The organism is Neobacillus sp. GCM10027624 (assembly GCF_042675345.1).
In the GTDB taxonomy this organism is placed as follows: Bacteria; Bacillota; Bacilli; order Bacillales; family Cytobacillaceae; genus Neobacillus; species Neobacillus cucumis_D.
In genome coordinates, this window is the sequence record NZ_JBHTHD010000003.1 from 692,057 (window position 1) to 749,727 (window position 57,671).

At 39.1% G+C, this 57,671-nt stretch carries 55 protein-coding genes, 1 riboswitch and 1 other annotated feature (1 of these 57 cut by a window edge); of the genes, 41 read left to right on the forward strand and 14 right to left on the reverse strand.

Features of this window, described 5'->3' with window-relative positions:
• Positions 1 to 1,067: the 5' portion of a sigma-54 interaction domain-containing protein gene (locus ACFQZ9_RS08365; RefSeq protein ID WP_498943235.1), read on the reverse strand. The gene continues 343 nt to the left of window position 1, outside the view; the window shows 1,067 of its 1,410 coding nt (coding positions 1-1,067); its start codon is at positions 1,065 to 1,067; the stop codon falls past the left edge of the window.
• A gap of 213 nt (positions 1,068 to 1,280) precedes the next feature.
• Here ACFQZ9_RS08365 and ACFQZ9_RS08370 point away from each other — a divergent pair, with 213 nt between their 5' ends.
• From ACFQZ9_RS08370 to ACFQZ9_RS08385, 4 genes are all read left to right on the forward strand, one after another.
• A complete protein-coding gene (locus ACFQZ9_RS08370; protein WP_498943236.1) occupies positions 1,281 to 2,489 on the forward strand; it encodes an aspartate aminotransferase family protein in 1,209 nt (402 codons plus the stop codon).
• A gap of 73 nt (positions 2,490 to 2,562) precedes the next feature.
• Positions 2,563 to 3,828 carry a Glu/Leu/Phe/Val family dehydrogenase gene (locus tag ACFQZ9_RS08375; RefSeq protein WP_498943608.1) on the forward strand — a complete coding sequence of 422 codons (1,266 nt, stop codon included), beginning with the start codon at positions 2,563 to 2,565 and terminating at the stop codon, positions 3,826 to 3,828.
• Between the two features lie 362 nt (positions 3,829 to 4,190).
• A complete protein-coding gene (locus ACFQZ9_RS08380) occupies positions 4,191 to 5,630 on the forward strand; it encodes an amino acid permease (RefSeq protein WP_198309763.1) in 1,440 nt (479 codons plus the stop codon).
• Between the two features lie 93 nt (positions 5,631 to 5,723).
• Positions 5,724 to 5,906: a hypothetical protein gene (locus tag ACFQZ9_RS08385; protein ID WP_498943237.1), complete on the forward strand. Its 183-nt coding sequence runs from the start codon at positions 5,724 to 5,726 to the stop codon at positions 5,904 to 5,906.
• A gap of 89 nt (positions 5,907 to 5,995) precedes the next feature.
• On the opposite strand, the gene ACFQZ9_RS08390 is transcribed toward ACFQZ9_RS08385, so the two are convergent.
• Positions 5,996 to 6,784, reverse strand: coding sequence for a TIGR00266 family protein (locus ACFQZ9_RS08390; RefSeq protein ID WP_198309765.1), 789 nt, complete (start codon positions 6,782 to 6,784; stop codon positions 5,996 to 5,998).
• 337 nt (positions 6,785 to 7,121) lie between these two features.
• Here ACFQZ9_RS08390 and ACFQZ9_RS08395 point away from each other — a divergent pair, with 337 nt between their 5' ends.
• From ACFQZ9_RS08395 to ACFQZ9_RS08415, 5 genes are all read left to right on the forward strand, one after another.
• Entirely contained in the window at positions 7,122 to 8,867 is a 1,746-nt protein-coding gene (locus tag ACFQZ9_RS08395) for a SulP family inorganic anion transporter (protein ID WP_498943238.1), read from the forward strand.
• Positions 8,868 to 8,882: 15 nt separating this feature from the next.
• Entirely contained in the window at positions 8,883 to 9,239 is a 357-nt protein-coding gene (locus ACFQZ9_RS08400) for an ArsR/SmtB family transcription factor (RefSeq protein WP_198309767.1), read from the forward strand.
• 356 nt (positions 9,240 to 9,595) lie between these two features.
• Entirely contained in the window at positions 9,596 to 9,796 is a 201-nt protein-coding gene (locus tag ACFQZ9_RS08405) for a cold-shock protein (RefSeq protein WP_026575162.1), read from the forward strand.
• 496 nt (positions 9,797 to 10,292) lie between these two features.
• Positions 10,293 to 11,438 (forward strand): exonuclease SbcCD subunit D, encoded by a 1,146-nt coding sequence (locus ACFQZ9_RS08410; protein WP_498943241.1) that lies wholly within the window; start codon positions 10,293 to 10,295, stop codon positions 11,436 to 11,438.
• Positions 11,435 to 14,572 carry an AAA family ATPase gene (locus tag ACFQZ9_RS08415; protein ID WP_498943243.1) on the forward strand — a complete coding sequence of 1,046 codons (3,138 nt, stop codon included), beginning with the start codon at positions 11,435 to 11,437 and terminating at the stop codon, positions 14,570 to 14,572. Before ACFQZ9_RS08410 ends, ACFQZ9_RS08415 begins: the two co-directional genes overlap by 4 nt.
• Before the next feature lie 58 nt (positions 14,573 to 14,630).
• On the opposite strand, the gene ACFQZ9_RS08420 is transcribed toward ACFQZ9_RS08415, so the two are convergent.
• The gene (locus tag ACFQZ9_RS08420) at positions 14,631 to 16,286 is read right to left on the reverse strand and encodes an FAD-binding dehydrogenase (RefSeq protein ID WP_198309770.1); all 1,656 of its coding nucleotides are present in this window, start codon (positions 16,284 to 16,286) and stop codon (positions 14,631 to 14,633) included.
• Between the two features lie 234 nt (positions 16,287 to 16,520).
• On the opposite strand from ACFQZ9_RS08420, the gene ACFQZ9_RS08425 reads away from it, so the two are divergent.
• Positions 16,521 to 16,748: a hypothetical protein gene (locus tag ACFQZ9_RS08425; protein WP_498943245.1), complete on the forward strand. Its 228-nt coding sequence runs from the start codon at positions 16,521 to 16,523 to the stop codon at positions 16,746 to 16,748.
• Positions 16,749 to 16,810: 62 nt separating this feature from the next.
• On the opposite strand, the gene ACFQZ9_RS08430 is transcribed toward ACFQZ9_RS08425, so the two are convergent.
• Both ACFQZ9_RS08430 and ACFQZ9_RS08435 read right to left on the reverse strand, forming a co-directional pair.
• Positions 16,811 to 17,332 (reverse strand): GrpB family protein, encoded by a 522-nt coding sequence (locus ACFQZ9_RS08430; RefSeq protein WP_498943247.1) that lies wholly within the window; start codon positions 17,330 to 17,332, stop codon positions 16,811 to 16,813.
• Positions 17,333 to 17,360: 28 nt separating this feature from the next.
• The gene (locus ACFQZ9_RS08435) at positions 17,361 to 18,278 is read right to left on the reverse strand and encodes a DNA-3-methyladenine glycosylase family protein (protein WP_498943249.1); all 918 of its coding nucleotides are present in this window, start codon (positions 18,276 to 18,278) and stop codon (positions 17,361 to 17,363) included.
• A 128-nt stretch (positions 18,279 to 18,406) separates the two neighbouring features.
• Between ACFQZ9_RS08435 and ACFQZ9_RS08440 the strand changes: the two genes are divergently transcribed.
• The 8 genes from ACFQZ9_RS08440 to clpP all read left to right on the forward strand — a co-directional run bounded on the left by ACFQZ9_RS08440 (position 18,407) and on the right by clpP (position 23,730).
• Positions 18,407 to 19,012: a bifunctional transcriptional activator/DNA repair enzyme AdaA gene (locus ACFQZ9_RS08440; protein WP_498943251.1), complete on the forward strand. Its 606-nt coding sequence runs from the start codon at positions 18,407 to 18,409 to the stop codon at positions 19,010 to 19,012.
• The gene (locus ACFQZ9_RS08445) at positions 19,005 to 19,526 is read left to right on the forward strand and encodes a methylated-DNA--[protein]-cysteine S-methyltransferase (protein WP_498943609.1); all 522 of its coding nucleotides are present in this window, start codon (positions 19,005 to 19,007) and stop codon (positions 19,524 to 19,526) included. The genes ACFQZ9_RS08440 and ACFQZ9_RS08445 overlap by 8 nt, the downstream gene beginning before the upstream one ends.
• Complete coding sequence (locus tag ACFQZ9_RS08450) at positions 19,523 to 20,236, forward strand: 2OG-Fe(II) oxygenase (RefSeq protein WP_498943253.1); 714 nt, start codon at positions 19,523 to 19,525, stop codon at positions 20,234 to 20,236. The genes ACFQZ9_RS08445 and ACFQZ9_RS08450 overlap by 4 nt, the downstream gene beginning before the upstream one ends.
• Positions 20,223 to 21,044: an SPL family radical SAM protein gene (locus ACFQZ9_RS08455; RefSeq protein ID WP_198309776.1), complete on the forward strand. Its 822-nt coding sequence runs from the start codon at positions 20,223 to 20,225 to the stop codon at positions 21,042 to 21,044. The genes ACFQZ9_RS08450 and ACFQZ9_RS08455 overlap by 14 nt, the downstream gene beginning before the upstream one ends.
• Before the next feature lie 46 nt (positions 21,045 to 21,090).
• Positions 21,091 to 21,669 carry a uracil-DNA glycosylase gene (locus ACFQZ9_RS08460; RefSeq protein ID WP_498943255.1) on the forward strand — a complete coding sequence of 193 codons (579 nt, stop codon included), beginning with the start codon at positions 21,091 to 21,093 and terminating at the stop codon, positions 21,667 to 21,669.
• Positions 21,670 to 21,759: 90 nt separating this feature from the next.
• Positions 21,760 to 22,320, forward strand: a complete 561-nt coding sequence (locus ACFQZ9_RS08465; protein WP_498943257.1) for a sugar O-acetyltransferase — start codon at positions 21,760 to 21,762, stop codon at positions 22,318 to 22,320.
• Positions 22,321 to 22,430: 110 nt separating this feature from the next.
• Positions 22,431 to 23,120, forward strand: a complete 690-nt coding sequence (locus ACFQZ9_RS08470; RefSeq protein WP_498943259.1) for a sigma-70 family RNA polymerase sigma factor — start codon at positions 22,431 to 22,433, stop codon at positions 23,118 to 23,120.
• A gap of 28 nt (positions 23,121 to 23,148) precedes the next feature.
• A complete protein-coding gene (gene clpP / locus ACFQZ9_RS08475; protein WP_198309780.1) occupies positions 23,149 to 23,730 on the forward strand; it encodes an ATP-dependent Clp endopeptidase proteolytic subunit ClpP in 582 nt (193 codons plus the stop codon).
• A 109-nt stretch (positions 23,731 to 23,839) separates the two neighbouring features.
• Here clpP and ACFQZ9_RS08480 read toward each other — a convergent pair whose 3' ends face one another.
• Together ACFQZ9_RS08480 and ACFQZ9_RS08485 are read right to left on the reverse strand one after the other, a co-directional pair.
• Positions 23,840 to 24,622 carry a GNAT family N-acetyltransferase gene (locus ACFQZ9_RS08480; protein WP_498943261.1) on the reverse strand — a complete coding sequence of 261 codons (783 nt, stop codon included), beginning with the start codon at positions 24,620 to 24,622 and terminating at the stop codon, positions 23,840 to 23,842.
• Positions 24,623 to 24,792: 170 nt separating this feature from the next.
• Positions 24,793 to 25,074 (reverse strand): hypothetical protein, encoded by a 282-nt coding sequence (locus ACFQZ9_RS08485; protein WP_498943263.1) that lies wholly within the window; start codon positions 25,072 to 25,074, stop codon positions 24,793 to 24,795.
• Between the two features lie 135 nt (positions 25,075 to 25,209).
• Between ACFQZ9_RS08485 and ACFQZ9_RS08490 the strand changes: the two genes are divergently transcribed.
• Positions 25,210 to 25,668 carry a GNAT family N-acetyltransferase gene (locus tag ACFQZ9_RS08490; RefSeq protein WP_198309783.1) on the forward strand — a complete coding sequence of 153 codons (459 nt, stop codon included), beginning with the start codon at positions 25,210 to 25,212 and terminating at the stop codon, positions 25,666 to 25,668.
• A 40-nt stretch (positions 25,669 to 25,708) separates the two neighbouring features.
• Here the strand turns inward: ACFQZ9_RS08490 and ACFQZ9_RS08495 are convergent, their stop codons facing one another.
• On the reverse strand, positions 25,709 to 25,885 hold the full coding sequence (locus ACFQZ9_RS08495; protein ID WP_197031431.1) for a hypothetical protein: 177 nt from the start codon (positions 25,883 to 25,885) through the stop codon (positions 25,709 to 25,711).
• Between the two features lie 310 nt (positions 25,886 to 26,195).
• Between ACFQZ9_RS08495 and ACFQZ9_RS08500 the strand changes: the two genes are divergently transcribed.
• The 4 genes from ACFQZ9_RS08500 to ACFQZ9_RS08515 all read left to right on the forward strand — a co-directional run bounded on the left by ACFQZ9_RS08500 (position 26,196) and on the right by ACFQZ9_RS08515 (position 30,269).
• The gene (locus tag ACFQZ9_RS08500; RefSeq protein WP_498943266.1) at positions 26,196 to 26,972 is read left to right on the forward strand and encodes a sulfite exporter TauE/SafE family protein; all 777 of its coding nucleotides are present in this window, start codon (positions 26,196 to 26,198) and stop codon (positions 26,970 to 26,972) included.
• A gap of 206 nt (positions 26,973 to 27,178) precedes the next feature.
• The gene (gene cysK, locus ACFQZ9_RS08505) at positions 27,179 to 28,102 is read left to right on the forward strand and encodes a cysteine synthase A (RefSeq protein WP_198309785.1); all 924 of its coding nucleotides are present in this window, start codon (positions 27,179 to 27,181) and stop codon (positions 28,100 to 28,102) included.
• 403 nt (positions 28,103 to 28,505) lie between these two features.
• Positions 28,506 to 29,069, forward strand: coding sequence for a TlpA disulfide reductase family protein (locus ACFQZ9_RS08510; protein ID WP_498943268.1), 564 nt, complete (start codon positions 28,506 to 28,508; stop codon positions 29,067 to 29,069).
• A gap of 216 nt (positions 29,070 to 29,285) precedes the next feature.
• The gene (locus ACFQZ9_RS08515) at positions 29,286 to 30,269 is read left to right on the forward strand and encodes a hypothetical protein (protein ID WP_498943269.1); all 984 of its coding nucleotides are present in this window, start codon (positions 29,286 to 29,288) and stop codon (positions 30,267 to 30,269) included.
• Positions 30,270 to 30,326: 57 nt separating this feature from the next.
• Here the strand turns inward: ACFQZ9_RS08515 and ACFQZ9_RS08520 are convergent, their stop codons facing one another.
• Positions 30,327 to 31,001 carry a potassium channel family protein gene (locus ACFQZ9_RS08520; protein ID WP_198309787.1) on the reverse strand — a complete coding sequence of 225 codons (675 nt, stop codon included), beginning with the start codon at positions 30,999 to 31,001 and terminating at the stop codon, positions 30,327 to 30,329.
• A gap of 156 nt (positions 31,002 to 31,157) precedes the next feature.
• Positions 31,158 to 31,338, reverse strand: a riboswitch (cyclic di-AMP (ydaO/yuaA leader).
• A 137-nt stretch (positions 31,339 to 31,475) separates the two neighbouring features.
• Between ACFQZ9_RS08520 and ACFQZ9_RS08525 the strand changes: the two genes are divergently transcribed.
• Entirely contained in the window at positions 31,476 to 32,531 is a 1,056-nt protein-coding gene (locus ACFQZ9_RS08525) for a sulfite oxidase (RefSeq protein ID WP_498943271.1), read from the forward strand.
• Positions 32,532 to 32,578: 47 nt separating this feature from the next.
• Here ACFQZ9_RS08525 and ACFQZ9_RS08530 read toward each other — a convergent pair whose 3' ends face one another.
• Positions 32,579 to 33,883, reverse strand: coding sequence for a divalent metal cation transporter (locus ACFQZ9_RS08530; protein ID WP_498943273.1), 1,305 nt, complete (start codon positions 33,881 to 33,883; stop codon positions 32,579 to 32,581).
• Between the two features lie 295 nt (positions 33,884 to 34,178).
• Here ACFQZ9_RS08530 and coaW point away from each other — a divergent pair, with 295 nt between their 5' ends.
• Together coaW and selB are read left to right on the forward strand one after the other, a co-directional pair.
• The gene (gene coaW / locus ACFQZ9_RS08535; RefSeq protein ID WP_498943610.1) at positions 34,179 to 34,970 is read left to right on the forward strand and encodes a type II pantothenate kinase; all 792 of its coding nucleotides are present in this window, start codon (positions 34,179 to 34,181) and stop codon (positions 34,968 to 34,970) included.
• Positions 34,971 to 35,040: 70 nt separating this feature from the next.
• Positions 35,041 to 36,924, forward strand: coding sequence for a selenocysteine-specific translation elongation factor (gene selB / locus ACFQZ9_RS08540; protein ID WP_498943275.1), 1,884 nt, complete (start codon positions 35,041 to 35,043; stop codon positions 36,922 to 36,924).
• A gap of 39 nt (positions 36,925 to 36,963) precedes the next feature.
• On the opposite strand, the gene ACFQZ9_RS08545 is transcribed toward selB, so the two are convergent.
• A complete protein-coding gene (locus tag ACFQZ9_RS08545; RefSeq protein WP_498943276.1) occupies positions 36,964 to 38,376 on the reverse strand; it encodes a TerD family protein in 1,413 nt (470 codons plus the stop codon).
• Positions 38,377 to 38,802: 426 nt separating this feature from the next.
• Here ACFQZ9_RS08545 and ACFQZ9_RS08550 point away from each other — a divergent pair, with 426 nt between their 5' ends.
• The 8 genes from ACFQZ9_RS08550 to ACFQZ9_RS08585 all read left to right on the forward strand — a co-directional run bounded on the left by ACFQZ9_RS08550 (position 38,803) and on the right by ACFQZ9_RS08585 (position 47,233).
• On the forward strand, positions 38,803 to 40,269 hold the full coding sequence (locus tag ACFQZ9_RS08550) for an alanine/glycine:cation symporter family protein (RefSeq protein ID WP_198309792.1): 1,467 nt from the start codon (positions 38,803 to 38,805) through the stop codon (positions 40,267 to 40,269).
• 349 nt (positions 40,270 to 40,618) lie between these two features.
• Positions 40,619 to 41,542 carry an HPr kinase/phosphorylase gene (gene hprK / locus ACFQZ9_RS08555; protein ID WP_498943277.1) on the forward strand — a complete coding sequence of 308 codons (924 nt, stop codon included), beginning with the start codon at positions 40,619 to 40,621 and terminating at the stop codon, positions 41,540 to 41,542.
• A gap of 188 nt (positions 41,543 to 41,730) precedes the next feature.
• Positions 41,731 to 42,684 carry an efflux RND transporter periplasmic adaptor subunit gene (locus tag ACFQZ9_RS08560; RefSeq protein ID WP_498943279.1) on the forward strand — a complete coding sequence of 318 codons (954 nt, stop codon included), beginning with the start codon at positions 41,731 to 41,733 and terminating at the stop codon, positions 42,682 to 42,684.
• Positions 42,684 to 43,376, forward strand: a complete 693-nt coding sequence (locus ACFQZ9_RS08565) for an ABC transporter ATP-binding protein (RefSeq protein WP_498943280.1) — start codon at positions 42,684 to 42,686, stop codon at positions 43,374 to 43,376. The genes ACFQZ9_RS08560 and ACFQZ9_RS08565 overlap by 1 nt, the downstream gene beginning before the upstream one ends.
• Entirely contained in the window at positions 43,373 to 44,539 is a 1,167-nt protein-coding gene (locus ACFQZ9_RS08570; RefSeq protein WP_498943282.1) for an ABC transporter permease, read from the forward strand. Before ACFQZ9_RS08565 ends, ACFQZ9_RS08570 begins: the two co-directional genes overlap by 4 nt.
• Positions 44,540 to 44,628: 89 nt before the next feature.
• Positions 44,629 to 45,300 (forward strand): response regulator transcription factor, encoded by a 672-nt coding sequence (locus tag ACFQZ9_RS08575; protein ID WP_198309795.1) that lies wholly within the window; start codon positions 44,629 to 44,631, stop codon positions 45,298 to 45,300.
• Between the two features lie 12 nt (positions 45,301 to 45,312).
• Entirely contained in the window at positions 45,313 to 46,569 is a 1,257-nt protein-coding gene (locus ACFQZ9_RS08580) for a sensor histidine kinase (RefSeq protein WP_498943284.1), read from the forward strand.
• Between the two features lie 169 nt (positions 46,570 to 46,738).
• Positions 46,739 to 47,233 (forward strand): PepSY-associated TM helix domain-containing protein, encoded by a 495-nt coding sequence (locus ACFQZ9_RS08585; RefSeq protein WP_498943286.1) that lies wholly within the window; start codon positions 46,739 to 46,741, stop codon positions 47,231 to 47,233.
• Between the two features lie 21 nt (positions 47,234 to 47,254).
• On the opposite strand, the gene ACFQZ9_RS08590 is transcribed toward ACFQZ9_RS08585, so the two are convergent.
• The 3 genes from ACFQZ9_RS08590 to ACFQZ9_RS08600 form a co-directional block, all read right to left on the reverse strand.
• A complete protein-coding gene (locus tag ACFQZ9_RS08590) occupies positions 47,255 to 47,452 on the reverse strand; it encodes a hypothetical protein (RefSeq protein ID WP_198309798.1) in 198 nt (65 codons plus the stop codon).
• A gap of 77 nt (positions 47,453 to 47,529) precedes the next feature.
• On the reverse strand, positions 47,530 to 48,396 hold the full coding sequence (locus ACFQZ9_RS08595) for a cupredoxin domain-containing protein (RefSeq protein ID WP_498943287.1): 867 nt from the start codon (positions 48,394 to 48,396) through the stop codon (positions 47,530 to 47,532).
• 162 nt (positions 48,397 to 48,558) lie between these two features.
• On the reverse strand, positions 48,559 to 48,690 hold the full coding sequence (locus tag ACFQZ9_RS08600) for a hypothetical protein (RefSeq protein ID WP_498943288.1): 132 nt from the start codon (positions 48,688 to 48,690) through the stop codon (positions 48,559 to 48,561).
• Positions 48,691 to 48,817: 127 nt separating this feature from the next.
• Positions 48,818 to 49,036 (forward strand) — a binding site (T-box leader).
• Positions 49,037 to 49,085: 49 nt separating this feature from the next.
• Between ACFQZ9_RS08600 and proS the strand changes: the two genes are divergently transcribed.
• The 7 genes from proS (at position 49,086) to ACFQZ9_RS08635 (ending at position 57,125) form a co-directional block, all read left to right on the forward strand.
• On the forward strand, positions 49,086 to 50,516 hold the full coding sequence (gene proS, locus ACFQZ9_RS08605) for a proline--tRNA ligase (RefSeq protein ID WP_498943289.1): 1,431 nt from the start codon (positions 49,086 to 49,088) through the stop codon (positions 50,514 to 50,516).
• A 231-nt stretch (positions 50,517 to 50,747) separates the two neighbouring features.
• A complete protein-coding gene (locus tag ACFQZ9_RS08610) occupies positions 50,748 to 51,308 on the forward strand; it encodes a GNAT family N-acetyltransferase (protein WP_498943291.1) in 561 nt (186 codons plus the stop codon).
• 377 nt (positions 51,309 to 51,685) lie between these two features.
• Positions 51,686 to 52,897, forward strand: coding sequence for an NO-inducible flavohemoprotein (gene hmpA / locus ACFQZ9_RS08615; protein WP_498943293.1), 1,212 nt, complete (start codon positions 51,686 to 51,688; stop codon positions 52,895 to 52,897).
• A gap of 125 nt (positions 52,898 to 53,022) precedes the next feature.
• On the forward strand, positions 53,023 to 54,342 hold the full coding sequence (locus ACFQZ9_RS08620) for a VTT domain-containing protein (protein WP_498943295.1): 1,320 nt from the start codon (positions 53,023 to 53,025) through the stop codon (positions 54,340 to 54,342).
• A 113-nt stretch (positions 54,343 to 54,455) separates the two neighbouring features.
• Positions 54,456 to 55,229 carry an SGNH/GDSL hydrolase family protein gene (locus ACFQZ9_RS08625; RefSeq protein ID WP_498943297.1) on the forward strand — a complete coding sequence of 258 codons (774 nt, stop codon included), beginning with the start codon at positions 54,456 to 54,458 and terminating at the stop codon, positions 55,227 to 55,229.
• A gap of 8 nt (positions 55,230 to 55,237) precedes the next feature.
• Positions 55,238 to 56,152, forward strand: coding sequence for an ABC transporter ATP-binding protein (locus ACFQZ9_RS08630; protein WP_498943299.1), 915 nt, complete (start codon positions 55,238 to 55,240; stop codon positions 56,150 to 56,152).
• Complete coding sequence (locus tag ACFQZ9_RS08635) at positions 56,145 to 57,125, forward strand: ABC transporter permease (protein ID WP_498943301.1); 981 nt, start codon at positions 56,145 to 56,147, stop codon at positions 57,123 to 57,125. Before ACFQZ9_RS08630 ends, ACFQZ9_RS08635 begins: the two co-directional genes overlap by 8 nt.
• The last annotated feature ends 546 nt before the right edge of the window (positions 57,126 to 57,671 follow it).

Sequence of the window (57,671 nt, forward strand, 5' to 3'; positions counted from 1 at the left end):
TCAAGAAAGGATTCTTGCACCTCTTCGTGCAATCCTTTTACATTCATATGGAATCGCTTATTATATTTTTGAATGAAATGACCGACAAGTAGCGGAATATCCTCTTTCCGTTCCCTTAATGGCGGGATAAATACAGTTACGACCCCAAGCCGGTAATAAAGGTCCTTACGCATATGATTATTGGCAACCGCATCAATCGGATCTTCGTTAATATTGGCGATAACACGAACATCCACAGGGGTATCCTTTGTATCCCCAATCCTTCTAATTGTTTTTTCCTGAAGAACGCGCAGTAATTTCGCTTGAAGATTCATATTTAATGAATTGATTTCATCCAGTAGAAGAGTTCCGCCATTTGCTTGTTCAAATAGTCCTGGGGTATCCATTGCACCTGTGAACGCCCCGCGCTTTGTCCCAAAAAGCAAACTTTCTATTAAATTATCAGGAAGAGCCGCACAGTTCTGAGAAATGAATGGGCCTGATAAGCGGTTACTGCCATTATGGATGCTTTGTGCAAAAAGCTCTTTCCCTGTGCCGGTTTCACCGACAATTAACACATAGGAAGAGGTACGCGTTGCCCGCTTTGCGCTTTCAATGACCTCTCTGATTGCCGGACTTTCCCCGATAATACTATCAAAGGTAAAACTTGGTGCACCCTTACCGCTCATATTCCCCTTCATGAGGCGCTCAAGCTTTGTGATATCATTCGCGATTTCCACCGCACCTTGAATTACCCCGTCGGTATAAAATGGAATGGTGTTATTAATGGTTGAAATTTCTCGTCCCTTATTATTAAAGTACGTTTGCTTTACATTTTTGGTTTCCTTACCTTCCTGTAAAGCTTTAACGAGTGTACTAGATTGATTATCTTTAAACCTGAAAACATCTAGTAGATTTTTATGAATAACGTCTTGGATATCCATCGATTCCATTTGCATCATTTTTTTGTTATAGATGATGGTTTTTCCAGAACCGTCCACGGCATGAACACCAACATCCACTTCATCCAAAATCCGTTTGTACATCTGATTAACATATTCTAAGTATTCAATAGATTTTTTCTCCATAGTCATTCCCCTTGCTTCTTTCTCTATGATTCTATATTAACGGAAAAACATCTGATGTGCAAAATATTTTTGCGTTTAAGTGATTAAAAAATCAATTTATGCAAAATGAAATGGCACTTAAAAAGCTGAAACCCTTTTCAACCCGCAAAAATACAAGTTGGCACGAAACTTGCATATTAATTTAATGCAACGAAATGAAAGGGGAAATATAACATGACACTAGCTACAACTCAAAAATCATCTAACATTATTGAGCAAACACAAAAATATGGTGCTAATAACTACCATCCACTGCCAATCGTTATTGCGAAGGCTGAAGGAGTTTGGGTAGAAAACCCAGAAGGTATTCGATACATGGATATGCTAAGTGCGTATTCAGCAGTAAACCAAGGACATCGTCATCCAAAAATCATTCAAGCATTAAAAGACCAAGCAGACCGTGTAACACTAACATCACGTGCATTCCACAGTGATCAACTTGGTCCATGGTACGAAAAAGTAAGTGAATTAACTGGTAAAAACATGGTGTTACCAATGAACACTGGTGCAGAAGCAGTGGAAACCGCTTTAAAAGCATCCCGTCGCTGGGGTTATGATGTAAAAGGAATCGCAGAAGATCAAGCGGAAATTATTGCCTGTATCGGCAACTTCCACGGACGCACAATGGGTGCAGTAAGTATGTCATCTGATGCAGAATATAAGCGCGGGTTTGGACCAATGCTTCCAGGAATTAAATTAGTTCCATACGGTGACTTAGAAGCATTAAAAGAAGCCATCACTCCAAATACAGCAGCATTTATCATTGAACCAATCCAAGGGGAAGCTGGAATTAAAATTCCGCCTCAAGGTTTCTTGAAAGCAGCATCTGAATTATGTAAAGAAAACAATGTTTTATTTATTGCTGATGAAATTCAAGCAGGTTTAGCACGTACTGGTAAAATGTTTGCAGTTGACTGGGATGATGTAACTCCAGACATGTTAATCTTGGGTAAAGCACTTGGAGGCGGGGTATTCCCAATCTCTTGTGTGGTTGCAAACTCAGATGTATTAGGTGTATTTAACCCAGGTTCACACGGATCTACATTCGGTGGAAACCCACTTGCATGTGCAGTATCCATTGCAGCCTTAGAAGTGCTTGAAGATGAGAAATTAGCTGAACGTTCTTTAGAATTAGGTAACTATTTCATTGAAAAATTAAAAACCATCAACAATCCTATGATTAAAGAAGTTCGAGGAAGAGGATTATTTATCGGGGTTGAATTAACAGAAGAGGCAAGACCATATTGCGAACAATTGAAAGAAGAAGGTCTCCTTTGTAAGGAAACACATGATACAGTGATCCGCTTTGCACCACCGCTTATTATTTCTAAAGAAGAAATCGATTGGGCATTTGAAAAAATTGAAAAAGTATTATCTAAATAATTATATTTGTTAAACCAATACCATTACATTTATAGAGGTGTCAATCATGACCGCAAATACTGTGATAGATCAAATGACAAAAGAACAACAACAAGAAGAAGAATCATTAAATTTGTTCTACTCAACCCAAACAGTGATTCAAAAAGCACTTTCAAAATTAGGATATACAAACGAAATGTTCGAGTTATTAAAAGAGCCAATTCGTTTGTTAACCGTGCGCATTCCAGTAAGAATGGATGATGGAACTGTTCAAATTTTTACTGGTTACCGCTCCCAGCACAATGATGCAGTGGGTCCAACCAAAGGTGGCGTGCGTTTCCACCCAGAGGTAAATGAGGAAGAAGTAAAAGCTTTGTCAATTTGGATGAGTTTAAAATGTGGAATCACAAACCTTCCATATGGAGGGGGTAAAGGCGGTATTATCTGTGATCCGAAAAAAATGTCATTCAGAGAGCTTGAACGCTTAAGCCGCGGCTATGTACGTGCAATCAGCCAGATTGTAGGCCCAACAAAAGATATTCCAGCACCAGATGTTTATACAAACTCACAAATCATGGCATGGATGATGGATGAATACAGCCGCTTACGCGAGTTTGACTCTCCAGGATTTATCACAGGTAAACCATTAGTGCTTGGTGGTTCACAAGGACGCGAAACAGCAACGGCAGCTGGCGTTACAATGTGTGTCAAAGAAGCAGTTAAGAAAAAAGGTATGGCGTTGGAAGGTGCACGTGTAGTTATTCAGGGGTTCGGAAACGCTGGAAGCTACCTTGCAAAATTCATGCATGATGCAGGTGCAAAAGTTGTTGGCGTTTCGGATGTGTATGGCGCTATTTATGATGAAAATGGTCTTGATATTAATGACCTGTTAGATCGTAGAGATAGTTTCGGAACATTCTCTCAGCTATTTAAAAATACGATTACAAATGAAGAATTACTTGAATCAGATTGCGATATTCTTATCCCTGCTGCAATTTCAAACCAAATTACTGCCCACAATGCAGATAAAATTAAAGCTTCGATTATTGTAGAAGCAGCGAACGGACCAACTACACTTGAAGCAACAAAAATTTTAACTGAACGTGGCGTACTCCTTGTTCCAGATATTCTTGCAAGTGCTGGTGGTGTAACTGTATCTTATTTCGAATGGGTACAAAATAACCAAGGATATTATTGGTCAGAAGAAGAAGTTGAGGAGAAGCTTGAAAAAGTAATGGTCGAATCGTTTGAAAATATTTACCAAGCTGCTCAAACTCATCAGGTAGATATGAGATTAGCTGCATATATGGTAGGAATTCGAAAAGTAGCAGAAGCATCACGCTTCCGTGGCTGGGTATAAGAGAAAGGTTTAACAACGGTTATGTAAAAATATATAATGCTCTTTCCTTTTGTTTGGAAGGAGCATTTTTTTTGCAGTAATGTGCAAAATTATTTATGTAAACGCAAAGAAATTTGGCGTATATTGTCGAAAAATGTCCATAAATCAAACAATTTATAGTTGGCATGGAACTTGCATATTTAAAGAAGAAATAGTGATAGATTAACAAGAATTGGCTGTTGCACAATTTATCAATTTAGCTTATTCTACTCAATGCAGGCAGGGACATTGAAAGCGTTCCCTATTGCATAGAATTGTCGCTATTTTCATTATTTTTATCATATTGTAAGCGAATTCACATCGGGGATGAAAGGAGAAATTCTATGAATTTTCCAGAAAACAACAATCACGAATTAAAACGAACGATGAAGGCAAGACATATTTTCATGATCTCCCTAGGGGGAGTCATCGGTTCAGGTCTATTCCTTGGTTCTGGGTTTACGATTAGCCAGGCAGGACCAACTGGTGCGATCCTTTCCTATATTGTAGGCGGATTTATTATGTTTTTAACGATGCTTTGCCTAGGCGAACTATCGGTTGCCATGCCGGTTTCCGGTTCGTTTCAAACGTATACCACTAAATTTATTGGTCCTGGAACGGGTTTTGCACTAGGATGGTTATATTGGTTAGGCTGGGCAGTCACAGTGGCCTTGGAATTGTTATCTGCCGGTCAGATGATGCAAAGATGGTTTGCTGACACACCTGTTTGGATTTGGAGTGCTGTTTTTGCAATCGTTTTATTCGGGCTAAACGCACTTTCTGCACGTGCGTTTGCTGAAGCTGAATTTTGGTTTGCTAGCATAAAAATTGCCGCAATTGTTTTATTTATTGTATTAGGTGGAGCAGCCATGTTTGGTTTAATCCATATGAAGGGCGGAACCCCTGCACCATTTTTATCTAATTTTACTGCTCATGGACTCCTGCCACATGGTCTTACGGCCTTACTTATTACCATGATAACCGTTAATTTTTCGTTCCAAGGGACAGAACTAATCGGCATTGCTGCAGGTGAAAGTGAAGAACCTGAAAAAACCATTCCACAATCAATTAAACAAACGGTATGGCGTACACTTTTCTTCTTTGTTTTAGCAATCTTTGTTGTAGCTGGACTTATCCCGATGAATAAAGCTGGGGTTGTAGAAAGCCCATTTGTAGTGGTTTTTGATAGCATCGGAATTCCATATGCAGCAGACATCATGAATTTTGTTATCCTGACTGCGTTATTATCAGTTGCAAACTCTGGTCTATATGCAGCAACTCGGATGTTGTTTGCGATGTCAAAAGAGAAAATGACTAGCCCTGTTCTTACCAAAGTTTCTAAACGAGGAGTTCCAATTAACGCATTGATTCTAACGATGGGTATTGCATTATTATCATTATTATCAGGATTTTTTGCCGAAGAGACTGTATTTTTATGGCTCCTTTCTGTAGCCGGATTGGGTGCCCAAGTAGGCTGGATTTCTATTACGGCTTCACAAATTGCCTTTCGCAGAAAGTTTATCCGTGAGGGTGGTAAAGTGGAGGATCTAAAATTCAGAACACCGCTTTTCCCGCTTTTACCAATCCTTGGCTTAACATTAAATATTATTGTTCTTGCAAGTTTAGCGTTCGATAAAGATCAACGCTTAGCGCTTTACCTAGGTGTTCCGTTTGTCATTGTCTGCTACTTAATTTATCATTTCAGAATTAAAAAGAATCGCGAGCAGGACGGAACAGAAGATCAAGAACTACAGTTAAAAGAAAACAAAAAAATGATTATATAATATCTTGCAAAGAAACGCTTCAAATTGAAGCGTTTTTTTGTTTTTTATCATAAATAAATGAAAAAAATCAATACTAAGGTTGAGGTGATTTTAATGGGAAAATGGAATGAGCAGGCAGCACCCAATAATAATTTACCACCGGAAACGATTCGATCGTCTGAAATGCTATTAGGAAACAAAGCAAATCATGAGTTTTCCGAAGAGCTTTCAGATGGCGGAGAGAGGGATCAAAACATCCAAATCCTCGAAAATAGTCCAAAGAATCCGACCAGATAATGTTTTAAAAGTGACGAGCGAAAAAAAGTCGCCACTTTTATTTTTAAACAGACTAAAAGCAGGGCCAAAATACGGCCCTGCTTTCTCTATCAATCCCCATTAAACATATCAAAAATGCCTCTGGCAATGCTGCCTTCATCTTTAGCGCCGCCGCGGGAAGGGGCAGCAGCAAACACTCGGCTGGCTAACCGGCTAAACGGCAGCGATTGGATCCAAACAGAGCCAGGCCCACGCAATGTGGCAAAGAATAAACCCTCACCGCCGAACAAGGCGGTTTTGACTCCTTTTACAAATTCAATATCATATTGAACATTACTCGTCAACGCTACTAAGCAACCGGTATCGACACGCAGACTTTGACCAGGAAGAAGTTCTTTGCGGATAATTGTACCACCGGCATGAACAAATGCTAGTCCGTCACCTTCAAGTTTTTGCATTATGAAACCTTCGCCGCCGAAGAAACCAACGCCGACCTTTCGTTGGAATTCAATCCCAACGGTAACCCCTTTTGCTGCGGCTAAGAATGCATCCTTTTGGCAAATAATTTTACCGCCCAATTCACTTAAGTCCATCGGAATTACTTTACCAGGATAGGGAGCCGCAAAGGAGACATGTTTCTTACCGACGCCTTGATTCGTAAAGGTCGTCATAAATAGGCTCTCACCGGTCAGCATCCGTTTTCCGGCACTGAATAATTTACCCATAAGGCCGCCACCACCGCCGCTTCCATCACCAAAAATCGTTTCCATATGTATGTCATCTTCCATCATCATAAAGCTTCCTGCTTCAGCAATGACCGTTTCTTGCGGGTCCAATTCCACCTCAACAAACTGCATGTCATCCCCATAAATTTTATAATCAATTTCGTGGTTATTCATGTCTATCCCTCCACTTTTCAAATCAAACTTCTATCTTTATTGTAAAAGATTTAGGAAAAATGTGCTATTAAAGAATGGAAAAATTCAACAAAAAAAGACGCCTTTCAAAGAAGGCGTCTTCTCGCGTATTGAGGCGAAGAACCACACTCCACATAGTGCGCTCCATAAAGGAATGTTCTTCGGCTTACACAACTCAGCTCATCGCTCTATTATTATAGCACCTGCGATAATAGAAAACAAGTGAAATTTTTTTGAAAAAAAGTATTGCTAAAATCTTAGTATTATCCTATATTCAAATAATCAGATATATAAAAATAAGAAGATAAGAAGGGTTCATATGTTGATTGACAAAAGATTCCATCGTTATTCCTTAAGCAGTGTACCAAAAGACCTCATTTCGGGATTAATTGTAGGAGTCATCGCGATTCCTTTAGGAATGGCGTTCGCCATCGCTTCAGGGGTGAAGCCGGAGTATGGAATCTATACGACGATTGTCGCAGGGATCCTTATCTCCTTATTGGGCGGTTCGAAGTACCAAATTGGCGGTCCAACCGGAGCGTTTATACCGATTCTTTTCGGAATCGTCATGACCTATGGCTATGAAAACCTGTTAATTGCTGGATTTTTAGCAGGGGTTATGCTGACATTGATGGGGATTTTTAAGCTAGGCTCGCTCATCAAATACATTCCGCGTCCAGTCACAATTGGTTTTACAACCGGGATTGCCGTAACGATTTTTACAGGGCAGGTGGCAAGCTTTTTAGGACTTTCTGGAATCAAAAAACATGAAGAGTTTATTCTCAACCTAAAGGAAATCTTTGTTCATCTCGGTACAGCCAATGTTTACAGTATTTTAACAGCAGGAATTTGCCTGATCACGATTATATTGACTCCAAAGATCGCGCCAAGGGTGCCCGGCCCACTGATTGGTTTAGTTGTATCCACCCTTGCGGCAACATTTTTTTATCCTGGTCAAGTAGCGACTATTGGAACAGCCTATGGGGAAATCCCTAGTGCATTACCGCAAATTCAGATTCCACATTTAAGTATGGAAATGATTGTAAAATTGTTGAAATCGGCCTTTGTCATTGCCATGCTTGGCGGGATTGAATCTCTATTATCTGCTGTTGTTGCGGATGGAATGACCAATAGCCGCCATAACAGCAATAAGGAACTGATTGGGCAGGGCATAGCTAATATGATAACACCATTATTTGGTGGAATTCCGGCAACCGGGGCATTAGCCCGTACAGCAACCAATATAAAAAATGGAGCTGTTTCACCGTTTTCCGGGATTATACATGGGATTGTGGTTTTACTGGTGCTCTTATTTTTTGCCCCCCATGCATCCTATATTCCGCTAGCGAGTATGGCGCCGATTTTGATGGTGGTTGCTTGGAACATGAGTGAAAGAAAAGTGTTTTCCCATATATTTAAAACAAAATCAATGGATTCTTTAACCTTGCTCGTTACTTTTCTATTAACGGTTTTTGTCAATTTGACAACTGCGGTGGAAGTAGGTCTTGTGATGTCAGCACTTATCTTTGTGAAGCGGATGAGTGATGTAACGGTTACGGCAAAGGCCTTGCCAAACCGCGAGCATAAGCATGAAAAAGTGGATACAAATATGGTGACGGATACACATGATTGTCCGCAAATTAGTATTTTTAATGTAGAGGGTCCCTTGTTTTTCGGGGCAGCTCAAACCTTTGAAAAAACGATCATGAGTACGATTAACTACCGTCCAGAAATCCTTTTATTGCGAATGGGACGGGTACCATTTATGGACACAACGGGTGAGGCGATTTTAGCCAGTATTGTCCGTCATTTTTCAAAAAGTGGTATAGTTATCATATCAGGTCTGAATGCACAGCCGGTAAAGGTTCTACAGAAGACCGGCCTCTATCAATTGATTGGTGAGGATCATTTCTTTGAGCATACGGGTGAAGCAATTCAGTACGCCCTCGATCAGATTAATAAAAACAAATGTTTAGGCTGTAAGCATTTTGCCTTTAGGGAGTGTAGTAAGTTATCTGCTTCTGGGGCTGCAGAAGGTAGGAAAAAGTTATCGGCTACCTTTTAGAAAGGAGTGGAAAATTTGAATTTAGAAATACAGCAATTTAAAGCGGAGTTTTTCAAGGCACTTGCCCATCCATTACGAATCCGCATTTTAGAACTGTTAGCTGAAGGGGATAAAAATGTCAATGAAATTCAAACCCTGGTTGGCAGTGAAGGGTCCGCTGTTTCCCAGCAGTTGCAGGTTTTAAGGGCAAAAAATATTGTCACAGGGACAAAAGAAGGAAATAAAGTGATTTATACCTTAAAGGATCCTATGATTATTGAATTATTAGCTGTAGCTCGTCAAATCTTTAATAACCACCTTGTTGATACCATCTCTATATTAGATAAATTTAAAGATGGAGAAGAAGAGTTGACGCTCACGCCGAAGAATTAAGTTCTTCGGTGTTTTTCTATATATAGCCCCAAATATTATTCGACAATTTCCTTCTTTTTTATTTTCATGACCCTGTCCTTTTAGAAGGTTTAATGAGGTAATAAACAATGGCATAGATACGATTGATTGCGACAGGTGTAGGATATTGTAGATTTGTGTCAACTGTTCCTTTCTTGACAATATGCCTAATAAATGTTAAATTTTAATCAGCCGTTGCACGAGATTAGATTTATGCAAAAGCTTGTTCAAAGTTTTAACCGAAGTTTGGATAAGAAAGTGAAAGTAAAGCTATCACGTTGTAATTTGGTGAATTTTACACATGGTTTCTATGGAGGCCAATAGGAGGATTTTTTTACATGAAAAACGGTAAAGTAAAATGGTTTAACTCTGAAAAAGGTTTCGGATTCATCGAAGCTGAAGACGGAAACGACGTATTCGTTCACTATTCTGCAATCCAATCTGAAGGTTTCAAAACTTTAGAAGAAGGTCAAGAAGTTTCTTTCGAAGTAGTTGAAGGAGCTCGTGGACCACAAGCTGCTAACGTAACTAAAAAGTAATTTAACGAAACCAATTCCAACAGTCCGATAGATTTATCGGGCTGTTTTTTATATTTGGTGAATGCTTTGAGTATTATTGAAATACTTTCCAGTTTGGGTGGTTTACTTTCCAGTTTGGTCAAAATACTTTCTACTTAATACATTTTATTTTCCAGTTTAGCTAAAATACTTTCCAATTAATACAATCACGCCTCAATAGAGCGTAATGGTTATCTTAAATCACTTAAATTATCATATCTTATACTAATTATTGAATGATTCGTATGGTTAAGATGCCCATTTTTTAATAATCTTTGATTTATTTTCCACTTTGGTAAATTTACTTTCCAGTTTAGTCAAAATACTTTCCACTTCAGTCAAAATACTTTCCACTCCAACTCATCCACCATAACAAGCATCCACAAATCCTTCATTTCCTTCTTAGATTTCCCAAACTATTACATATGGTATTTTGCTATAATAGTAGTATTGAAATCTAGCTAACGGGGTGAAAAGAATGAAGTTTATCCATACTGCCGACTGGCATTTAGGGAAATTGGTACATGGAGTCTATATGACCGAGAATCAGCGCGAAATTCTTGAACAGTTTGTGCAAGTTGTTGCAGAAGAACAGCCGGATGCCGTCGTAATTGCCGGGGATTTATATGACCGGTCCGTCCCGCCAACAGATGCCGTCGAATTATTAGATGAAATCCTTTTTAAAATCAATGTCGAACTAAAAACGCCGATTGTCTCAATTGCAGGAAACCATGACAGTGCAGAGCGGCTCTCATTTGGAAGTTCATGGTACAAGCATAGTCAATTTTATTTAACTGGGAAACTAACCAATACGTTTACACCAGTCCAAGTGAATGGTGTTAATTTTTATCTTGTACCCTATGCAGAACCTGGTGTCGTCCGTCAGCTTTTGGAGGATGATTCAATCCATTCCCACCATGATGCCATGAAGGCACTCATCGGGAAAATGGAGGAAACGTTAAATCCAAACGAACCGAATGTTTTGGTCGGACATGCCTTTGTGTTGGGCGGGAAGACATCGGATTCTGAACGAGTTTTATCTGTTGGCGGTTCCGGTTGTGTCGGTGCGGAACTATTTGAACCCTTTTCATATACCGCACTTGGACATCTTCATAGTCCTGATGCGATTAACCATCATAAGGTGAAATACTCAGGCTCACTCCTAAAATATTCTTTTTCTGAAGCGAAACAAAATAAATCTATTTCCATTATTGAAATGGATGACAAAGGTCAGTTTACACATCGTTATCGTTCGTTAACCCCTACACATGATATGAGGGAACTTGAAGGACACCTGGAAGAATTATTAGACCCTTCATTTTACGAAAAACAACGTGTCCATGATTATTTGAAAATATCGTTATTGGATGAAGGGGCATTACTTGACCCGATTAATAAATTGCGCCAAGTATACCCAAATGTGCTGCATCTTGAACGGAAAATCGATTTAACGGATATGAAGAAAAAACAATCCTACAATGCAGTGCAAGGGGATAAGAAATCAGAGATTGAATTATTCGAGCAATTTTATAACGAAATGACTTCAGCCGAATTTACAAAGGACAAAAAGTCGGTTATGGCTGAAGTGATTGAAAAAGTTTTAAAAGAGGAGGGAGCGAAATGAAGCCAATAAAACTAACGATGCAGGCATTTGGGCCATATGCGGGTTCTGAGTCGATTGACTTTACGGAGCTTGGCAACCGAACGATGTTTGTCATTTCAGGAAAAACCGGTTCGGGTAAAACAACCATTTTTGATGCTATCAGTTATGCAATCTATGGAAAAGCAAGCGGTGAAGACCGCAATGGACCGGAACTTCGCAGTCAGTTTGCACCGGATGATTTATTGACCGAGGTTTCACTTGATTTTTCCCTTCGAAATAAACGGTATTCGATTACACGCTTGCCGCAGCAATTAAAAAAGAAAGAAAAAGGCGATGGCTATACGCAAATAGGTGCAAAAGCGGAGTTATTCATGGTAGATGAAACCGGTGAGAAAAAGCTGATTGCGTCTAAAGTCAGTGATGTGGAGGAAAAAATTAAAGAAATCATGCTGATTGACAGCAATCAATTTCGCCAGATTTTGATGATTCCTCAAGGAGAATTCCGAAAACTGTTAACTTCTGATAGTAAAGATAAAGAAGTCATTTTGCAGCGGCTTTTCCATACACAGGTCTATAAATTGGTCGAGGAAAAACTTAAGAATGAAGCGGTTGAGCTGAAAAAATCCGTTGAAGATCAGATCAAAGCGAGAAATGAAGCAATTCACCGAATCCAAGCTGTAACCAATGAGGAGCTACGGGAATACGTGGAAACGGGAAGTGAGAATGACACGATCATCTTGCCGTTATTATTGAAGGAAATTGCCGGAATGGCGGAAGAACTTGAAAAATTGGAACAAGCAGTGAAGGAAAAAACAAAGGAACAAGACGGGCGGAAGGCACAGCTATTTGAGGCAGAAGCGATTCTGAAACAGCTTGAAACTAAGGAGCAGCTGCGTATTCGAAAAAACGAACTGGAAGCAAAAGGAGATATTTTTACAGGCAAAGAAAAACAAGTTGAAAAAGCGCGGAAGGCTGCACTTTTAGCAAAACAGGAGGAGCTTTGTCATCGTTTAAAACGGCAGATGGATGAAGCGAAAGATTCGGTTACAGCGATTCAAACCGAAATTGAAAAATTATCTGCCCTTATCCAACAAAGTGAACTCAAGGTTCAGGCAGAACTCGAACGGGAAGGGGAGCGTCAGGCTGCCCAGGAAGAAATCAATCGCCTTGTTCACATGAAAGAGGATGTTTATTCCTTTGCAACACTCGATAAAGAGAAAAGACAAGTTGAAAACCAGCTGAAACTGAAGCTGGAAGAGCAGCAAAAAACAGAAAAGAAATTAGCGCAACTAGAAGAACAGTTCAAGTCTCTTTCTCTGCAAAAAGCGGAAATTGAAAAGGGTCAAATTTCCTTTGCCGAAAATAAAGGTCAACTGGATCGGCTTCAGTCAGAAATTGAACGCCTCATGAAATATGAAACAACACTTGTATTACATCAAAAAGCCGAAAATAATTTGAAGGTTGTAAAGGGGCGCTATGAAAACACATCTGCTCGATATTTAGATGCAAAGACTCATCTTGAAAGCATAGAGAATAAATGGATTCATGGTCAAGCTGCACTTTTGGCAGCAAAGCTTCATGAGGGAGAAGCCTGTCCAGTTTGTGGTTCCGAACATCATCCATCCCCTGCACCTTTTCATGAAGATTCTATTCCTAATGAACAAGATTTAAAGGCAGCTAAGGATCAGGTAACTCTATTAGAAAAGGAAAAATCAAAGGATGAATCCAGTTACTACGAACGCCTTTCAGAAGAAAAAAGACAACGGGAAGCATTGGATGAAATTCTCAAGGATATTCACTTTTACCGGGCCGATTTTACAGAGAATGATTTAAATGTTGTGAAATCGGAGGTTACATTTGAAAAAGACAGCTTGGATCGGGTTCAAAGAAACCTTGGTGAACAAATAAAACTTCTTGGACAGGTGCAAGAGAATTTGGAGAAAGCGGAAACGGGAAAAACGGCGTTCCAGAATGCTCTTCAACAACTTGCCAATGAGGTTATGGATCTAAGGGTTTGTTTTACAGCAAAGAATACTGATATGACACGAATGATGAAAAGTATTCCAGAAAACCTTCGAACGGAAGCTGAGTATGAAAAGGCACTTACAGGGACCAAGAAACTTCTTGAGTCATTACTTCAACAGTTCGAGGCTGCTAAACAACAATTACAAGCAGTAAAGGAACGTCATTCCGCTGAATCTGCAAGATTAGTAGATGCTGAAAAAATTCTCACTGCAAAAGCGGCTGAACTTGATACAGAACGTGCAGCATTCTTAAATCAGTTATCAATGCAAGGTTTTGAAAAATGGGGAGATTATAGTGCAGCGAAACTATCAGATGGTGAAATCCAAGCTATTGAAATGGAAATCCGCCGGTACCGCGAGGATGTAAGATCCGTTACCGACCAATTTGAACAGTTACAGGAGTTATTGAAGGATGTTAAAACACCTGATGTTACTGCTATACGAGAGGACCTGGAAAAATTAGTCAATAAGGTAGACCAATTGAATCGTGAGCGTACTGATTTTATTATGAAAAAGCGTGATAACGAAGAAATATATCAACGTATTGTCAGTTTGAATGAACAAATGAAGGTACTTGAAGATAGGCATAAGCTGATTGGCCATCTTGCCGATATCTCTAGCGGGAAAAATACTTTCAGGATTACCTTTGAACGCTTCGTGCTTGCCGCCTTCTTAGATGATATTTTGAGAGAGGCGAATGTTCGATTACGTAGGATGACATCAGGACGGTTCCATCTGAGTCGGAAAACGGACCGTTCAAAAGGGAATGTTCAAAGTGGATTAGAGCTTCTAGTCTTTGACCAATATACTGGCCAGGAGCGTCATGTAAAAACATTATCTGGTGGGGAAAGCTTTAAGGCCGCACTTTCATTAGCATTGGGACTCGCAGATGTCGTTCAAAACTACGCTGGCGGGGTTTCATTGGAAACGATGTTTATTGATGAAGGGTTCGGAACTCTCGACCCTGAATCGCTCGATCAGGCAATTGAAGCGTTGATCGATATCCAAAGCAGCGGCCGTTTGGTTGGAATCATCTCCCATGTCCCTGAGCTTAAAGAACGGATTGATGCCAGACTAGAAGTTATTGCCGGACAAACGGGAAGCAGGACGGAGTTTGTGTTTACTAATTAGAAGAAAATGAATAGAAAAAAAGCAGCTGGGTTCAAGTGTGAATTCAGCTGCTTTTTTTCTATTTTAATTCTTTTGCTAAGGCACGCCCCGCCTGCCTACCTGTAAAAAGACATCCACCGACAAAAGTTCCTTCCAACGAACGATACCCATGAATTCCTCCGCCGCCAAACCCCGAAACCTCTCCTGCTGCATAAAGTCCTGGGACAGGAATACCCGAAGCAGTAAGAACACGACCCGATAAATCCGTCTGCAAGCCGCCAAGTGTTTTTCGGCTAAGGATATTAAGACGAACGGCAATTAACGGTCCCATTTTCGGGTCAAGGATTTTGTGAGGGGATGCAACTCGTATTAGCTTATCGCCAAGATAATTCCGAGCACCGCGTAAGGCTGTTATTTGCAAATCCTTTGTAAATGTATTATCCATTTCACGGTCTCTGGCTAGAATCTGCCTTTCAATTTCTTCATATTTAAGCAAATTCGTTCCCGTAAGTTTGTTCATTCCGGAAACTAGTTCAGGCAATGTATTTGACACTACAAAATCTTCACCCTTATCCATGAACGCTTTGACCGGTGGAGTAGGGCCTGGAAGGACACGGGATAAAACTTTTTTGATACTCTTTTCAGTCAAATCGGGATTTTGTTCAGAGCCAGATAGTGCAAACTCTTTTTCAATGATTTTCTGAGTCAAAATAAACCACGAGTAATCATATCCTGTTTTCATAATGGCTTCCAGTGTTCCTAATGTGTCGAATCCAGGGAAGTTTGGTGCCGGAAAACGCCTGCCGGTTGCATCAAGCCAAATGGAGGAAGGGCCGGGTAGAATCCGAATTCCATGCATCGGCCAAACTGAATTCCAGTTTTTAATGCCTTCCGTATAATGCCACATCCGATCTCGATTGACAATTCTTCCGCCAGCATTTTCTGTGATAGCAAGCATTCTGCCGTCCACATGCTCCGGAACACCGGAAATCATGCTTTTTGGTGCATTTCCAAGCCGGGACGGCCAATTTTTGCGAATCAGCTCATGGTTGCCGCCAATACCGCCGCTCGTTACGACTACTGCTTGTGATTGAAACTCAAAATTTCCAACAACCTCACGAGAGCTTGCTTCACCACGGGCGACAGAGCTAGGAACAAGGGTATCACCACGAACTCCATTCACTATACCATTTACGGTGATTAATTCATTAACGCGGTGTCGCGGACGGTAGTCGACAAGTCCAGCCTTCATCGCTTTCCGAACTCGTTCTTCAAAAGGTTTTACTAACCCTGGGCCCGTTCCCCAGACAATATGGAACCGCGGTACGGAGTTTCCATGTCCCTCGGCAAGATATCCTCCTCGTTCCGCCCAGCCAACTACTGGGAAAAATCGGACTCCCATATCGTATAGCCATTGCCGTTTTTCTCCTGCTGCAAAGTCAACATAAGCTTCCGCCCATTTCATCCCCCAATAATCTTCATCCTCCAACCGGTCAAATCCAGCTGCTCCTAACCAATCCTGCCAGGCAAGCTCGCGGGAATCCTTGATTCCCATTCTCCGTTGTTCGGGTGAATCAACTAGAAATAACCCGCCAAACGACCACCATGCCTGACCTCCAAGGGATGCTTCTGGTTCTTGGTCTAATAAGAGTACTTTTTTACCAGCAGATGCAAGTTCAGTTGTTGTAACTAAACCAGCGAGACCGGCACCTACTACAATTACATCATATCTCATAGCTTACCCACTTTCGATATAGTTTGGCTAAATTATATTATCTGAATATTATTTATAGTTAGAATATACCATTTTAGTACTATTATAAAAAGGGAGTGTAGTTGTTTATTGAAAAAGTTGAGGGCACAATACATACCATAATGAAATACTCTTTCCTATAATTTCCATGTGAAAGGAGATTGTAATCCTTTTAGAGAATATAATTCTATAAAGATTCAAAGGAGCGTGTTGGTCGTGAAAAAAATTCACGAAACGCAATCGACTGAGGAATTCCATGATGTTGAAAAAGAGAAAATTTATACGCCAATTGAAGATTTGCAACGAATTACAGCGGGCGGAGTTTTTAAACGGAATCATTTAAAAGCAAAAACTCTTCCAAAGGGTATTAAATGGATTGGTTATTTACTTGCCGGGTTCATCATTGTTTCGGGAGTGTTAATCTTTGTTTTAAATTTATTATAAAAAAAGCACAACACAAAAATGGCTTTGAGTCTATTATGCAATTTTTGTGTTGATGGTTAGGTTTAATCGTAATGCGATTTTTCCGAATACCACCTGAGTGCTTGCTGTTCCATTTCTTTCACGAATCCTCTTTTGGCCGCGCTATATTCTCTGGTATGCTCGCAACGTTGGGCCACCTCTTCTTTGAAACGACTGTACCTAGCTGCTTCTTCAGGATGAGATCGTAGGTAATCGCGAAAAATTAAATGGCGTTCAATTTGAGGGTTATCGGATTGGTAAAAGTGGATATGATGCGTCCTGTTGTCCCCGCCTTTTCGAAATAATCTTCTCCCTGAAATTCCCCATTCCCCAGCAACATCGTAGCCTAAAGAATCCATTTTATTGTTGAATAAATCTATTTTTTCAATGTCTTTTACAATACACATCATATCGATCACAGGTTTTGCCTTCATGCCTTGCACGGAGGTGCTCCCAAAATGCTCAAATTTAATGATCTGATCCGAAAAAATAGTTTTTAGTAATTGAGCCTCCGATTGAAACATTTCTGCCCAGTTTTCGCTAAAGTCTGAAAGTCTAATTTTCAACTAGATTCCTCCTTTTGTGAACCTATCCTTAATATAGAATCCTCCACAAATAGAAAGTTGCATAGGCCTCCCAGCCGGTCCAGTTCGCAGCTAAATGTGAAATTTCATTTTTTGTTGGTTTTTTATCTGTACATAATAAATGTTTAATCGCATTATGCAGACCAACATCATCAATCGGAAAAGCCTCAGGAAACCGTAAACAGCGCATCAGGACATAATTGGCCGTCCATGGTCCAATTCCGCGTATGCTAACTAACATTTTTTCCGCACCTTTTAAATTTCCAGTATTTAATAAAATTTCTTTTGTTAATTTTCCCTCGACCATTAAATTAGCTACATCAATCAAATACTCGCATTTCTTTACAGTCATCCGTAACTCGAGTAACTCTTCTACACTTAAATGAGCAATGACAGAAGGTGTAGGGAAAAGCCAATAAGATTCACCTTCAAATTCCACACACCTCCCAAATTTTTCAACAAGTCGCCTTTTTAAAGTATAAGCAAAAGTCAAATTAATTTGCTGGCCAAGGATGCCCCAGCAAAGCGCTTCAAAAAGATCAGGAATCCCCATAATCCGTAATCCATAAAACGAATCGGCTGTCTCTTTTAACAAGGAATCTTTTTTTGCCATCTTATAAAACGGTACCAAATCTCTCTCTAAATCAAACCACTCCCACACATAGTGGGCCACAGCCGTTCGGGTCAATTTACTTGGAGGGGCTGAATTTCCTAAAAAACGGATAACTAAGTTATCTTCTGCATCCGCATGTATTTCAATAATGGGAATCTCCTTTCCAACAGATACAGCCTTATAGATCCTTTCGTCCTTTATCACATACATACATTCAATCGAGGATCTCGTTAAGTAATTTAGATTTTCTTTAAAATTAAATTCCTTTGGAGTAAACAAGGTTAGTTCATGCTCATGGTCTTTCCAATTAATCAAAGTAAAACCTCCAATTTTTAAAAAATCCCTAATCTATTTTTAACATGAAAATGATTTCAATATCTTGCTATTCCATTTAAAATTCTGTAAATATGTCTTTCAGTGAAGGTATACTATTTTCAGAGGTGATGGAAATGAAAATAGGGAAAGGTACCGAAGAACTGACTGAAGAAAAATGGCAGGCGATTCTACTCAATGATGCCAATTACAATCATCAATTTTTCTATGCCGTGAAAAGTACGGGTATATTTTGCAAGCCATCCTGCAAATCAAGACCTCCAAAAAAGGAAAATGTTCTTATTTTTAAACATGCGGAAGAGGCCCTGACCGCTCATTTCCGTCCGTGCAAACGCTGTAAACCAACGGGTGAACGGCTACCTAACCATGAATGGATTACCCAGATCACTCAATATATTGAAGAAAGCTATTCTGAAAAACTAACACTAAAAATATTAGCTGATGCTTGTCATGGCAGCCCCTACCATTTGCATCGGACTTTTAAGAGATTAACAGGAGTGACGCCCATAGAATATATTCAGGAAACAAGGATAAGGAATGCGAGAAACTATCTAAGCCAATCCAATAAAACGATTGGTGAAATTGCCTTATTAGTTGGATTGCCTAATATACCGTATTTTATTACGTTGTTTAAAAAGAAAACCGGACTAACCCCTACTGAATATCGGCAGCAACATTGGAATAAGGAGGTGTCAAAAAGTGAGCCCAATGACTAAACCAACAATCTACTGGACATTAATGAAACATGATGATTGGACCCTTTATATTGCTGCAACCCCAAAAGGGCTGTGTTTTGTTGGTTCGCAAAATCATCCATTTGAAGAACTTTCAATATGGGCGGAAAAACGTTTTCCAGGCAGCCCATTGGTTCAGAATGATAAAAAATTACAGCCTTATGTAAAGGAAATAACAGAGTATTTACAAGGTAACCGCACAAAATTTACTGTACCAATGGATTTTCATGGAACACCATTTCAGGTCTCTATCTGGAATGCCCTATGTGAAATACCATTTGGAGAAACCAGGACCTATTCAGAAATTGCAAATCATATCCAAAAACCGAGTGCCGTCCGAGCTGTAGGTACCGCTATTGGCGCTAATCCGGTGCTAATTACCGTTCCATGCCATAGGGTCATTGGAAAAAATGGTTCACTTACCGGGTATCGTGGTGGATTGGAAATGAAAAAACATCTGCTTACGATTGAACGGGAAGGCAGGAGGAAAAAATGACTAAAAGTATCAAAGAACGCATTTTGGAATTAGATTGGGGAAAGATTCAATCAACTTTAGATGAGCAGGGCTACACACCACTTCCCGTTATTTTAGAAAAAGAAGAATGTAATGAAATAATGAATACCTATGATCAAGAAAGCTACTTTCGAAGCACAATTAATATGGCTAGATACCGTTTTGGTGTCGGTGAGTATAAATATTATCAATCTCCGCTGCCTGCCCCGCTTCAACAGCTTCGTGAAGGAATTTATCCGGAGCTTGCAAAAACATCAAACCGCTGGAATGCTCAGCTAAGGCGTGATGTTAATTATCCTCCGTCCCTGGATAACTTTCTTGAACAATGTCACAAACAGGGACAGCTTCGTTCCACCCCATTAATTTTAAAATATGAATCTGGTGGATACAACTGTCTTCATCAGGATTTATACGGTGATGTCTTTTTCCCTTTTCAAGTCGTATTTGCCTTGAATCAAAAAGAGGTAGATTATACTGGAGGGGAGTTCCTCTTAGTGGAACAGCGCCCAAGAGCACAAAGCCGAGGCCATGTTATAACCTTAGAACAAGGTGCGGGATTAATTTTTCCAACAAACAACCGACCTGTAATTGGAACAAAGGGATACTATCGAACAACCTTAAAGCACGGAGTCAGTACCATTACTTCGGGAACTAGATTTACACTGGGGATTATTTTTCATGACGCAAAGTGAGCTTTCTTATAAAAATCCGAAAACGCTGTTAAACAAGGGGACGGGGTATCTTAGTGGATATACGCATTCCCTGAATCCATATACAGGCTGTTCCTTTGCATGTTCCTATTGCTATGTCCGGCAAATGCCGGTTTCGCTTTTTCGAAAAAAAGAGTGGGGTACATGGGTGGATATCAAGCAGGGTGCTGCCGATTTACTTCTTAAAGAACTAAGAAGAGAAAAGGGTAAAGGAAGGGTTACGATCTTCATGTCCTCGGCCACTGACCCCTATCAGCCGATTGAGTATAAGGAAAAAATAACGAGATCCTTGCTGGAAGTCCTGGCCTTTGAACCGCCTGATTTTTTACTGGTGCAAACAAGGAGTCCGCTTGTTTGCAGAGATATAGACCTTCTACTTCAATTAGAAGACAGAGTACGGGTCAGTATGACGATTGAAACGGATTTAGAAGAGATTCGCAAACATTTTACACCTCATGCTCCGCCGATCAGTGCAAGATTAAAAACGCTCGCGCAACTAAAAAATGCAGGGATTCCAACACAGGCAACGATTGCACCGGTTTTACCAAGCAGTGAATGGTTTCCAGAAAAATTAAAATCATTAGTCAATCGGGTTTGTATCGATGATTTTTTTATGGGAGACGGCAGCGGCGGTAAACGGACGAAGCGGCTGGGGATTCAACAGATATATGAGAATTTGGATTTAACAGAATGGTACGGGCCAGCAGCATATCGGTTGGTCTATGAAAGGTTAAAGTCATTTTTTTCTGAAGATCAGATTTTAATCAGTCAGAAAGGTTTTGAACCATAATGAAAATGGGACACTAATATGTATTACATATTATGGAGGGAACCCTATGACAAATTTCTGTCCATCACTCTGGCCCGAAGAACCAACTCCTGAACAGCTAAAGGATTGCGGAAAATGCGGCCTTATACAGCATGGCTCGCGGATGGTCTGGGGGGAAGGGAATCCTAAGGCCCCGATTATGGTGATTCTTGATAACCCGGGAGCACGTGAGGACCGAGAAGGAGCCCCCTTTGTTTGCGGGACACGGCAAGCTTTACAAGAGGCAGTCCATCAGGTCGGCTTGGACAAGGATGATTTGTACATTTCCTATATTTTAAAAAGAAAACCCGTACGTGCTTACGATAAAGAACGAACTCGCGAAATCTGTATGGGCCACTTAAAAGAGCAGCTTCAAGTAAAACATCCTGCTTTTATTGTGTGTTTAGGAAATGTTGCAGTTCAATCTTTTTTTCAAGATCCTGAAGTAGATGTAAAAAGCTTACGGGGCAAGATGCATCAAGTTCAAGGATTTCAAACAGCGGTAGGGTACCATCCATTAGCAGTAAGACGCCGCCCAAACCTTTGGACCATGTTTATTGGGGATTGGACCTTTATCGCTGACCAGTATCGAAGAATTGAGTTGTGAATATTTCGCAACTCTTTTTTTGTCTTTTCATTGGACTGTATGCTGACGGAATATTACAATAAATAAAAATTCCGTTTAAGGAGAATTTGGATGAAAACAGAAAAAGAAAAGATGCTAGATGGAGAACTGTATAACCCGGCCGACCCGGTATTAGTAAAGGATCGCGAAAATGCACGAAGACTAATCCGTTTATTTAATCAATCACTTGAGACGGAGGCAGGAAAAAGAACTGACATATTAAAAGAACTCTTTGGTTCCACAGGTGAAAATATATTTGTTGAGCCGAATTTAAGATGTGATTATGGTTCTAACCTCCATGTAGGAGAAAACTTTTATGCAAATTTCGATTGTGTATTTTTAGATGTATGTGAAATTCGAATCGGTGTTAACTGCTTCATTGCTCCGGGTGTTCATATTTACACGGCCACACATCCAATCCATCCGATAGAGAGAACTTCGGTGAACGAATACGGAAAACCAGTCACGATTGGTGATAATGTCTGGGTTGGAGGAAAATCTGTGATTAATCCTGGTGTAACCATTGGCAATAACGTGGTAATCGCGTCCGGTTCGGTTGTCACAAAAAACATCCCTGACAATGTTGTCGTTGGCGGCAATCCTGCAAAAATTATTAAACAGATTGAATTATAAAAATAAAATCAAAATTGGTGGATTAATACATAAAATAAATTACTTACCCCGTATCTTTTTAGCTCCCTTGAAACGTTTAAAGGATAGAGAGTGCTAAAGGAGTGAACACAATGTTAAACCGTTTAAATTCGTGTCCAGCAGAAAATGAGGAAGAGTCTATATGGCTTGAATATTATCCAAAACTTCAGCGGTATTGCCACTTTCTTGCCCAAAATCAATGGGATGGTGACGATATTGCCCAAGAGACCATTTTGAAGGCATTAAAGCATTACACCCTTGATGAAAAAATGTCTTCTGCTTTATTAAATAAAATGGCTTACAATCATTGGATTGACCAGATTCGTAAAAGGAAAAATGAATCGATTGAGGCAGAAGTCGAGCTTAATAACGAAGAGACCAGAAGTCAGTTAGACAATATTATGGCTACTGTCGACATCATGCTAAGGCAGTTTACTCCGAAGCAGGCAGTCATTTTTTTGCTTAAGGAAGGTTTTCAATATCAGCTCAAGGAAATTGCTGAGCTTTTAAATACTACCGAAATGGCTGTGAAAGCGAATCTTCATCGGTCGAAGCAGCGCTTAGAAAAAGCGAAAGAAGAGGGAACAGCAGAAAAATATTGGAATGAAGAGGAGCGAGAGGTGCTTTCAGAGCTTTTTTATGAAGCTTTGAAGCTTCAAGATCCAACCGTTCTAATTGAAACGGTTCCTCAAATAAAAAGTGTTGTTGATTCGCCTAAACTTGTTTCTTTACCTTTAAAACAAACTCACTCTCCTTTAAGCACTCTCTGTATGGCTGCTTAGCCAATAACGCTTTTAAGGAGGAGTTTATATGAGTACGATTCCATATGTAATAGAACAATCCAACCGTGGGGAACGGTCCTATGATATTTATTCACGCTTGCTAAAGGATCGGATTATCATCATCGGTGATGAGATTAATGATCAAGTTGCTAACAGTGTAGTAGCACAATTATTATTTTTAGCAGCTGATGCTCCTGATAAAGAAATTTCTCTTTATATCAACAGTCCCGGCGGTTCGACTTCAGCTGGATTTGCGATCTTTGATACAATGCAATATATTAAACCGGATATTCGGACGATTTGCACAGGAATGGCGGCGTCGTTTGGAGCGATGCTGCTGCTCGCGGGAACAAAAGGAAAAAGGTATGCACTTCCAAACAGCGAGATCATGATTCATCAACCTTTGGGGGGAGCCCGGGGGCAGGCAACCGAAATCGAGATTTCCGCACGCCGCATCTTGAAATTAAGGGAGCATGTGAATAAAATTATTTCGGATTGTACCGGTCAGCCGGTTGAGAAAGTAGCAAGGGATACGGACCGCGATTTTTTCATGAGCGCAGACGAGGCAAAAGAATATGGGATTATTGATGAGATTCTTTATCCGAAATAATGCGGTGTTAAAATGCTTGGATTGCTTTTTGATCCAAGCATTTTTCTGTTTAGAAAGTTGATGATGGCCAAAACGCATCCACGGGGAAAATGTCCTTCATCGGTTCCTATCACTCTCTTAATTCCGCAATACTCTTTCCACCCAAAAATGCATGTCCAGTTTTCATTTTCGTAACCGTTTGAAAGCCATACTTTTGATACACTTTCTCCACCTTTTCATTGATGGGAAACACCCAAAGGTTTTCTAGTCCCTTTTTAGCGACCTCTAGCTGAATATAGTTAATAAGTTCACCAATTAATCCTTTACCCCGAAATTCTTCTAATGTAGCAACACTTTCCATACGGGCCTGATTTCCACTTGCAAAAATACAAGCAGTTGAGCAAGCCGACCCATTATAACGGAGTAAATAATGTTCAAAATTAGGATGATTAAATTCAACCTCAAACGCTTTTTCTCTAACCGCTTTGCCACCCAATTCCTTAATACTGCATTCTATATGTAGTGCTTCTGCAAAATTATCATTTGTTACCAATTCAATCGTTACATTCTCGTTAGGTTCTTTTTCCACAATCATATGATCCCACAATTGTACAGGACTGCATAATTCCTCAAAGCCAAAATGATTTAGTTTTAATTGGGATATTAAATTTTGTTGGGCCTCTATATTATAAATATAGAACCTCGGAATAATATTTCTAGATTGATAGAAACTGATTACTTCATCAATAATTAATTTTGGCTTTTCGCAAACTTGATCAATATGAGCATGATTTGCATCATAATAAACAGGTTGATTTTCATTACAAAATAAAGCTCCCCAATTGGTATCCGTACGGGTAGTAAAGGTCTCCAAATAGGCAAAGTCTAACTTGAATAAATCTTGTAAATTCATTTAAAAACCTCCGTTTTAGAATTCCTGATAGTACTAGTTTTACATTTATATGATTTTGAACATATTCCATGATTTGTTATTATTATACAATAAGTTTGTCCAATAAAAGTTTTTTAATTTAATAAACACAGGTAGTTCCCAAAAGACTACCTGTGTTTTGCTGCTCATAATCATTTTTCACGGTTGCCAGGCTTGTAGGTACCATGACCATGATGGACCCCATATCCAGGATAGTAACCAGTATGTCCGTGATGATACCCATAACCAGGATAATAACCACCATGCCCGTGATGATATCCATACCCAGGATAATAACCGCCATGTCCATGATGGTAACCATGCCCAGGATAATAACCACCGTGACCGTGATGGTAGCCTGTACCAGGATAATATCCTCCATGCCCGTGGTAATAGGCAGAACCAGGAACAGTTCGAGAGTTTTCTTTTTCCAAATTTATTCTCCTCCTTTGTTACTTTCAAATAGTGTATGTTTATAGCTGGAGTAATGAGTGGATGCTTGACCTGTTTTTAATGTAAGGTTGTATAAAAGGTAAAAATGAGAAATTTTTTAAGGAGAATTTTCACTTATGATTAAAAAAATTAATTTTCTTGATATGAATCTTGTAAAAGAATTATTTCAACTCCAAAGAGCCTCCTATCTAATTGAGGCTGAGTTAATCAATTTCTACGAAATACCTCCACTAAAGGAGACTTTTGAGGAATTATTGGAATCAAATGAAACTTTTTTAGGTTATTTTGAAGGAGAGGAGCTAGCAGGAGCACTATCATACGAACTCAAAGGGGATGAATTCACGATTTGCAGAATGATTGTTCATCCCATGTATTTTCGAAAGGGGATTGCCCAAAATTTATTATCCTATCTGGAGAAAGACAAAAAAGAAATTCCGATTTTTAAAGTATCAACTGGCAGAGATAATACACCAGCTAAAAACCTTTACTTAAAAAATGGTTATCAGTTGGTTCAGGACATTGAAGTAGTCCCAGGCTTGTTTATCAGTACCTTTGAAAAAAGAAGGGTAGATTAGAAATGAAAACAACCCTGCACATATCTGCTGGGTTGTTGTGTTAAGAAACCTTATGGCTTTCAATATAGGTTTCAAAAGCTGGATGAAATTCTTTTTGATAATGTTGATCGGGACAGGATTTAATGACAATCCCTTTTAAAGTTTTTGATTGATGAGTTTCTAATATTTTATTGCACTTAGGGCAACGATCAATAAATAGATTTTTAAAAAACCCCATACTCAACCTCCTAATCCGTTAATTCCTATGTCTATACTATGAATTATACAATATTATCGCAATTTTACAATAGATATTGCTCTTTTTTATAGTATGGATGGTAAGAAGGATTTGTGAATAAAAAATTGAAGTTGACAATATACCTATACGGGTATATTGTTGAGCTTGTAAATTGTCTCTTTTTTATCGGATGTTTAATACCTGTGTGGGTATTTGAGTCCCTGAAATTTTATTTTTTTAAATTCTTAACAAACACCTGTTAAAATTAAGGGAGCAGAAATGTGGGAAGTACCATTAAAAGGAGGGCAACATGGCGATTAGCTTAATCATTACAATCTTCCTAATTGGAATAGTAGGCTCCTTTATTTCAGGGATGTTAGGAATAGGTGGAGCGATCATTAACTACCCAATGTTGTTATATATTCCAGTAGCAATTGGGGTAGGGCATTTTACAGCACATGAAGTTTCAGGTATTACAGCTATCCAGGTTTTTTTTGCAACTATTTTCGGTGTTTTGGCTTACCGTAAAGGTGGATTTCTAAATAAAACGCTCATTACCTATATGGGAGTTAGTATCCTGATTGGCAGTTTTATCGGGGGATTCGGATCTACTCATTTGCCGGAAAGTGGAATTAATATCGTGTATGGAATTTTAGCATTAATTGCTGTTATGATGATGTTCGTTCCAAAAAGAGGAATTGATAACATCCCTTTAGAAGATGTCAAATTTAACAAATGGCTTGCAGCCCTTTTTGCCTTCATCGTAGGAATTGGCGCAGGTGTTGTGGGAGCTGGAGGTGCATTCTTGTTAGTACCCATTATGCTGGTAGTTTTAAAAATCCCAACTCGAATGACGATTGCCTCTTCCTTAGCCATTACATTTATTTCATCAATAGGTGCTGTTTCCGGAAAAATTTCTACTGGACAAGTGGAAATCCTGCCTTCACTCATTATGGTTGCAGCCAGTTTAATTGCTTCGCCAATAGGAGCGAATGTTGGGAAACGTGTGAATACAAAAGTTTTGCAAATTATTATGGGGATTTTAATCTTAGTAACAGCAGTGAAAACTTGGATGACCATTTTATAAGAAAAGTTATAGACTATGCTAAAGATGCAGATGTAACCCTTACATTTTAATGTGAATGAAAGAAATAGGTTTATTTTAATGGAATAGTAATAATTTAAAAGAAAGGCGGAGCTGATTCTTCTTTTCTAAAACTTCGTTATTTGAAATATGGAGAGCAAAAGCTTATAATTCCAATAGAAATATACTGAATGAAACGGAGTGCTATTATGAAACTACATAATTCTATTTTAGAGCTGATTGGTCATACCCCAATCGTAAAGTTAAATAATTTGGCGGACCCAAACGGTGCTTCTGTTTACATTAAATTGGAATCCTTTAATCCCGGAGGTAGTGTAAAAGACCGTGCTGCTTTTAATATGATAAAGGTAGCCGAAGAAGAGGGGAAAATTATTCCTGGTAAAACCGTTATTATTGAGCCAACATCGGGAAATACCGGAATTGGTTTAGCGATGGTTTGTGCCGCCAGGAAGTACCGTTGTATCATTACTATGCCGAATAATGCAACAGAAGAGAGAATTAAAATTCTAAAAGCTTATGGTGCAGAAGTGCATTTAACTTCATCTGAACATGGCATGCGTGGAGCGATTGAAGAAGCTTACCGGATTGCGGAAGAGATTCCTGATTATTTTATTCCGATGCAATTTGAAAACAGTGCCAATTCAGATGCTCATCGGGATACAACAGCGATTGAAATCTACGAGGCATTTAAGGGGAAATTAGATGCTTTTATTTGTACGGCTGGCACAGGCGGTACTGTTACTGGCACGGGTGAAGTGCTAAAAGAAAAAATACCAAATCTAAAGATTTACGTGGTTGAACCTGCTGGGTCGCCCGTTTTATCCGGAGGACGACCTGGCCCGCATAAAATCCCTGGGACGGGCCCAGGCTTTATACCGAAAATTTTAAATCAATCTATTTATGATAAAATTTTATTAATTGAGGATCAGGATGCCCAGAACATTGCACGCCGTTTGGCTGCCGAGGAAGGAATTTTAGTAGGCGCCTCAGGAGCAGCTTCTATCTATTATGCTTTAGAAATTGCCAAGAAACTTCCTTCTGATGCAAATGTCTTAGGATTGGCACCGGACACAGGTGAACGTTACTTATCATCTGATTTATTTCCAATTTAAATAGTAGGAAAATTGTTTTAAAAAAGCTGCTTTACATTAGGCAGCTTTTTTCTTTTTTTATTGGCACTGTTAAACGTGGATGTTGATCTCCGCTCCTGGCGCGAGCGGTTGGTGGACGGTCAGAGAAGGCTCCTCATGCCAAGTGATCCCAATTGGTTCTTTTGCTATTTTGCTTAAATGGTTATTACTAGGACTGGTCATACTAATTGGAGTAATCATTATAAAATTTAGGTTGATGAAATCACAAAATAGCGAGATGAATAAAAAAGTCTTCGATTTACTATCAATAGTCTATTTTTAGGATTTATAATTTGGAAAGTCTGTCTGTTACTTCTTGAACCGTCAATAATAATAAAGATAAGTGCTATTTAATCTGCTTTTGCAACTTAAAGGAGTGGAATTAGTGAAAAAAATACTTGTAGTAATCGGTTTAATGTGTTTATTCGGTTGGGGAATTTACAATCATTTCTTTTCATCTAATGAACCAAACCAAAATAAACAGGAGGCTCAAGCTGTTAGCAGCAAAACAGTAAATGCGGGTATACAAGAAAGGGACAGCGCAGTTGATTTTCAATTAAAGAGCTTAACAGGGAAAGTGGTAAAACTTTCAGATTTGAAAGGAAAGAAAGTAATTTTAAATTTTTGGGCAACTTGGTGCCCGCCATGTAAAGCGGAAATGCCCCATATGCAAGAATTTTATCATGCTCAAAAAGGAAAAAATGTAGAAATTTTAGCTGTGAATTTGACTACAGCAGAAAGAAATTCAAGTAATATTAGTAAGTTTGTAAAGGATTACGGTTTAACTTTTCCAGTATTACTTGATGTTAAAGGGAAAATCGGGGAAACCTATCAGACTTTCACGATTCCAACGAGTTATATCATTGATACAAAAGGTATCATTAGAAAGAAAATTATCGGTCCGATGGATCAGGAAATGATGACCGAATTAATTAACAGTATTGATTAAAAGTAGTGTTACGATGAAAAATCGGGGGGAAATCAATTCTTATAGTTGATAAAGATCACGATATACGGAATTTAATTAAAAATGAACTCGAAATCGCAGCTTTCAAGTATTAGAAGCAACCAATGCATCAGGAGCAAAAAACTTATTTTTTCTTAAATGTAAAAAAGTTTGGTACAATCAAAGTTATGATGCAAAACAGGAGAGGGAAGCCTTAGGATGGATGAATCAAAATTGTATGCCTATTGTTTACAAGGAGATGTAATCGCAGCATATAAATATCTCCGTTCAGTTCCAGATAAAAATGCTAAATTTCTAAAACTGGAATCGAAATATTATCAACGTTTTTTTAGTGAAAATCCGAATGATCGTTTTAAATCAGAGGATCCGTGGATCCAAAAGGTTCTTTCTGTCTATTTCGAATACTTCAGGTCGGTGTTAACGCATAAAAGTGTGATTTATTCAGAAAATCGACTAAGGCGTTCACTTTCGGATTTAATTTATGGTCATCAACAAGATGAGGAATTGGACCGATTGGAGAAGCAATTATCGATCCAATTTAAAGAAAAAGGGTATGAGTTTGTTGGTGGGGTAACACCGCCATATAGGGGCCCATATATTTGGAAAACAACTGATAAAGAAAATTTTACAGTCGAACTGCCACACCATACCCAAAAAGTAACGGTTTATTTTTTGTCAGATTTTATTTTACAAAGCTGGGCCCATTATGCTACATTTGGTGAAAAATTCGCAGGTGGCTGGGCAAAACCAGATGGACTTTACTATGTAGCGGATCGTCCGGAGCATAAGAAGGAGAATCATGAATGCAGAGAATTTCAAATCAGTTATTTGAAGCACGAGGCCCAGCATTTCAGTGATTTTTCCCGTTTCCCTCATCTTCAGGCTAAGGATTTAGAATACCGTGCAAAGCTGGTTGAATTAATTTACGAACCAAATTCATTTAAACTTATAAATAAATTTTTTTATGAAAAGAAAAATGATCCGTTTCTACCGCATTCCTATTCTTCTTTGGTCATTTTAAAAAGATTATCGGAACTTGCATTTGGAGTAGAGGAGATTCCTAGTTTAGAAAAATGGGAGAAATTAAGTTCAGACCGAATTCGGGAATGGGCACTAGGTTTGTACGAGGAAAATACGGCTAAGCTTATGGAAAATGGTAATCAAATCAGGGGAATTATTTAGTAAAAAAAGAGCTTGCGGATCAATTGTTTTTAAGCGATCCTAGCTCTTTTTCCTTTTTTATATGATAAAAAGTGCTTTTTCAGTTTTCGTTTCAAATTTCTTTAAAAGTTTCTTTTCACCAAGGACAACAAGAGTATCACCAGGATTGATCTTATCATCTGGAAATGGTGAGATGTTCATCTTTCCGTCACTTTTAATGGCGATAACACTTAATTGGTATTTTGCCCGAATATCCAATTCACGAAGGCTTTTTCCTATCATGAATGAAGAGGCAACAATTTCTTCTATTTTATATTCATCGGATAGTTCAATAAAATCAAGGACATTAGGTGACAAAAGATTCTTAGCAATTCGGATGCCTGTTTCTCGTTCAGGTAAAACGACCCGATCAGCCCCGACCTGAGTAAGAACTTTTGCATGCTGATTTGTAACAGCCTTTGCTATAACTTGTATGGCCCCTAATTCTTTTAAAATCATGACAGTTAAAATACTTGCTTGAATATCGTCTCCTATGGCTACCACAACCACATCCATGTTTCGAAGACCCAGCTCTTTTATTACCCTCTCATCTGTTGTGTCTGCAACTACTGCATGTGTTGAGAAATCTGAATTTTCTTGAATCCTTTTCTCGTTTTTATCAATAACTAAAACTTCAGCACCTTCTTTAAATAACTCAGCTGAAAGACTCGAACCAAAGCGGCCCATCCCGATTACTGCAAACTGTTTAGTCATATGTAAGACCTCTCCCGAAAAACATTATTTAAAAGTTTGATAGTGTAGGTTTTTTCATAAACCACCTAAAAAATAAAAAAGCCACGGAAGAGAGAAATCTCCTCGTGGCGGCTTTTGGGCATCATGAAATAAACATGCTGCTTGCACGATTTAAATGATATCTCTTCAGTACGCTTACGAGGTTAGCTGACGGATTCGGATGTAAGAGTCACCCTACTTAAAAAGACAAGCATCAGAATAGAAATATCTTTTTAAGATTCACCCCATAGAAAAGTTTTTGTAAGACTTTTCAATGATGGTTCCCCCGTTCCCAATTGGAACTCAGCGATTCAAAAAATTAAATTACGAATCATATCTTACTCCCTCTATTTGAATTTGTAAATACTCTAAAGTAAACTCATTCGTTAGGTCTTCTTTTTTGTGGATTTTTTCATATGAATGAAGTAAAAAATTTTATTTTTAGAGAGGAGATTTATGCAAAAATCACAAAAACCATATTTGATTACGAGAAACATAGACCCCGAGAATCAAGAAACACCAATTCATTTTATCCATAAAGATTTTGTGCGTGAAAATCTGTTTTATCGGAGAAACCATTTTTCTTACCCGAATTTTGTATCTTCCTTTTATTGGTTTCATGTTGATGGCTCTGTACATTATCATAGAACATTTTCACTGCAGGAAATTCAAGTATTGCCATCCAAAACAGTAAAGACTGTACTTGAATGCGCGGGGAATAAGAGGGGATTTTTTAAACCAAAAGTATTTGGCGAGCAGTGGCAAAAAGGGGCAATCAGTCAAGGTATCTGGAAGGGTGTCTCATTAAGAACATTGCTCGGGTACACGGGTGTAATGGAAACAGCTAGAGAAGTAGTTTTTGAGGGATATGACTTTGGCATACGAACAGACTTGAACGAACTTACTTATTTTAGTAGGAGTTTGCCGATTGAAAAAGCACTGCATACCGATACCTTAATTGCCTATGAGTATAATGGAAAGCCGATTCCTTTTAAGCACGGGTTTCCTCTGAGGTTAATTGTCCCGGAATGGTATGCGATGGCCTCGGTAAAATGGATTAAAAAGATCACCGTGATTGACCATGAATTTAAAGGCCCTTTTCAGGCGGTTGATTATGTCTATTACCCCAAAAAGGATTCAGATGAGGGAAAATTACCGGTGACAACAATGAAAATAAACTCAACGATTCAACAGCCAATGGACCGGCAAATTCTTAATACAGGAGTTCATATTATTGCAGGAATTGCCTGGACTGGGAGAGGGTTGATCACGAAAATTGAAGTGAGTGTAGACGGGGGGATGACTTGGAGCCTTGCTGATTTGGTGCAATCACCGGAAAAGTATGCTTGGGTTCGTTGGGAATATAAGTGGGAGGTGCTTGAAAAAGGAGAGTACACCATCCTTTCGAGGGCTCTGGAATTAGAAGGCGGCGAGCAGCCAAAGGAAGCGGTGTGGAACCGTAAGGGGTATGGTTATAATGCAATCGATACGATTAAGGTGAAAATTGAATAATGGACAAATAAGAAAGTAAAAAAGCACACAAACTGTGTGCTTTACTTTTATCCAAAAAATGTCTGAACAATTAACCAGCAGTTTAACCCTAAAATCACGATAGCAAAAATCGTTGATAGAATCGTAGTTATTCGTTTATTCGTTAACACACCCATTAATTCCTTCTTCTGGGTGAAGTAGATGAGCGCAATAATCGGACAAGGTAGAACAATACTTAGAACCACCTGACTGATGACAAGTGTCCTTGTTGGGTCAACCCCGATAGCAACGATAATAAAGGTTGGAAGCATCGTAACCAATCGTCGAATCCATAATGGAATCGTAAATCCAACAAAACCTTGCATAATAACCTGACCAGCCATCGTTCCCACTACAGAGCTTGAAACACCGGAAGCAAGTAATGAAATCAAGAATACACTTGCTGCGGCCGAACCAAGCAGCGGTGTTAAGGTATGGTAGGCTGTGGTAAGATCCGCAATATGACTGTTTCCAGTCGTGTTAAAGACGGATGCAGCCATATACATCATTGCTAAGTTGACAAATCCGGCAAGCGTCATGGCAATCATGATTTCTTTCGTACTAAACTTTTGAATTTTGATTTTTTCCATATCATTTCGTGGCACAATTCGATTTTGCGTCAGGCTTGAGTGCAAATAGATTGCATGCGGCATGACCGTTGCGCCGATTACACCAACTGCCAGTATAATACTTTCTTTGTTGCCAAGCCACGGTGTTACACTATGGTAGGCAATTAGGCCAAGATCCGGTTTGGAAATGACGGTTTCAACTAAATAACATAAGCCGATAAGAACAGCAAATGCGGCAATGAATTTTTCTAACGGACGGAATCCGAATTTTTCTAACATTAAAATAAGATAGGTGACAATACCAACGATAATCGTTGCATATAGCATTGGGATACCGGCAAGTAAATTTAGTGCTAGGGTTGCACCTAAGAATTCAGCAAGGTCGGTAGCCATTGCAGCCAGTTCTGAAACAACCCACATGCCGTAGGTCAGCCATTTCGGCATATGGTCCCGGCAAACCTCCGGAAGACTTCTGCCAGTAGCAATTCCTAATTTTGCTGACATATTTTGCAGCAACATGGCCATCAAGTTAGCTAAAACGATTACCCAAAGCATTTTATAACCAAAGCTCGCACCGCTTTGAATATTGGTTGCGAAATTTCCTGGATCCACATAGGCTATGGAGGCAATAAATGCAGGTCCGAGAAACGGAAGCAATGCACGGATGCCTTTAACCTTTCCATTAATGGCATCTCTTGCGGCTGAAACCGTTCGGCTTTCTGCAGCCCGAGCCCTCTGAACAGTAACTGAATCTGTTTGGCTCATAAGACACCATCCTTTCTTTAAGTTTATTTTTCGTTATACCAAGGTTTGTTCGTTCGTCAATAAAAGTTTCCCTAGTGCAAATTTTATATATCCCTATTATATAAAATTTTGAAAAATTTGTGTACGCTTTTGCTTGAAAAAATATTTGAATTCTAAAAAAGGGCATTTGACTATTAGGGAAAAAGAGAAAACGAGGCATTATATACCCTAAGGTTTATGAGAGGTGGGAAGGGAATCCAAGTGAATTGTCAAATACATAATGAAAAGCAACACAAAAGGAGTGTTTAGTTTGAAGGTGGGAATAGATGCAGGCGGCTCGTTGATTAAGATTGCGTATCAGGAAAAAAATAGAATGCATTATAAAAGGTTTCCAATTTTTGAGATGGAAATTGCTATAGCTTGGTTGAAAATCGTTGCACCAAATGTAAAAGCTGCTTTGACCGGTGGAAAAGCACATATAATTCAACAAGATTTTTTTCCAGATGAAATCATCATTCCGGAATTTCTAGCAACGTGTGAGGGAGCAAAGTTACTTTTACAAGAGGAAGGGGAAAAATGGGAGGATCCCTTTCTATTAGTCAATATTGGAACTGGAACATCTTGGCACGTTGTGAAGGGGAATAAGTATGAACGGATTCTTGGAAGTGGAATAGGGGGAGGAACCTTTACAGGGCTTGGTTCGTTGTTAACGAAAGTGGAGGATTTTCAAGAGCTGACAATCCTAGCAAATGAAGGTGATAAAAGCAAAGTGGATTTACTGGTGAGGGATATTTATGAATCGGCTGAACCACCGATTGATGGGAACCTCACAGCAGCAAATTTTGCAAAAGGGAAAAAGGTGAAGCATACAGATGCAGACCAAATGGCGGCCCTTTCAAATATGATCACGGAAACAATTGTATTATTAACGCTTCAGGCCGCGGCCATTCATCAAGTAAATCAAGTGGTCTTTATCGGAAGCACATTGGTCGGGAACCAATCGTTACGAAAAGGACTTGAATTTTACATGAACAGGCTAGGACTTACGGGAGTGTTTTTAAAGAAGGGTGAATACTGCGGGGCAGTCGGGGCTTACTTTTCTGTCTGAAAATGTTCGCTTGAACAATTTAACCATTAAAGCTACAGTAAAGGTGAGAACAAAAAAGTAGGTGGCATGCTTGGAAAAAAGGTATTTTACAATTGGGATGGCGGGGCATATTGATCATGGGAAAACATCCTTGACAAAGGCCCTCACGAATGTCGATACCGACCGCTTAAAGGAAGAAAAAGAACGTCAAATCTCAATCGAACTTGGATTTGCTCCATTATATGAAGATGATGAAATACAAATATCAGTGATAGATGTGCCAGGACATGAGCGGTTTATTCGGCAAATGATTGCCGGGGTTGCCGGAATTGACCTGGTGGTGCTCGTCGTGGCGGCTGATGAAGGCGTCATGCCGCAAACAAGTGAACATCTGGAAATTCTTCGTTTCCTTGGAATTAAAAACGGGATTATTGCTATTACTAAAATTGACCGTGTAGAAGAGGAATTCATTGAACTGGTCAAGGATGACATTTTAGGTGAACTTACAGGAACTGTATTTGAAGATGCACCATTCGTTCTAGTGGACAGTCTTTCTAAAAAAGGAATTGAAGAAATAAAGGAATTAATCATTAAAACTTTAAAGGAAAAAGAAATGCGTGATGCCAAGGGGGCTTTTCGTCTGCCGATTGACCAGGTTTTCTCTGTAAAAGGTCAGGGTACGGTCATAAGAGGTACTGTATATGAAGGGACGGTTGAAGAAGGACAGACATTAAAAGTTTTGCCTGCAGGGCTTGATGTCAAGGCTAGGCAAATTCAGGTCCATCACCAGCCGGCACAAAAAGCCTTTGCTGGTCAAAGGGCAGCCATTAATCTTTCCGGGGTTGCAAAGGAAGACATCGAACGAGGCGATGTCCTAGTATCATCCGAACATTTTATCGTGTCAAAAATAGTGGATGTTGCAATACGGGTTGTAGAAGACCTTGAGCACATTGTCAAACAGCGTATGCCTATTAAGCTTCACATTGGAACTTCAGAGGTAATGGGGAGAATTGTCTTTTTTGACCGAAATGTGCTTGATGAGGAGACGGATGAAATTCTTTGCCAGCTTAGGTTGGAAGAAGAAATTCTCACGAAACGAGGAGACCGCTTTATTCTTCGCAGGCCAAGCCCAGCGGAGACGATCGGCGGGGGCTGGGTTATTGACCCTCGAGGAGATAAATATAAATTCGGAAATCAGACGATTGAAGAGTTGGAGAAGAAAAAGGCAGGTTCCCCGAAAGAGCGAATCTTTACAGCTTTAATGGAAGCAAGAAGTCTTTCCATTACAGAACTAATTAAGCGAACTGCACTTGACGAAGTGAAGTTAACGGAGCAATTAAAGGATGAAGAATTTATTTTATATAATGGTAAAGAGTATACAATGATGACGATTATCCATTCAATCGAAGAGGATATCTATGACCGCTTACAGGACTATCAGCAGCGGCACACAATGAAACCCGGAATGAATAAAGCAGAGTTGTTTCAAACCATACAAAGAGGAATACCGAAAGCGTTATTGGAGTTCGTGCTCGATAACGGTATTAATAATGGAGTTTTTAAACGAAAAGATCAATTTGTTTCTATTTCTAGTTTTATTCCGCATGTGCCAAAGAACTGGAAAAAGCGTTCAGAAAATATGCTTGAAGCATTGAAAAAAGATGGATTAAAGGTTCGTAATCTGAAAGATTATTTTTCGGCTGCAGGTATTCCTGAATCGTTGGAAGTGGACTTAGAGCGTTTCTTGGAAGAAAAGAAATTAATTGTTTCGTTGGATGAACAAATAGCGTATGCCGGGGAGGTATTCAATGCAGCAGTGGAAAAACTTCGCAGCGGTACTGGTGGGGAGTTTGAAGTTGGAAATGCAAAGGAAATTTTAGATCTTTCTCGAAAATACATGATTCCGTTTTTAGAAAAATTAGACTCAATGGGGCTTACAAACAGAGTTGAAAATAAACGTATTTGGGTGAAGTGAAAAAAGCCGTAATCCATTAGGATTGCGGCTTTTAACCTGTTAGGAAAGAAATTCTCCAGGATTTAATCCAAGCTCACGGCAAATATCCGATACCATTTGCTTTTCATACTGATCAAAATTTCCATCTGCATACCCAATGGCGATACAATAACGGGCAATCAATCTTGCAATTTCTGGTTTAGTTCTTACCTTTCCTAATGCACGAAATGCCTCTGCACGGCCCATTATATGATCTTGTTCAATCTTGGATACAAATAAATTAAATTTCTGAATGACTTTTTGTGAGTCAAAAACACGTAGTTCCTCACTTTGATGAACAAACTCCAGCATTTTTTGTCGTTCTGATGCATCAAGATGACCATCTGCCATCGAAACTAATGCACACGCAGCAACAACTGCCTCTAAAACATCCTGACTTTTGTAACGGTTGAATAACTCCTGAGCCCTTCTTTTTTGCGTATTCGCCCATTCTACATAGTCCGTCTGAGAAGGGGACCAAGAGTTTCCACAGCTGTTACAAGTAAATTTCAGCTGGTTTTTCCCAATAAAGCCGCCTAGTAATCCGATTGGCCCAAGAATGAGCCCTCCAATTGCCGCTTTTCCGAGCCCAAAACCCTTTTGTCCTGTACGGACATTGGATGAATGGCATCGAGGGCAAATAATATCCTCACCGCTATAAGTTGAATTAATATTTGGAGCCTGAGGATAGGTTTGCGACGCCGGGTATCCATAAGCAGGCTGCTGATAAGGTGTAACAGATGGCTGGCTATGCTGATATGATTGATTTTGATTTTGTTGGTACAAATGTTGACCAGGCATATTTTGTTTAAAATTCGCCTGTTGATTGACAGGCGGTACCGATGCTGGTGCCGGAGCATCATCAACGGTTACTCCGAAATTTTTACAAAGCGCTGCCAAGCCGCCTTGAAAGCCGCTAGCGATTGCATTGAACTTCCACTCGCCACTATGTCGATATAATTCGGCCGCCACAATCGCCGTTTCCACTGTGAAATCGCGACCAAGATTAAAGCGTAACAATTCTTCATTGGTTAGTTCGTTAAAGATTCGCACATAGGAATCGGAAATTTGTCCAAAGTTTTGCTGTTTCACTTGAGCATCATGAATCGTAATCGTAAAAGCAATCCGGTGAATATGACCGGGGACATTTTTTAAATTGATCTTAATTTGCTCATCATCCTTAACCCCGGAACCCACTCGGTTATCACCACTATATAGTATGGATTCGTTTCCTCCGGAAGGGTTGTTATAAAAAACAAAATCCAAATCATTTTGGACCATTCCGTTTTGCCCGAGCAGGAAAGCAGAGGCATCCAGGTCAAAATTGGAACCCATATTACTAATATTCCAGCCTAATCCTACAACAACATTTTCAAGACCCGGGTGAGACTTGGTTAAATCTACTTTTTGACCTTTACTAAGCGTAACACCCACAACCTTCACTCCTTTATCTCTTTATTTTATGGTAATTCGATATATGTAAGCTGCAAATCTATTCCATTTAACAATACGAAGGATTAATTGAAAGGTTTCAATTTTTTCATTATAAGTCAAAAGAATTAAAAAAAGAAAACATGAAACGGATTCTTTGATTCGATTTAAAAAAGTATAAAGTAAAAATATTGTGAATTTTCAAAAGATATTTCCAAAAACATTTTTTTACGTAATTACTTTATGAAAAGGTTAAAGCGGGAATGGCAAATTCCGAATGTTAAGGTAGTAAAGATATATTAGTAAAGTCAGATTTTTCATAAAAGAAGCTCCGATATTTTATTGAAATATTATATAGGGTCATTTATACTTTAAATAACATCGAGATAATTGCGAAAATTCAGATACAGAAATAAAAGGGGGATTTTTATGGTAGAAAAATTGGTAACAAGTATTAATGGGTTTTTGTGGAGCCCAGTGTTAGTCATCTTTATTGTAGCGGTAGGATTGTACTTTAGTTTCCGCACAAGATTCCTGCAGATTCGCCATGTTAAAGAAATGATTCGCTTATTATTATCAGGCAAAAGCTCTAATGAGGGTGTTTCTTCTTTTCAGGCATTAGCCATGTCATTATCTGGTCGTATCGGTGTAGGCAATATCGCTGGAACGGCAACAGGTATTGCGTTTGGTGGACCGGGTTCCGTTTTTTGGATGTGGGTTATTACATTTATCGGTGCAGCCTCAGCCTTTGTAGAGTCAACACTTGCTCAAATCTATAAAGAAAAGCAAGATGGAGAGTATCGAGGCGGTCCTGCGTTCTATATTGAAAAGGGACTTGGAATTAAATGGTTTGCTGTAATTTTTGCAGTTGCAACACTGCTTGCTATGGCAGTATTAATGCCAGGTATTCAGGCGAATTCAATTGCAGAGGGCGTTAAGAATGCTTTTGGAATTAACAATGCCGTTACTGGTATTGTGGTTATTGCACTTATGGGTCTTATTATTTTTGGTGGAGTTAAGCGGATTGCAAGAGTAGCAGAATTGGTTGTTCCGTTTATGGCTATTGGATATCTACTAATCGCGATTGCCATCATTGTTGTGAATTTTGATAAAATCCCAGAAGTATTTACACTTATTTTTAAGAGTGCCTTTGGAGCCGAAGAAGTGTTCGGCGGTATTCTTGGTTCTACGATCATGTGGGGTGTAAAACGCGGACTGTATGCGAACGAAGCAGGTCAAGGTACTGGTGCACACCCAGCAGCTGCAGCAGAGGTATCTCATCCTGCAAAACAAGGTCTTGTACAAGCATTTTCGATTTATCTTGATGTATTCTTAGTCGTTACTTCAACAGCTTTTATGATTTTGTTTACAAATTCTTACAACACTATAGATGGAGCTGGAAAATTCTTAGTTCAACATCTAAAAGGCGTCGAACCAGGTCCTGGATATACTCAAGCAGCGGTTGATACGATTTTACCAGGTTTCGGTTCAGGATTTATTTCCATTGCACTATTCTTCTTTGCCTTCACAACGATTTTTGCTTACTACTACATTGCAGAAACAAATCTTGCTTATCTAGTAAAAGGCAAAAACAGAAAATTAGCTATGACATTATTAAAAATAGTTCTATTGGGTTCTACGTTCTATGGAGCAGTAAAAACTGCGTCTACAGCTTGGGCGATGGGGGATATCGGACTTGGTATTATGGTGTGGTTAAACCTAATTGCCATTCTTATCCTATTTAAGCCAGCTTTGCTTGCATTAAAGGATTATGAAGAGCAGCTGAAACAAGGGAAGGATCCGGAATTTAATTCTACCAAACTAGGAATTAAAAATGCAGATTTTTGGGCCAATGGCTATGAAAAGGCTAAAAAGAATAAAAAACATGTAGTTTAAATTAAGGCTGTATTAATAGAGAATGTTGATTTTTGAACCACGTTGAATGGAGCGGAAGGCACAAAGACTCCTGTGGGAGTAAGGGGCAGGGGAGACCCCGCAGGAGCTGTAGCGACGAGGAGGCTCCCCGGAACGCCCACGAACCGCTTGTGCCTGGAGCGGATTTCAACAACTAAGTTTAACAGAGCCTAAATTAAAAAAATGGAAGCATCAGCTGAAACGGCTGGTGCTTTTTCATTGTTTAGTGTACAATTTTTTGAAAATATACAAAAAAAGGACCTTGTATTCGTCCTTTTTATAAGTAAAATCTAGAATAAGAGGGTTAAAGAGTGGAGAGTGCTATATAGATGTGAAAATATTAACGGTAGAAAATTTAGTTCAAAAATTTTCATTGAAGGTATTAACAGGTGAAAACCAATTACAACAAAAAATAAAGCAATCACGGTCGCATCGACCGGGTTTAGAATTTGTTGGTCACTTTGATTTTTTTCCGACTGAACGTGTTCAAATACTAGGAAGAAAAGAAGTTAATTATTTGCATAAGTTAAGTATTGAGGAACGTCAGATGCGCATTGGGAATATCGTCAAATATCATCCTCCTTGCTTTATTGTTACTGCCGGGGATGAAGGGCTGACCTATTTAAGGAAGTCTTGTATAGAAGAGGGTATCCCATTATTATGTACAAACACACCTCGAACGACTTCTGAATTTATTACCGAACTTGACGCTTTTATGGTGAAAGAATTAGCCCCTGAAATCGCAGTACATGGTGTCTGTATCAATGTGTTTGGAATGGGTATTTTACTTCGGGGTAAATCTGGTGTCGGCAAAAGTGAAATTGCTCACACATTGATTGGCAGAGGCCACAAGCTGGTCGCTGATGATCTAGTTGTGTTGAAAAAGCTCAGCCCACGTACGATTCTCGGTACGCATGATGGGAAAACAAAGGAATTCCTCGCCTTACGTAGTGTCGGGCTGTTAAATGTAGTCCGCGTATACGGAATTAAAGCTTTTCAGGAGGAAACGAGGATAGCGCTTGATATTGAACTTACAAAATGGCAGAAAAATTCTCTTAATAATGAATTGGATTACGAACCTGAATTTACAGAATATATGGGCGTTCCAATTCCTCATATTGAGATACAGCTCCAACCTGGCCGTGATGTAGCGGGGTTAATTGAAGCTGCGGCAAATAACTGGCTTTTGAAGCAGCAAGGATACAATGCTGCAGAAGAGTTTATGAAGCGGCTAGAAACTGATTCTAATTGGTAAAAATTCTACTTAAGGTATACTGCCATTTTTGAGTGGCAGTATTTTTTTTAGATAGATAAGTACATATTTTTAATTACTTCTGCCCTTATGTGGGTTTTTTTAAGGAAAAGTTAAGAATTAATTTGAATAATAGGCTTATTCCAAACTATCAGTGTCCTATTGGACAATAAGAAAAGGAGTAAGTATGTATGAAAAAAGGAATTATTATCGTTCTTTGTGTTCTAGTAATAGGTTTCGTAGGATTTCAGTGGTATAACTCAAGAACAAGTGCGCAGGAAGTAACTACTCAAGTTCGGACAGCTGTTGTTCAAAAAGGTAAAATGGAAGTGAAAATCAGCGGTTCAGGTACAGTCCAGCCGGTAACATCTGAGGATATTAACTCTCCGATTAACAACAATGAAATCGATGAAGTGTTGGTATCAACTGGTGAATCGGTCAAAAAAGGGGAAGAATTGATTACTTTCACAGACGGAAGTGATCCCATTACATCACCTGCATCCGGTGAAATCACATCCCTTTCCGTCCAGGCAGGGCAGCGGGTGACGGACGGACAAGTTGTCGCTCATCTAACAAACTATAAAAATTTACAAACCGTTGTGCAAATTGACGAACTTGATATTCCGAAAGTGAAGAAAGGTCAAGAGGTCAGCATCAAAGTTAATGCATATCCGGATCAAACCTACACTGGAAAGGTAACCGCCATTGCAGATGAAGGAACTTCGACAAATGGTGTTTCTACGTTTGAAGTAACCATTCATATTACGAAGCCAAGTAATTTAAAAGTAGGTATGAGTACGGAAGCAAGCATTCTTACTGCAAGCAAGAAAGATGCCATTTATGTACCAATTGATGCTGTCCATACAATGAATAATCAAAAATATGTATTAGTACAGAATGGAAACACTGATACAGCTGTTTCTCAGCAAAAAGTAGTAAAAACGGGATTAGCCAATGAAGATTATGTGGAAATTACCCAAGGTATAACAGCGGGAGAAATTGTTAAATTACCGCAGCTTGTGCAAAATTCTTCTTCCACTACCGGAATGAATCGCCGTATGATGCAAGGCAACTTTGGAGGCGGTATAGGCGGTTTTAACCGAAATGGCGGAGGACAAGGATTTAGCGGAAGGACTGGTAATTAATGCAAAAAACGATTATCCAAATCAGTCATCTCATGAAAACTTATAAGCTTGGCGGAGAAACTGTTCATGCCCTGAATGATGTTTCCCTTGAAATTAATAAGGGAGAATTTTTAGCCATCATTGGACCGTCTGGATCAGGAAAATCGACGTTAATGAATATGGTTGGCTGTCTCGACAGACCTGAATCTGGAACCTATCTACTGGATGGAAAAGACATTGGCAAAATGAATGATAACCAGCTGGCTATCATCCGTAATGAAAAAATAGGATTTATTTTTCAAAATTTTAACCTCTTAACGAAATTAACGGCAATTGAAAATGTTGAATTGCCTCTGCTTTATCGCGGAGTATCGGCAAAAGAGCGCAAGGATAAAGCATTGGATAGTCTTAAGAAGGTAGGATTGCTGGATAGGTCAGGACATTTACCATCACAGCTATCAGGCGGCCAGCAGCAAAGGGTGGCGATTGCCCGGGCCCTTGCAGGAGCTCCCTCCATCCTTCTGGCAGATGAGCCGACAGGAGCATTGGATAGTAAAACAAGTAAAGAAATTATTACAGTGATGAAGGAATTAAATGAAGTTGGTCACACGATAATATTAATTACTCACGACCTGGCAGTCGCCAAACAGGCAAAAAGAATGGTCAGCATCCAGGACGGGCAGCTTTTTGAGAATGGAGGTGAGCCCCTTTGAGCATTTACCAATCTATTAAAATGGCGCTTCGCAGCATAAAAAGCAATAAACTCCGTTCTATTCTAACGATGCTGGGGATTATCATCGGTGTTTCATCCGTGATCATATTGGTCTCGATTGCACAGGGTTCTGCGAAAAATGTAACAAGCAGTATCAATCAGCTGGGGACCAATTTGTTGACCATCAATACATTTGGAACAGATTTATCGTTAACAGAGGATAAAATTGATCAATTAACCAAATTAAATGGAGTTAAAGCCACTTCCCCGGTTGTTTCGGGACGTGTTAATGTGAAAAAGGACCGGATCAATTCACAAGTTAGCTTAACTGCCACTAATGCTACTTATTCCTCTGTTCGGGATGCAAAGGTGACTCAAGGCCGCTTCATCAATGATTTAGATATTGAATATCGACAGAAAATTGCTGTCTTAGGTTCAGAAACAGCTTCAACCTTTTTTGGGGTAGACAACCCAATCGGCCAATATATCCAAGTGGACGGCACTTCTTTTAAAGTGGTAGGAGTTTTAGCATCAAAAGGAAGTTCCTTAGGTCAAAGTGGAGATAATGTCATTATTGTTCCGTTAAGTACCGGTCAGCGCTTAGTGAAAAGTACAAGTATAAACCAAGTATATTTACAAGGTAAAAGCCAAGACCAGATGGATTTTGTCATGAATGAAGTGGAGCGAAAGATGGCAAGCTTGTACCCGAATAAAAGTGATTCTTACAGTGTTACCAATCAGCAAGATGTCATGGACACATTAAGCTCAGTCTCTAATACGATGACAATGATGCTTGGCGGAATTGCAAGCATTTCCTTGTTGGTAGGCGGTATTGGAATCATGAATATCATGCTCGTTTCTGTTTCAGAACGGACAAAGGAAATCGGTATCCGGAAAGCAATTGGTGCCAAACGGCGCGATGTCCTACTGCAATTTTTAATTGAAGCGGTTGTCTTAAGTTCAATGGGGGGAATCATCGGCATTCTTGCTGGAATTGGACTCGGAAAGATCATTGCCTCATTGATGAACTTAACGATTGCCTATTCGACATCGGTGATTGTTTTGTCCTTTTTATTCTCGCTTTTGGTCGGTGTTGTGTTTGGTGTATTCCCAGCCAATAAGGCATCAAAATTAAGCCCGATACAGGCTCTTCGGTATGAATAATTGATGGAAAAAGAGCGATCGTATGTTGCGGTCGCTTTGTCTCCTTTATAATAGGAGCTAGACTATTTTTTTAAAAAGGAGCGCAAACCATGCGTTTATTAGTTGTTGAAGATAATCTGCCATTGTTAGAGTCCATTGTTGAATTATTGTCAGATGAATTTGAAGTTGATCAGGCATCAAATGGAGAGGATGCCTTGTTTTTAGCAAGGCAAAATATTCATGATGCCATTGTTCTGGATGTAATGATTCCCGAAATCGATGGATTCGAAGTCCTTCAGTTGATTCGCAAGGAAGGCTTGAAGACTCCGGTTCTTTTTTTAACTGCAAGGGACTCGTTAGAGGATCGCGTAAAGGGGTTGGACAGCGGCGGTGATGATTATTTAGTAAAACCCTTCCAGGCAGCTGAGTTAAAAGCGCGAATTCGTGCTTTATTAAGGCGAAGCGGCAGTCTCACTACCAATCAAACCATCAAATATCGCGGTATTGAATTGTTGGGAAAAGAAAGAGATATTCTGGTTGAAAGGGAACCAGTTAAATTAACAACAAAGCAATATGAATTATTAGAATACCTCATTCAGAATAAAGGGGCGATCTTAACAAAAGAACAAATTTATGACCGGGTGTGGGGCTTTGATTCAGACACAACGATTGCAATTGTTGAAGTGTTTATGCACCATCTCCGCAAAAAACTGGAGCCATTCGGCTATCATTCAGATATCAAAACCATCCGCGGTGTTGGCTATATGCTGAATGAGGAGTAAAGGGGACAGCGAATGTTTCGGCAAACACATATACGGCTTACTCTGTTAAATTCTTTAGTCTTTATCATTTTAATCAGCATTCTCGGAAGTATCATTTATTTTTATACTGAGAAAAAATTATATCAGGATGTGAATCGAACCCTGTTGGAATCTGTGAATCATTTTCAGAACGAACAGTATCATCAAGATCAAGGACTTGATGATGACAATGGGCCGAAATTTATGCACCGAGACCCGCGGATTATGACATTAATATGGGATGAAAACAATCATCTCTTAACTGGCCAAAACCGGGAATCCGTGTTATTTAAAGATAATGAAAAAAGCATCCGACCGAAGAAATTGGATTCTTTGCAAGATGTGAATGTTCAAAATTTTTCTTATCGCTATATTGCCACAAAAATTGATGTTCCGCTTTTAGGAAAAGTAACCGTTCAAGTGATTCGAAATACCAATTCTGAAAAGGAATTATTAAACCGCCTGTTATTAATTATGATGATTGGTTGTGGAATTGGGGTTATATGTGCCGTGGGTATAGGTTATTTCTTAGCGGGAAAAGCATTGGTACCGATAAAAAATGCCTGGCAAAAACAACAGGAATTTGTCTCAGACGCTTCACATGAATTAAGAACGCCGCTTGCAGTTATCCAGGCAAAAACAGAATTGCTTTTTCGCTCTCCTCAAGCAACGATTCAGGAGAAAGTTCTCGACATTTCCACGATTTCAACGGAGTCTAGGAGACTTTCGAAGCTTGTTGGCAATTTATTAATGTTGGCTAGATCGGATTCAGATCAAATTGAGATGAAGAAGCAGAGTTTTCGGTTAGACGAGTTGTTGAAGGAAATTTATCAGCACTATGAAGAGTTTGTTTCGTATCAAGGGAAGACCATCCATTTAGATGTTCAGGAACCGGTTCAATTTCTTGCGGATAAAGAAAGGATTCATCAGTTGATTGTCATTTTGGTGGATAACGCAACAAAATATACGAACGAAGGCGGCGAAATTCGGTTATCCTGCCGGCAAAGCTATTCTTCGATTATATTGAGGGTAGAAGATAATGGAATTGGAATTCCGGAGGCAGATATCCCGAAAATCTTTGATCGTTTTTACCAAAGTGATAAGGCGCGAACATCCGTGGAAGGTACCGGATTGGGCTTGTCGATTGCAAAATGGATTATTGAAAAGCACCATGGTAAAACAAAAATACAAAGCAGTGATGGCAAAGGAACAACGATCGAAATTATTTTTCCAAGAACCCAGAAGAGTTGATTTGGGTTCTTTTTTCTTGGCTGTGTTATAGTACATTGTTGATTTTTAAAACACATTGCTTAGAGCGGAAATCAAAAACTAGTTATCACAGCCTTTTCTTAAGAAAAAGTTAAGGAAGTCCCTTCATAATATTTTTATCCAACTGAAACGGGAAGGGAGATTTTTTGCGATGAAAAAAACTAGAAGAGCACATTTATGGATTGGTTTGATTGCATCCATCTTTATTTTTATGGAATCACTTACTGGTTTGTTGATGAACGAGCCATGGTTAATTGGACAAACTCAAGGTGAAGGAATTCGCGGAAATTTCCAGCCTGGAGAATTTAATCAACAATTTAGTCAAGGGTCAAATTCACAAGGATCAGGTCAGGCTTCTGGACAACCAGGGATGAATAATAATGGCCAATTCCAAGGCAGGAGAGGATTCGGAGGGAATAGGAATTTTACTCCCGGCATGTTCAAAGGAGAATCTCAAGGAATGATTGGAATAATTCGTGGACTTCATGAAGGGAGAATTGGTACAACAAACATCAAATGGCTGATTGACTTAGTAGCAATAGCATTGATGGCCCTGACAGGAACTGGAATCTATTTATCCATTAAAGTTCTTAGTGCTGAAAGAAAACGGAAAAATCGCAGCGAGGACCCTTCCGAAGTACTGTAAGATTAGTAAAAAAGCTGCCATTCAGCCGGCAGCTTTTTGTTCTTTTTTCTTCATTTTGTTCCTTTTTCCAATTCTTCTAATCACATAAATTCCAGTAATTAATGCTAATAAATTCAATGAATCTCCAAAGTCAATCGTTAAGCTGAACTGATTATTCACTTTCACATCATTTTTGTTATTGTGTGTGCCAGGGGAAATCTCCTTTTCATTTTTTACCACAAATCCACCTCCAAAGGAAAACAACATATACTAGAATAAATATGAGAAAAGGCTTGGTTTCATGACCAAGCCCAAAATCATTTTACAATCACGGTCCCTTTAAACATCCCCATTCCACAGCTAAAGGTGTATTCACCCGTTTTGTTCGGTGTAAAAGAGAGATTGGTTGTTCCAACTTTTAAATTGACATTGTTTATATTAAACTCAGGCATTGTGAAAGTGGATAAGCAGCTATTTTCTAACGGATTATCAACGATGAGCTCGACGGGAACTCCTTTTTTCACAGTGATGACGTTTGGAGAGTAGCCCTGTTCAGTGACCTTCATTTGAATCTTTGGTGTTTGTTCATTGGATACATCGACTTCCTCTTGCGTAATTGAGGCGCTGTTTTGAGCATATGCATCATCACCTGGTAATTTTACATAGTCACTCCCATACATAAATAAAAATAATGAAACAGTAACCACACCAGCAGAAAAAACGGCAAAAGGAGAAATGGCCTGGGTATCGAGCGAAAATTTTTTGTTTGTTTCTACCAATACAAATAAAATAACAAGACCCATGATGATATATAATCCTAGCAAAATAACAAGCATGATAAGTGGATTTTCAAACTGTAGCATCACTCCGAGCATTGCCCCCATTAGTCCGCTCATTAATCCGGCAAGGGCTCCATCAAGAATTGCCATCAACCCTATCGGCTGCCCGGCCAGGAATCCAATAAAGAAACCAATAATCATACTAACGCCACTCGAAAGAAACATATCACCCGAAAAGATGCCAATTAAATATCCGGATAGGAGACCGGCCATCATCGCCACGACCATTGCAATCATCATGCCGGACATGCAGGTAATTTTCTCTTTCTCACGGTGAACCAGATAAAGGCAATATACCGTCATGATGCACAAAACAACTGTGGTGATTATGGATAAAATATTCATATGTAATTCTCCTCATATTGAGTTGGGATGAAAAATTTAACAAGATAAGAATATTATAAAGGGAATATTTGAAATGGAATTTCTTTTTTATAGGGATATTTTGATCGTTTAATGAAAACTGAAGGAAAATAAAAAAGACGCATAGACACGTCTGGAAGCCGATTATTTATCTTTTTCTTTATCGAGTGTATTTTTAAAAATCCGCTTTAATGCCTCATTTTGCATTTTTATATAGTCAAGAAGGAATGTTTTTTCTTCCTCTTCCTTTTCTAAATCATCTTGCTCCTGTTTCACGGAAAATCACTCCTTTTATTGCCATTTTACCCGATTTTATAAAGCTGGGAAATCCCTTCAGAAATATATTCCAAAATAGGATTTGACAATTTGTGTCGAGAAATATATAATTTTTTCAAAAATACTAATTGAAACAATGACGGGGACTAGTAAAATGAAGTTGTCTTATCTAGAGAGGAAACCATATGGTGGAAGGTTTCTTAAGATGGTCATTCGAACCTGCCTCCGAGTTCTGTATCGGATCCATTTTGAAGATACACGCGGATTAATTCCGTTATCATGATGAGTGTATAAAGCATGTGCTTTATGAATTTAGGGTGGTACCGCCAAGGCCTTGGTCCCTTTTTTGGGGATTCTAGGCCTTTTTATATTTAAAAATTTAATGAGGTGTCAAAATGGCAAAAGAATTTGTAAAAGACATAACAGCCATGGACGAGGATTTCGCCCAATGGTATACCGATGTTGTCACAAAAGCAGACTTAATTGATTATTCCAGCGTACGCGGGTCGATGATTATTCGTCCGTATGGATATGCTTTATGGGATAATATTAAAAATGAGCTTGATCAAAAAATCAAAGAAACAGGACATGAAAATGTGTATATGCCGCTGTTTATTCCTGAAAGCCTGCTACAAAAGGAGAAGGACCATGTGGAAGGATTTGCTCCGGAAGTAGCTGTTGTCACATATGGCGGTTCTGAAGAATTAACAGAGCGATTAGTTGTACGTCCAACTTCAGAAGTTCTTTTTTGCGAACATTATAAAAATATTATCCATTCTTATCGTGATCTGCCAAAGCTATATAACCAATGGGCAAACGTTGTACGTTGGGAAAAAACTACCCGCCCATTCTTGCGCACATTAGAGTTTTTATGGCAGGAAGGCCATACTTGTCATGCGACTGATGAGGATGCACATGAAGAAACAACTAGAATGCTAAATGTGTATGCTGATATTTGTGAAAATATTTTGGCAATTCCGGTTGTAAAAGGTCAAAAGACAGAAAAAGAAAAGTTTGCCGGTGCGAAATTTACTTATACCATTGAAAGCTTAATGCATGACGGTAAAGCCTTACAATCAGGTACTTCCCACCATTTAGGAACAGGATTTGCGGAAGCTTTCGGTATTCAATATACTGACCAGGAAGGTAAGCTTCAGCATGTTCACCAAACTTCATGGGGATTTACGACTCGTATTATTGGTGCTTTAATCATGGTTCACGGTGATGACCGCGGTCTAGTGATTCCGCCAAAAGCAGCACCGACTCAAGTGATGATTGTGCCAATTGCCCAGCATAAGGAAGGCGTCCTTGATTTTGCCTATGATTTGAAGGAGTCGCTATCTAAAGTTGCCCGCGTTGGCATTGATGCCAGTGACAAGAAGCCTGGCTGGAAGTTTAATGAATACGAAATGAAGGGTATTCCAGTACGATTAGAAGTTGGACCAAAAGATATCGAAAACAAGCAAGTTGTATTGGTTAGACGCGATACTTTAGAAAAAGTTGTTGTCCCAATGGACCAATTAGAAACCAAGCTTGTTGAATTGCTCGATGATATTCAATCGAATTTATATAACAAAGCATTGAACCACCGTGAAGAAAGGACGTCTGTTGCGTTGAATTTCGATGAATTCAAGACAACGCTTGAAACAAAAGGCGGATTTATTAAATCCATGTGGTGTGGTGATGTAGCCTGTGAGGAAAAAATTAAAGAAGAAACAAGTGCAACATCTAGATGTATGCCTTTCGAACAAGAACAATTATCCGATACATGCGTATGCTGCGGCGGTAAAGCAGAAAAGATGGTGTATTGGGCAAAAGCTTATTAATTTTTAGGACTCTTCCATTATTTTTGGGAGAGTCTTTTTTTTGGGTGGAGGGGTGGGATGGAGAGGAATGGCAAATAAAAAAGCCCAAGAGGAAAATATGCTCCTAGAGAGTCAATGAATTTACCATACTCCGGGAAAAACAAGGGGAGAGTCTATTATAAACCAAAATAATTAAAAAGGATTTCCCCCTCCCTCCACCGAATTAATTACCATTGAAAGGGGACATCAAAAATGAAACCAATCCTACTCGATTTTCCAGAACAATTTTACACAGAAAGATTACGAATCAGTATGCCGCTACCTGGAGATGGAAAACTCGTTTACGCGGCAACTCAGGCATCAATTAAAGAACTAAAGCCATGGATGCCATGGGCACATAAAAATCAAACCGAAGAAGATGTAGAAGTTAATATCCGTGATGCACATGCTAAATTCTTAACCCGCGAGGATTTAAGGCTTCATCTTTTCGATAAAGAAACAGGTGAATTTATCGGATCATCCGGATTACATAGAATCAATTGGAACGTACCCAAATTTGAAATTGGCTATTGGATCGATACTCGGTTTAGTGGAAAAGGATACATTTCAGAGGCGGTTGAAGGGATTACAGAATTTGCATTTACCGAGCTTCAGGCAAGAAGGTTAGAAATTCGCTGTGATACTAAAAACACTAAGAGTCGGGCCATCCCCGAACAATTGGGATTTACCCTTGAAGGAATCTTAAAAAATGATAGTCTTTCCGGTGATGGAAAGGAATTAAGGGACACGTGTATATTTGCAAAAACTAGGTAAAGAAAAAGAGCATCTGCAACCGCAGATGCTCCATTCCTTTAACAACATATTTCTATAAAAAGAACTACCTCTTCATAATCGCTTCTTTTGCTGTTTTAGCAGCGAACCCATAAAACTAAAAACTTTTTCCTCATTTTAAAATTCCATTTCGTGCTTTATTTAGTAAAAAGTTAAAAAATTAATACCTTATTCCTTTAAAATTACAAAAATTTACATTTTTAAAAGTAAAAAGTTTTATTTTTAACAGAGTGAGCAATTAGTTTAGAATTTTCTGAATTTCTAAACGTGTGATTCAAATCACATTCTTTGTATGAAAAATTTCATATAATCACAGTGGGAATAGAGATAACCGTAAAAAACGTGAGGAGTGTATGAAAATGTTAGACCAAAAAACAATTGACCTTGTGAAATCCACTGTACCCGTTTTAGAAAAACATGGAGAGCAAATTACTACTCGTTTTTACCAATTAATGTTTGGAAATCATCCTGAACTCTTAAATATTTTCAACCATGCAAACCAAAAACAAGGCAGACAGCAAAGAGCCCTTGCTAGTGCAGTCTATGCTGCAGCGATGTATATCGATAACCTAGAAGCGATTTTACCGGTTGTACAACAAATCGCACATAAGCACCGCAGCCTTGGTATCAAACCAGAGCATTATCCGATTGTAGGAAAACATCTATTATTGGCGATTAAAGATGTTTTAGGCGATGCAGCGACAGATGAAATTATTGATGCCTGGGCAAAAGCATATGGTATCATCGCAGATGCTTTTATCAGTGTTGAAGCGGAAATGTATGATGAAGCTGCTAAACAAAAAGGCGGCTGGGATGGCTTCCGTAATTTCATTGTTGACCGCAAAGTAGAAGAAAGTGATGTCATTACTTCTTTCTATTTAGTACCAGAGGATCAAAAAGAAATTGCCCACTTTATTCCTGGTCAATATATTAGCATTAAACTTGAAATTGAAGGAGAAAAGTTTACCCATATTCGTCAATACAGCCTTTCAGATGCACCTGGAAAAGAATATTACCGTATCAGCGTTAAACGTGAAGCTGGTACTGCTAATCCAGACGGAAGGGTTTCTAATTATCTTCATGACGAAGTTAAAGAGGGAGATGTACTTAAAGTGAGTGCTCCTGCAGGCGACTTTGTATTAGACACGACGAAAAATACACCAATTGCCTTATTAAGCGGCGGTGTGGGAATCACACCAATGTTAAGTATGTTAAAAACCGTTGTAGAAATGCAGCCAGAACGTAAGGTTACCTTTATTCATGCAGCTGCCAACGGAAATGTCCATGCTTTAAGGAACGAAGTTGAAGCACTTACAGCGCTTGAGCAAGTGAATTCCTTCTTCTTCTACGATTCACCAACAGAAGAGGACCGTCAAAATAATAGCTTTGATGTAGAAGGCTATGTAACGCGTGATTGGATTGAAGAAAATGTCACTTACAAGGATGCCGAATTCTATTTCTGTGGACCAGTTCCGTTTATGAAGTCCGTCAACCGATCCTTAAAGGACCTTGGAGTAGCCGAAGATAATATCCATTTTGAATTCTTCGGACCAAAAGGAAGCTTAGTATAATCAAAAGAGCAAACCGATTTCCTAAAACGGAAGTCGGTTTTTTCTATTAAATATCCGGAAAAGGATTACTATATTGCCGAGGTATGGATAAAATACCACTATACCATAAGCGAGGAGGGGCCAAATTGCATTATTTAACTAGTTTTATGAACGATTACGGATATTTGGTCCTCTTTCTTTCATTAATTTTGGGAATTATGGCACTCCCCATACCAATTGAAGCGCTTATGGGTTACGCTGGATTTTTGGCCTATCAAGGCCAGCTGAACTGGTTAGCAAGCGTGCTCTCTGCCTCTGTTGGATGTTTATTGGGGATGATGATTGCTTATTGGATCGGCGCGAAGCTTGGAATGCCGTTTTTTGAAAAATACGGGTCAAAAATTCACTTAGGACCGGAGAGGTTGAATTCAACCTCGATTTGGTTTAAAAAATATGGGAACAAGCTATTGATTGTAGCCTTATTTATTCCAGGAGTCAGACATATTACCGGCTACTTTTCGGGAATTACCCGGCTTCCCTTTATCATTTTTTCAATCTTTTCAGCGATTGGTTCCGTTATTTGGGTATCCACGTTTATTTTGTTAGGGAAAATGCTTGGACCCAAATGGGGAATTTTTCACGAAATAATCAAAAAATATTTAATCATCGGCAGTATGATTATTGTGGTTCTGTTAGTCATCTTCTATCTATTTAAAAAATTTCAGAAGGAAATGATCCTTACCCTGGTATTCATCGGAAAGAGAGCACTTGAAATCTTTCATACACGGAGGAGGACTGAGCTGTTCCTTGCCGGAATCTCACTGGTAACCTTGGGTTTCATTATTTTAATGATTAACCTGATTCAAAACTATCTTGAGAACGACATCAATGATTTGGATACTGTTATCAATATGTTAATTTCAATCATTTTTAAAAATCAATTTGATCTATTAATGAATTTCTTTTTGAAGCTTGGAACGGCAATGATGTTGATTAGTATCATCTTTTATACGCTTCTTTGGATTATTTGGAAAGGGAAAGATAAGCTGATTGAACTTTATTTTTTGTTCATTGCCGTTGCCGGCGGAGAAATTTATGAAGAAATCCTTCGTAATGTTTTTCATCGGTTATCACCTGATGAACCGTCCTTACTCGAACGATTTCCTTATAGTTTTCCAAGCGAACAATCTCTAATGTCCTTTGTTATTTACGGTTTTTTCTTTTTTATCATGCTGCGGCATAGTAAATACCTTCGGGTCCATACAATACTTATTGTTCTCTGGATTGTAATACTATTGTTCATGGGTATTAGCCGGATTTACTTTCATGTCCAAGACCCAAGTCAGATTGCCGCAGGCTATGTATTTGGCGGGGTCTGGCTTGGTTTGACAACTATGCTGCTAGAAATTTTCCGATTGCTCACCACCATCGATTCTTCGAAAAAGAGGTCCCGGATTCGGGTTTAAAAAGGGCTGACCCACTGTAATGTAATTCAGTCTTTTTAACAGAATCAAAAAGTTTGATTCTCAAACAATTTATGATTAAATGAAGGTAGAAATTGCCAGAAGGGATGATAGGTTTGAATAAAAATATAATCCGTTCGATTACCCTTATTTCGGTCTTGTTTTGCCTTCTCTGGCTGGTCGGTCTTGGCTGGGCTGTTGGAGAGTATTATGCCGGTAAACCGGAAAAAGTTCCGATCGCAACGGTCACGAAAAAAGCTGAAAATTCAAAGGGTTTAACCATAGTTGCGCTTGGTGATTCGCTTACAAGAGGGACTGGGGATGAAACGGGAAAAGGTTATGTTGGTGATTTGCTCGATGAAATAAAGGGAAAAACCAAGCGTCCTGTACAGCTTACCAACCTTGGAATAAATGGACAGCAGTCCGAAGGGCTAAGAAAACAAGTAAGGCAAACAGAGGTACAGCGGCAAATTCAAAAAGCCGACATCATCTTGTTGACAATAGGCGGCAATGATTTATTCCGCGGCGGACAAGGGTTAATGGACTTTCAAGGCAGAAGCCTTACAACCATCGAGAATAAGTACCTCAATAATTTAAAATACATCTTTGGGCAGATCCGCAAAGTGAACAGTACTGCTAATGTATTTTTTATTGGCTTATATAATCCATTCATTGAATTTGATCAAGGAAAAGAAATGTCAAAAGTGATTCGTCACTGGAATTATGATAGTGCAGAAATCAGTGCTGCCTATCCAAAAATTATTTTTGTACCAACGTTTGATTTATTTGAATTAAAAGTGAATGACTATCTGTATTCAGATAAGTTTCATCCAAATACGAAGGGGTACCGTTTAATTGCTGAACGCGTTGCGGCCTTGCTCACCTGGTAAGGAGTGTCATGATGGGGAATATCACATTATCTGTACAGAATCTAAAAAAAGTAATCGGGAAGAGAGAAATTATCAAAGGCTTGTCCTTCGAGTTAAAAGAAGGTGAAGTTTTTGGATTCTTAGGACCAAATGGTGCAGGAAAAACAACCACCATCCGAATGCTGGTCGGCTTAATTAAACCCACTTCAGGTTCTATAAAAATTTGCGGATATAATATAGAAAATTCCTTTCAAGAAGCGATGGGTAACCTTGGCTGTATCGTGGAAAATCCTGAATTATATCCCTATTTATCAGGATATGATAATCTGCTTCTTTTTTCGAGAATGCTTGAAGGGATTGGAGAGGAAAGGATTAAAGAGGTGACCAAGCTTGTTGGCTTAAACGATCGAATTCATGATAAGGTGAAAACCTATTCGCTTGGGATGAGACAGCGCCTCGGAATTGCTCAAGCCCTTTTAGGAAAGCCGAAAGTGCTAATCCTAGATGAACCAACAAATGGCTTAGACCCTGCTGGAATTCGGGAAATGCGTGAATTTATCCGGTTTTTAGCAATAGATGAAGGCCTTACAGTCCTTGTATCAAGCCATTTGTTAAGTGAAATTCAGCAATTATGTGACCGTGTAGCGATTATAACAAAAGGTTCCATCATTAAGATTGATACAGTGCAGGATTTGTTAGCGAATCGTGAAAGAATGGAATGGCATATCCATCCATTTGAAAAAGGAAAAGAGATCTTAAGCTCACTAACGCCCATTGAAGAAACAGAGGACGGTGCTATTTTAACGGAATTTGATGAGCAGATGACACCGGTGTGGAACCGTAAATTGGTGGAGGCAGGGGTTTTTATAACAGAGATGAGTCGAAAAATGCCTGTACTTGAAGACTTATTCCTCGAATTAACCGGGGGTGATTCGATTGAATAAATTGATTCAAAACGAAATGATGAAATTAATCGCTAAAAAGCGGATTGTGGTCATTGCTTTAATAATAGGGGTTCTCGTTATTTTATTTACATACGCGCAGTATAAACAAGTCCAAACTCAAAGAGAAAAATTGGGCACAAGTGATTGGCGGACTATTTTGCAGCAACAAATTGTCGATACGACGAATCGATTAAGCAGCAGTCGAATTTCAGAAGAGTGGAAAAAACAACTGCAAATCACCCTGCAGCAGGAACAATATTATTTGGATCATGATATTAATCCATCTGCACCGGGTGCTCCAACCTTTATTAGAATGTTTTTAGAAAACTCAATTGACTTATTTATACCGCTCATGGTGATGGTGATTGCCAGTGACTTGGTTTCATCTGAGCATAGTCTGGGTTCAATAAAGCTCCTTCTGACTAGACCTGTGAAACGATGGAAAATTCTTATGAGTAAATATATTACCCTTTGCCTCGCCGTTTCATTAATTATTGCCATCACTGGAATTTTATCCTATATAATATCCGGTCTTGTTTTTGGATACAAAGGATGGGGAACTCCTATCTTAACAGGATTTAATGTAAATGAGTCCGGGCTTAACACTTCCTCCGTTAAAATACTAAAGCTTTGGCAATTTTTATTAATGGATTTTGGCTTGGTTTGGTTTGTAGCCATTGTCGTTGGAACGTTATCTTTTATGTTGTCCGTTTTAATCCGCAGTACGGCAGCGGGGATGGGAATTATGCTTGCAGCTCTTATTTCAGGTGCAATCTTAAACAACATGGTCTCATCCTGGCAGTCAGCAAAATACTTTTTTATGGTCAATTTACGGTTAACCGACTTTTTAAGGGGAATGGCCCCACCGATTGAAGGGATGACATTATCCTTTTCATTAATGGTTCTCCTCATTTGGTGGGTTGCAGCCATTTTTGTATCATTTTTTGTTTTTATGAAAAAAGATGTGTATTAACACGATATTTCCCATCGATACTTTATCCCATAACGGAAAAGATAATAAACGTATCTTCTAAAATCTAAGGGGGTATGTGACGGATGGGCTTTAAAAAGACGAAATTAGTTGTTGCTTCACTAGCTATTGCTTCATTAGCCGCTTGTTCCACCAATAAGGCAGATGTAGATAATACAGCTGTGAACCATCGGAATGTTTCAACAAATGATCTAAATGATCGCAGTGCTTTGAACAGAGACTTAACAAGAGTAAACAATCCGTTAAATGATAACCGTACTTGGAATGACCGAAATGATGAAATGAACCATCCGGGGGTATTAAACCCGCGTAATGTTTCAACTGGGGATTTAACCAACCCAAATGTGTCAACCCGGGACTACGATTGGAATGATCGGGAAAATGGTAATGGTTGGGACAATCGGGTTACCGAATTCGGGAAAATGATGTCTACAACCGAGATTCACGGAAACAAAAATGGATTTATTACCATCGACCCGAACTCGTTTAGTACGGATACACCGAGTCATAAGTTTCCGCATAGCGAGC

What these genes read in the sequence shown, in the direction of transcription:
- ACFQZ9_RS08470 (WP_498943259.1), top strand. Translation starts at nt 22,431, where the DNA reads ATGTTAAACCGTTTAAATTCGTGTCCAGCAGAAAATGAGGAAGAGTCT.
- ACFQZ9_RS08410 (WP_498943241.1), top strand. Translation starts at nt 10,293, where the DNA reads ATGAAGTTTATCCATACTGCCGACTGGCATTTAGGGAAATTGGTACAT.
- ACFQZ9_RS08385 (WP_498943237.1), top strand. Translation starts at nt 5,724, where the DNA reads ATGGGAAAATGGAATGAGCAGGCAGCACCCAATAATAATTTACCACCG.
- ACFQZ9_RS08550 (WP_198309792.1), top strand. Translation starts at nt 38,803, where the DNA reads ATGGTAGAAAAATTGGTAACAAGTATTAATGGGTTTTTGTGGAGCCCA.
- ACFQZ9_RS08440 (WP_498943251.1), top strand. Translation starts at nt 18,407, where the DNA reads ATGGAAATGAAAATAGGGAAAGGTACCGAAGAACTGACTGAAGAAAAA.
- ACFQZ9_RS08480 (WP_498943261.1), bottom strand. Translation starts at nt 24,622, where the DNA reads ATGAATTTACAAGATTTATTCAAGTTAGACTTTGCCTATTTGGAGACC.
- ACFQZ9_RS08455 (WP_198309776.1), top strand. Translation starts at nt 20,223, where the DNA reads ATGACGCAAAGTGAGCTTTCTTATAAAAATCCGAAAACGCTGTTAAAC.
- ACFQZ9_RS08405 (WP_026575162.1), top strand. Translation starts at nt 9,596, where the DNA reads ATGAAAAACGGTAAAGTAAAATGGTTTAACTCTGAAAAAGGTTTCGGA.
- ACFQZ9_RS08380 (WP_198309763.1), top strand. Translation starts at nt 4,191, where the DNA reads ATGAATTTTCCAGAAAACAACAATCACGAATTAAAACGAACGATGAAG.
- ACFQZ9_RS08420 (WP_198309770.1), bottom strand. Translation starts at nt 16,286, where the DNA reads ATGAGATATGATGTAATTGTAGTAGGTGCCGGTCTCGCTGGTTTAGTT.
- ACFQZ9_RS08395 (WP_498943238.1), top strand. Translation starts at nt 7,122, where the DNA reads ATGTTGATTGACAAAAGATTCCATCGTTATTCCTTAAGCAGTGTACCA.
- ACFQZ9_RS08560 (WP_498943279.1), top strand. Translation starts at nt 41,731, where the DNA reads ATGAAAAAAGGAATTATTATCGTTCTTTGTGTTCTAGTAATAGGTTTC.
- ACFQZ9_RS08495 (WP_197031431.1), bottom strand. Translation starts at nt 25,885, where the DNA reads ATGGGGTTTTTTAAAAATCTATTTATTGATCGTTGCCCTAAGTGCAAT.
- ACFQZ9_RS08630 (WP_498943299.1), top strand. Translation starts at nt 55,238, where the DNA reads ATGATGGGGAATATCACATTATCTGTACAGAATCTAAAAAAAGTAATC.
- proS (WP_498943289.1), top strand. Translation starts at nt 49,086, where the DNA reads ATGGCAAAAGAATTTGTAAAAGACATAACAGCCATGGACGAGGATTTC.
- ACFQZ9_RS08375 (WP_498943608.1), top strand. Translation starts at nt 2,563, where the DNA reads ATGACAAAAGAACAACAACAAGAAGAAGAATCATTAAATTTGTTCTAC.
- ACFQZ9_RS08460 (WP_498943255.1), top strand. Translation starts at nt 21,091, where the DNA reads ATGACAAATTTCTGTCCATCACTCTGGCCCGAAGAACCAACTCCTGAA.
- ACFQZ9_RS08610 (WP_498943291.1), top strand. Translation starts at nt 50,748, where the DNA reads ATGAAACCAATCCTACTCGATTTTCCAGAACAATTTTACACAGAAAGA.
- ACFQZ9_RS08575 (WP_198309795.1), top strand. Translation starts at nt 44,629, where the DNA reads ATGCGTTTATTAGTTGTTGAAGATAATCTGCCATTGTTAGAGTCCATT.
- ACFQZ9_RS08585 (WP_498943286.1), top strand. Translation starts at nt 46,739, where the DNA reads ATGAAAAAAACTAGAAGAGCACATTTATGGATTGGTTTGATTGCATCC.
- ACFQZ9_RS08450 (WP_498943253.1), top strand. Translation starts at nt 19,523, where the DNA reads ATGACTAAAAGTATCAAAGAACGCATTTTGGAATTAGATTGGGGAAAG.
- clpP (WP_198309780.1), top strand. Translation starts at nt 23,149, where the DNA reads ATGAGTACGATTCCATATGTAATAGAACAATCCAACCGTGGGGAACGG.
- ACFQZ9_RS08520 (WP_198309787.1), bottom strand. Translation starts at nt 31,001, where the DNA reads ATGACTAAACAGTTTGCAGTAATCGGGATGGGCCGCTTTGGTTCGAGT.
- ACFQZ9_RS08500 (WP_498943266.1), top strand. Translation starts at nt 26,196, where the DNA reads ATGGCGATTAGCTTAATCATTACAATCTTCCTAATTGGAATAGTAGGC.
- ACFQZ9_RS08515 (WP_498943269.1), top strand. Translation starts at nt 29,286, where the DNA reads ATGGATGAATCAAAATTGTATGCCTATTGTTTACAAGGAGATGTAATC.
- ACFQZ9_RS08525 (WP_498943271.1), top strand. Translation starts at nt 31,476, where the DNA reads ATGCAAAAATCACAAAAACCATATTTGATTACGAGAAACATAGACCCC.
- cysK (WP_198309785.1), top strand. Translation starts at nt 27,179, where the DNA reads ATGAAACTACATAATTCTATTTTAGAGCTGATTGGTCATACCCCAATC.
- ACFQZ9_RS08530 (WP_498943273.1), bottom strand. Translation starts at nt 33,883, where the DNA reads ATGAGCCAAACAGATTCAGTTACTGTTCAGAGGGCTCGGGCTGCAGAA.
- ACFQZ9_RS08415 (WP_498943243.1), top strand. Translation starts at nt 11,435, where the DNA reads ATGAAGCCAATAAAACTAACGATGCAGGCATTTGGGCCATATGCGGGT.
- hmpA (WP_498943293.1), top strand. Translation starts at nt 51,686, where the DNA reads ATGTTAGACCAAAAAACAATTGACCTTGTGAAATCCACTGTACCCGTT.
- ACFQZ9_RS08595 (WP_498943287.1), bottom strand. Translation starts at nt 48,396, where the DNA reads ATGAATATTTTATCCATAATCACCACAGTTGTTTTGTGCATCATGACG.
- ACFQZ9_RS08445 (WP_498943609.1), top strand. Translation starts at nt 19,005, where the DNA reads ATGACTAAACCAACAATCTACTGGACATTAATGAAACATGATGATTGG.
- ACFQZ9_RS08490 (WP_198309783.1), top strand. Translation starts at nt 25,210, where the DNA reads ATGATTAAAAAAATTAATTTTCTTGATATGAATCTTGTAAAAGAATTA.
- ACFQZ9_RS08465 (WP_498943257.1), top strand. Translation starts at nt 21,760, where the DNA reads ATGAAAACAGAAAAAGAAAAGATGCTAGATGGAGAACTGTATAACCCG.
- ACFQZ9_RS08565 (WP_498943280.1), top strand. Translation starts at nt 42,684, where the DNA reads ATGCAAAAAACGATTATCCAAATCAGTCATCTCATGAAAACTTATAAG.
- ACFQZ9_RS08370 (WP_498943236.1), top strand. Translation starts at nt 1,281, where the DNA reads ATGACACTAGCTACAACTCAAAAATCATCTAACATTATTGAGCAAACA.
- ACFQZ9_RS08580 (WP_498943284.1), top strand. Translation starts at nt 45,313, where the DNA reads ATGTTTCGGCAAACACATATACGGCTTACTCTGTTAAATTCTTTAGTC.
- ACFQZ9_RS08390 (WP_198309765.1), bottom strand. Translation starts at nt 6,784, where the DNA reads ATGAATAACCACGAAATTGATTATAAAATTTATGGGGATGACATGCAG.